We start from the raw sequence: 45257 nt of genomic DNA on the forward strand, positions 1-45257 counted from the left end.
CGCGTGCCCGGCCGCAGGTTACTCGTTCGATGTCGAGGACGGCGACGTATTTCGTGCACAATTCCGTGGTGGGCGAACTCCATACCGTCTCCTGCCCTGACATCCTGCCGACCGGACCGCCCGACCTGAAGGCGGGCAAGGGAATGCCGACCCGGACTCCCCGGTGACGCCGGCATACCCGAGACCGTACTGGTTCACCGGCACGATCCGCGAGGTGACCGTGGACGTCAACGGCGAATCACCCCAGCACCGGAGGTCGAGCTCCGAGCTCATATGGCGCGGCGATAGAACGGCAGCACGCCGGGATCCCTGTTGTGTATTTATGCTTGTATTGATAAGATGATACAAAACTAAGAACACAAAAAGGGGATCTGATGCTCGGTGACGTCTGGTCCAACATGATCTTCCACGTCGCCGTGTCCACGTGGACGGTAGCCGGTCTGCTCGTGGGGTCGTGCGTGCTGCTGTGGGTCTTGACCCATGTTCCCGCCGTGCAGCGTCGGCTCGTCGCCCACGCGTCAACGGTCGCCGGGCTCGGCCTGCCGCACGCCTCGCATCCGATGGTCTTGGCGGCCCAGGTGCGGAGAGTGCGGGGCTTCTCCGGCGGCGGATTCCTCGGCGTGATCATCTCGATTTTCCTCGTGTACTTCATCGGGGCGGACCGCAGTGGTCCGGCCACCGTGTTCCTGCTTGGCGGTTTCGTGATCGTCGGGGTGCTGGGTGGCGCGATCGCAGCCGTGGCCGGCGAGGTGGCGAGGACCGGCGAGGGTGAGCGGGTTGCCCATGGGCGGCGCACCCGCTTGGCCGATTACGTTCCGCGGTGGGAACGCGTCGGCGTTCGTGGCACCGTATTCCTCAATCTGGCGGTCGTCGGTGTGCTGGTACTGCTGCCTGTTTTTTGGAAGCTGCAGCTCTCCGTCTTCCCGCAGTCCTTCAGCGTGGCGGTCGTCGTGGCCGGGCTGGCCGTGGCGGTGCTCGCGGCCTTCGAAATCGGCGGTCGCATCGTCGTCGCGCGTCCCCAGACCATGGCGTCGGAGCAGGAGCTGGCCTGGGACGATGCGATGCGCTCGGCCGCGATCCTGGATCTGGTCGCCGCCGCGTTCCTCCTCGGTGCTTTTGGTGTCTTCTTCGGCCTTCAGGAGATCGCGATGGCGGTGCGACCGGGAATCGGTGGCGGCGTAGCCTCCGTGGAGGCGTTCAACCTGTTCGGGCTGGTCGTGCTGGGCGCGGGTGCCGCCGCATCCGTTCTCTCCTCGTCACGGCGTCACTTTCGGCGAACCCTCCACGCGGATGCCGGTTCGCGCCCGGTCGGCCCGCAGTGATTCTCCGCATCGACCCGCGCTCGGCGACACCGCCGTTCGACCAGCTGCGCGTGCAGGTCATTGCGCACATCCGGAGCGGGGCCATGGTCGCGGGAACACGCCTGCCCACGGTGCGCAGGCTCGCCGCTGACCTGGTGCTCGCGCCGAACACCGTGGCGCGTGCCTACAAGGAACTCGAGGCGGGGGGGTTCATCGAGACCCGCGGCAGGGCCGGTTCCTTCGTCAAGGCCGCACCGGACTCGGTCGAACAGCAGGCGCTCGGCGCGGCAAAGACCTATGTCGAACGGCTGCGGGAGCTGGGGGTCAGCCCGGCCGACACGGTGGCGTACGTCACCACGTTCCTGCAGAACTGAGGCCCGGCCGTTGGTGAGATCGGGTGCCGGTCGCGGCCGGTGGCCATCGGTTGCCCCGGGTCAGAACAGGTGCCGCAGGTAGCGCTCCGGGGCCTCCAGGAAGGAGCGCCAGTCGCGCACCAGGTCAAGGTCTTCCCAGGCGCACGGGCGGTAACCCCAGGGCCCGGCCTCGTAGATGGCGGCGCCCGGGAGCGACGCCAGGATCGGGGAGTGCGTCAAGAGGATGACCTGGGATCCACCCGCGTCCAGGATGTCCTGCTGGTGGCGGATCAGGGCGAGAGAACCGGTGGAGGAGAGGGCCGACTCCGGCTCGTCGAGGATCCACAAGCCCGGGTAGCGGGACCGTGCCGCGACGAGGTGGAGGAAGGATTCGCCGTGCGAGCGCTCGTGGAACACGGGCTCGCTGACAGGCATCCGTCGTCACGTAATCGCGGAGATTTTCGGGAAACGCCGGTTCGGGGGCCATGGGCGGCGTGTCGCGAAAATCTCCGAGGTTGGTGCTGCGGGCGCATCGGATGACCCGCGGCAGCCCATGCCTCCGCACCGCTCCTGCGAGATCCCGTCCGCGCTGCTCACCGAGTGGATCGCCGCCGGGTATCCGTTTGTGGCGGAGCTGGCCCGCCTGCACGACGTCGAGTACGTGGAACTGCCCACCAGGCACTGGCTCCAGTTCACCAGGCCGGCCGAGCTCGGCACCGCGATTCTGGCGGGCGTAGAGCGCACCGCTTGATCGCGCGGAGCGGGCGGCCAAGACGGAAATTCCAGGTCATCGAACCGAAGGTCCATGCATCCGAGAAATCGCGCTCCCGACCGGGCCGGTGCCGTCAGCTGCCAATCATGGCGTCCACGCTGATGTCGAACCCGGCAGCACTGCAGGCCGCGCTGATGTCGAACCCGGCAGCGCTGCAGGCCGCGCTGACACGGGCCAGAGCCTGCCCCCACTCTGTCGACAGCGGATCGATCTGCTCGCTGGCCGACGACGGCAGCAGGCCCTTCAGGGCCTCCACCTGGTCCGCCACCGCAGAGCCGGGCACGGTGTCCACGCGGGCGCTCAGTCGCGCAACGAGCCGTGCGGCTCCCTCGAACTCCTGCTGGGTTGAGGGCTCTACGAGCAGCGAGCCGTACGCATTGTGCATCAGCGTCACAACGTCACTCACTTGGCCGCAGGTGTCCTCCGCGTTCACGGGATCCGCAGAAGGCGATGCGGTGACGAGCGAGGCATTCGTTTGAGTGCCGACGACGAAACCGACACCCAGTGCGACAAGGATGCTGAGAACCAGGAGGGCGTTGCGGTCGCGTCCCCCGGCGGGCAGCGCAGTCTCGTCGAGTACCTCCTCGAAAAACGGTTGAAGCGAACCCTCGGACGTCCCCTCGTGCATCGTCCGGGGACCAGTATTCCTCGGTGCCGTCGACTCACCGGGGGAGCGGGGCGGCTGGGTGTTGACCTCGAATTCGGCCGCACGGATCGCGGCGGCGATCGCGGCACGGTCGGCGGCCACCGTGGCCTGCAGCTCCCGCAGCGCGGCGGTGGCCTTCGGATCGCCGACGAAGTCGCCGTTCGCCGAGAAGACGCGCTTCTGGAGGTCGCGCAGCTGGTTTGCCGGGGACGGTGAGCCATCCGGTGCCGCCTCGGCGGGGTGAGTCGCCCACCACAGGGCGTTGAGCACGTTCTTCTCTCCCGAGTAAGCGACCCGAACCGCTGCGAGGTAGGCCGGATCGCGCTGGGCCAGCGAGTACGCGTCTTCGGAGCCGTGGTCACGCACCACTGAGAGCCCCCGATCGTCGATTCGGACAGCATGGCACAGTGCCCGGTCGTTCCCCGCACTGCTTCCCTTTCCGCGTCGCGTGCCGATTCCCCGTCCGCGTCGCCGCCAATCGGCGTCGCGCCGGAACTGCGCCGCTGCGCCCGTTGCGTGCCACGCGCGCAACGGCGCACGATGCGCGCGAGACGGTTGCCGCGGCACCGGCCCGCACGGACGCCGCAGACTGGAGTAATGGAAGAGTTCGCTTTCGACGGTGACGGCCCGGTGTGTCCGGCGTGCGGGGCCGAAATGACCCCCGACGGTGTAGACACCGCTCAGGGGCTCGAGTCCTGTCACCGATGTCCGCGCTGCAGACTGGTCGTCGTCGTTCCGGGCAACTGGGTGGAGTAGGTGTCAGCCGATGGCCATCCGGCTCGGGGCGTCACCGCATCCGAGTGCCCATGGATGCGCCGCTAGAGCGGGAGAACGCCGCCGCAGACCTACTGGCCGGGAGCCTGATACGCCGGCGTTTTCTTGGCGGCGTCGGACGGCTCCGGAACCTCGATGACCCCCAGAACGTCGGTCTCCCCGAAGGCGTAGTAGAAACTCTCGACCGACCGACCGACCGACCGACCCACCCACCGATTTGAGGGCTGCGACCAGCGCCTCCCGACGGCCGGTTCCACCTTCGCGCATGAAGCCCCTGATGCCCTCGTCCACCTAGTTCGCTCCAAATAAATACTGGCTCATGGTCAGTCCCGTCCTGTGATGTGCAGGACGCGGACATCCGGAGCAATGCCCGAGACCTGTGTGCGGCAACCCGCCGAGGCACGGAAACGACGCTCGGTCCCCGAAGTGGGGCTGCGACACATGGTAGGCCCGGCTGTTCCCGGGGACAACGGGGCGGCCGCCCAGCCTCAGAGGGCTCCCGACCCGGTGGTCGAGCTGGGCGAGACCCGAAGCGATGCCTCCAAGGTCGATGAACAGAACTTCGAATCTCAACCTCCAAAAATCCGCAACGATCTGACGAACACTCGACTATGTGTACGCAATGAGGTATTCTCGTAACATGACCAACCTCGCGGAAGACCTCAGGCAGGCGGCCGATGCCGTGGCCCTGCTGGGCTCGTCATGCGCTGACTTCTCGGCCCTTCCTGATGCCGAGGTGTTGGCCGGTCAGAAGCGAATCGCTTCGATCCGCCGTCTCGTCGATACCTATGCTGCCTGGATGGCGGCGACCATCGCCGAGCGTTCCCGACCGGAGCTCGGGCACTCGGGTTTGGCGGCGCAGCAGGGGTANTGGCCCTGATTCAGAACTCGACCGGCTCGTCGAAGGGCGACGCGTACAAGCTGGTGGCGGTCGGCACGATGATGGCTGATGCCGAGGCGGCCGACAGGCTGGTCGAGGCGGCGCTCTCGACGCCCGACGCGGATGCCGCCGAGGTCGCCGAGTTCGAGGCGAAGGTGCCGTGGCAGGCGCCGATCGCCCGGGCCGTCACCGCCGGCACGCTCTCGGTTGACGCGGCCGAGGCGATCCGCGCGGGGCTCGGCCAGATCGATGCGGCAGTTACCGCGGAGAAGCTCGGGGTGGCCCTGGCGGCGCTGCTCACCGAGGCGTCGTCACTGAATGCCGATCAGGTGTTCAAGCAGGCGAGACGGATTCGCGACCGGCTTGACGAGGCCGGCATCGCCGCCCGCGAGAAGCAGGCCTACGACGACCGCTACCTGCGGGTCTACCGGCTGGGCAACGGCAACGTACGCCTGAACGGGCTGTTCGCGCCCGAAGATGGCGAGTTCGTGCTCTCCACGTTCGACTCGATCACGGGCCCGCGCCGCGGCGGGGTGCGGTTCGTGGATGCAGAGCGGGCAGCCTGGGCAAAGAAGATGCGAGACGACCTCCGCACGACCGAACAGATCGCCGCGGACTCCCTCGTGCAGCTGCTCAAGATCGCCGGCGAGGCCGACCCGGGCCGGGTCTTCGGCGGCCGCCGCCCCTCGGTGCGCGTGATCGTGACCGAGAAGGCGCTGAAAGGTGGCCAGGCCGGTCAGACCGGTGAGACCGGGCAGCCGGGCCAGACCGGGCCGGCGCCGACGACCGTCCAGACTGCAACGGGCGAATCTGGGCCCGTCGAACCCGTCGAACCCGCCGAAGGGGCCGCTCATGGGCAGCTCGAGGGCAACCCGGTCCCGATCTCGCAGGAGACCATCGACCGACTCCTCTGCGACACCGGAACCCGCGGCATCAAATTCGACGACAACGGCCAGATCATCAACGTCGGCCGCGACGATCGACTCTTCACCGAGAAACAGCGCGCCGCAATGGCAGTACGCGACGGCGGATGCCTCTGGATCGACTGTGAGAAACCGCCAGCGTGGGCAGAAGCGCATCACATCAACGAGTGGCTCAAAAACAACGGATGTACGGACCTTGCCGACGGGGCGCTCCTCTGCCATCCCCACCATCTGCTGCTGCACAACCAGCACTGGACGATCAGCCGCACCGGAACGCAGTACTGGCTGAGGCCACCGATCGAGGTAGACCCCAAGCAGACGCTGGTGGCGTTGCCGAGCAAGAGGGCAGCGCTGTAGCGCTTGGTCTCGACGGGCTCGATCCGCGTCGCGGGAACCTCGAGTGGGTTCCTGACCGGGTCTCGACGGGCTCGATCCGCGTCGCGGGAACCTCGAGTGGGTTCCTGACCGGGTCTCGACGGGCTCGACCTGCGTCGCGGGCAGGGGCGGGTCAAGGGGCGGGGCAGTTGCTCCTAAGCCGGCATAGGCGATCGACCGCGACGCGGGATGAGCGTGGGTTCCGCGACTTCTAGGGGAGCGGTCCGTGGTTCCTGAGCGAGCGTTCCGGGACTCCCGTGTCTTCTCGTCACTGGCTGAGCAGCAACTCTCTCCCGAACGAATTCGACGGAGATTCTGCCCGAAACTGCCCCAGGAAGCCCAAAAATGTGGTTTCAGACCAGAATCTCCGTCGAATCGGTCCACCACCGGGCCCGGAGCTTCAGAGGCGGTAGCGGTATTCTCCGCGTTGCACGCGATTCCGGAGGGGCCGGGGCGCAGCAACCTCGCTGCCCCCGGATTCGAACGGGGGGAAGGTCTTGGTGGCAGCCCTTCCCCGGCCATCGTCTGTAAGTACCGCGGTCTCGAGTCGTTGCGTTGGGGCTCCGACGACGTGCTCCCAGACCCGACCGACCGCCGAGGGCTTCATGCCGCACACCTACCGGGTCACGCATCCGGGCGTAGGCGAGCGGCAAGGCATCAGAGTCGGCGGCGAGGAGCTGTGGGCCAGTGGGGGCAAACGGCGTGACAAAACCTTGAGATCGTGTCGCCGATTAGCCCGCGACCCGAGTGTTCGCACGGACTCTGACAGTTGTGCCCCCAGGCAGATTCGAACTGCCGCCCCTGCCTCCGGAGGGCAGTGCTCTATCCCCTGAGCTATGGGGGCCAGGGAAAACACTAGGTTATCAGCATCCGGGCAGGCGATGTTCCGCATCGAGTTCGACGGATGCGGTCGAGCCCGCCCGGCACACCATCCGAACTCGACCGGAAAGGCCGAATTCGGCAGGTTCGGGCAGGTTCAGGTGGGTTCCGCCGCGCGGTCCCCCCGGGCGTGTTACTGCAGGTTTGCGATCGCCGCGGAAACGAGTGACTCGGCGTCGCCCGGCTCGACGAACTCGCTCGAGCCCACCGTGATCCAGTAGGTGGAGGTGAAGACCTGAGCCACACCAATGCCGCCGGCAGCCGAGAAATAGCCCTCGACGGCGGGCGGCGTGCCATACGTGGGAACGATCTGGCTGGAGCTGATGGCATCGTTCTTCAGCTGCGACAGCAGCACGTCGTTGGGCTGGGTCACCGAGACCTCGATCGTTCCGTCGCTGGATTGATTGAGCAGTCCGCAATTCAGCCCCTGGTACTCTGCCGCCGTCTGACCCGCGGCGATGGTCGGCTCGAAACCGGGGGCAGTGCCGTAGCTCGGGTTGAAGGCGTAGACGTCGTCGAGGGTGAGCACCTGGTCGCAGGTAAATGTGACCGGGGTGCCTGCTGCCGTGGGCGTCGGCGTCGCGGTGGGCCCCGGTGTCTGCGTCGCGTCCGACGTCGACCCGGGAGTAGCTGATGGCGACGCTGCCGACGGGCTGCTTTCCGGGGTGGAACCCGAACCGCAGGCAGCCAGCGCCACGACGGCGACCGTGCCGGTGGCAAGGAGAAGGGTGGTGCGCAGGAGCCGTCCGCGCGGGAGTCTGGGCGAGAGGGAGTGAGTCACGCTTGACCTTACCAAGAGGGTTGTCTGTGACCGGGCCGGTAAGCTTGCTAGTCGTGACTCCCGCTGAGCTTTCCCAATCCCTGCTCGACCTCATCCTCCAGTTGAGCGAGCGTCGACGCGAGGCCGGAATCGACGTGACCGACGTCAACCTGACCGGGGCGGATGTCACCCTCGAGCGTCCGAGAAACCGCGACCACGGTGATTGGGCCTCCAGCATCGCGATGAAGATCGCCAAGCCACTCGGCTCCAACCCGCGCGAGGTGGCCGCCGAACTGGCTGCCGGCCTGGAACAGCTTCCCGACGTGGCCTCGGTGGACGTCGCCGGACCCGGCTTCATCAACATCCGTCTCGAGGCCGCCGCCGCCGGCACACTCGCCAAGACCATCGTCGATGCGGGCCCCGCTTACGGCACCGGGCACCTCTACGACGGCCTCAAGATCAACCTCGAATTCGTGTCCGCCAACCCCACCGGCCCCATCCACATGGGCGGCGTGCGCTGGGCGGCCGTGGGTGACAGCCTGGCCCGGGTGCTGCAGGCGGAGGGCGCCGACGTCACCCGCGAGTACTACTTCAACGACCACGGCTCGCAGATCGACCGCTTCGCCCGCAGCGTGCTTGCCGGCTACCTCGGCGAGCCCACCCCCGAAGACGGTTACGGCGGCGCCTACATCGGAGACATCGCCGACCAGGTCGTGGCCAGCCACGAAGGCGACATCGCGGTGCTGGCCCGCGACGAGCAGCAGGAAGTGTTCCGCAGCGTCGGCGTCGATTTGATGTTCACCGAGATCAAGGAGAAGCTGCACGGCTTCGGCGTGGATTTCGACGTGTACTTCCACGAAGATTCCCTGCACGAGTCCGGCGCCGTCAACCGGGCCATCGAACGGCTGCGCGAACAGGGCCACATCTTCGAAGAAGACGGGGCCATCTGGCTGCGCACGACCACGTTCGGCGATGACCGCGACCGCGTCATCATCCGTTCCAACGGCGAACCGGCCTACATCTCCGGTGACCTCGGCTACTACCTCGACAAGCGTGAGCGCGGTTTCGACCAGAACCTGATCATGCTCGGCGCCGACCACCATGGCTATGTCGGCCGCATGATGGCCATGGTCGAGGCGTTCGGCGACGTGCCCGGTGTGAACCTGCAGATTCTGATCGGCCAGATGGTCAACCTGCTGCGCAACGGCGAACCGGTGCGGATGAGCAAGCGCGCCGGAACGATCGTCACCCTCGACGACCTCGTCGACGCCGTCGGCGTGGACGCCGGCCGCTACTCCCTAGTGCGTTCCAGCAGCGACACCCAGCTCGACATCGACCTCGACCTGCTCGGCAAGCGCACCAACGAGAACCCGGTCTTCTACGTGCAGTATGCGCATGCCCGTACCTGCTCGGTCGCCCGCAACGCGGCCACCGCGGGGGTGGAACGCACCGCATTCGCCCCAGAGCTACTCACCCACGACAGCGAATCGGCCCTGCTCGGCGTGTTGCAGGAATACCCGCGCGTCGTCGCGCAGGCCGCCGAACTGCGCGAGCCCCACCGTATCGCCCGCTACATCGAAGAGGTTGCCGGCTACTACCACCGCTGGTACGACAGCTGCCGGGTGATCCCGCTCGGCGACGAACCGAACACCGACCTGCACCGCACCCGGCTCTGGCTCAACGACGCCACGGGCCAGGTCATCCGCAACGGCCTCGGCCTGCTCGGCGTCTCCGCACCGGAACGCATGTAGGCATGGACGCGTCCGCCAGGAAATCCCGTCGTCGCGGGCTCGGGGCGTTCATCGTCGCGGGTCTGGTCGTGGTCGGGCTCGTCGCTGCTTTCTTCTTCGTCGACGGGGGCCTGCGCAGCTACGCCGAGGGCCAGATCGAGCAGGAGATCGCCTCGAACCTGCCCGACACCGTGATCGGGGACGTGGCCGTCTCCATCGGAGGCCTGTCGGTCATCGCGCAGCATTTCGGCGGCAGCTTCGACCGGGTGGCCCTGGAATCAGGCACCCTGACCGTGGACGGCGTGCCGGCATCCGTGCACGTCGTGGCGACGGATGTCCCGCTCGACCAATCCCAGTCCGTCGGCGACGTGCGCGGCATCATCGACCTCGAACCCGATGCCCTCAACACCCTGCTGAGCCAGGCTCTGCCGAGCAATGTCCCCGACGCCGGCGTCGAACTCGGGAAGGACGAGATCAGCTACAGCGGCAGCCTGGAGGTGCTCGGCTTCCCGATCGGCTACCGCGCCTCGGCGACGCCGAGCGTGGACGCCGACGCACTGCTGCTCACGCCGAGCGGTGCCAGCGTCACCTCAGGCGGCGGCAGCATCAACGCCGGCAACCTGCTGTCTCGTGTTCTGGGTGAGGAACCGCTCCGCATCTGCGTGGCCCAGTACCTCCCCGAGGGGGTCACCCTCGCCGGAGTGAACGTGACCGCGGATCGAGCGCGACTCACGCTGCAGTCGAGCTCGTTGACGCTGAGCCGACAGTCGTTGACCACCCTCGGCAGCTGCACCGCCGGTTGACCCCGCACTTCATGCCCTTGCAGCACGCCGACACGCTCGCACATCGTTCGGACCGTGATCAAACCGGGGCCTGACACGACGCCCGCGGGGTCGTACACTCGAGGTATCCGCCGGTCGCGCATTCGCCTTTTCGAGGAGGCACCATGACGTTGTTGCGCATTCAACACCCCGTGCCCGACTATGGCCGCTGGAAACGTGCCTTCGATCTGGACCCGGCCGACCGCCGCGGATCCGGGGTGATCCGCTATACGATTTTCCGCTCGGTGACTGATCCGAACTTCGTCATGGTCGACCTGGAACTGGGCACCATCCGGGAAGCGGAGAAGATGCTTCTCAAGATGCGGCGCATCTGGTGCAGCAGCGGCTCGAGCGTCATGATCGACCCGGAGGCGTGGATCGTCGACGTGGCCGAAACTGCCGCGCTGGTCTGATCGCAGCCCGCCCCGCAGCCCGCCCCGCTGCCCAGCCCGCGCAGCCCGCCACGCAGCGGGACGTAACGCGATTCGGCGCGCACCGGCGCCGTTCGCTACACTCGGACCAGGTCCCCGGTCGCAGCCGACGGCATCCTTTCACTGGCTTCAGGGACCAATCCGGGTTCGCTCGCCACTCAGTGAGACACCCACTCGACATTTCCCGTGAGGTTTTCACCCGTGGCCACCAACCCGCTCGCCCCCGACTGGCTTTGCCTGCCCGACGACGCCAATGCGCTCGCCGATGGCCTCTGGCCGGCCACCATCGACCGCACCCCGCAGGGGCAACTCCTCATCGGCGGCTGCACCGCCCCCGCCCTGGCCGCCGAATTCGGCACTCCTCTTTATCTGGTCGACGAAACGGATGCCCGCGCCCGCGCGGCCTCGCTCCGCGCCGCCTTCGAGGCCGAGTTCGCCCGCATCGGCACGAGCGTGCACATCTACTACGCCGGCAAAGCGTTCCTGTCCACCGAGATCGCCCGTTGGATGCTGGCCGAAGGTCTCAACATCGACGTCTGCAGCGGCGGCGAACTCGCCGTGGCGCTGGCGGCCGGCAGCCCGCCGAACCGGCTCGGCTATCACGGCAACAACAAATCCCTGGCCGAGATCGACGAGGCCTGCCGCGTCGGCGTCGGCACCATCGTGATCGACAGCCTGGTCGAAATCGGGCGCGTCGCCGCGGCCGCCGCCCGGCACGGCATCGTGCAGGCCGTTCGGCTGCGCGTGAACAGCGGTGTGCACGCGCATACCCACGCATTCCTCGCCACGGCGCACGAAGACCAGAAGTTCGGCGTGACGCTCGATGACGCCGCGGCGCTGGTGGGCCTCATCCGGGCCGAGTCGAGCTTGGGCTTCCGCGGCCTGCACTGCCACATCGGCTCGCAGATCTTCGGCGCCGACGGCTTCGCCGAATCCGCGTCGCGCCTCCTCGCCGTGCACGCCGCCCTGCTCGCAGGCGGCCCCGTCCCCGAGCTGAACCTCGGCGGCGGCTTCGGCATCGCCTACACCCTGGCCGACACCCCCACCCCGATCGGCGAGCTCGCGGCCAGCCTGGCCGACATCGTCGCCGCGCAGTGCAGCGCCCTCGGCATCCCGGTGCCCGTGGTCGCCTTCGAGCCGGGACGTTGCATCATCGGCCCGGCCGGAATCACCCTCTACGAGGTCGGAACCACCAAGTCCGTCGACGTGGCCGGCAACCCGCGCCTCTATGTCAGTGTCGACGGAGGCATGAGCGACAACGCCCGCCCCGCCCTCTACGGCGCCGACTACACCGTGCGGCTCGCCGGCCGCGTGTCGGCGGCCGACCCGGTGCTGGTGCGCCTCGCCGGCAAGCACTGCGAGAGCGGCGACATCGTCGTCGACGCTGACTATCTCCCCGGCGACGTGGCCCCGGGCGACCTGGTGGCCGTCGCGGCCACCGGCGCCTACTGCTGGTCGCTGTCGAACAACTACAACTTCCTCGGCCGGCCGGCCGTGGTCGCGGTGGCCGGCGGCATCCCGCGGATGCTGGTGCGCGGCGAGACCATCGCCGACCTGCTCGCCCGCGACACCGGGGTCTCGGCCTCGACCGGCCCGACCACCGGCTCGACCGATCTACCGAAGGAACCCGCCCGATGATCGAATACCGCAATCTGCGCGTCGCACTGCTGGGAGGCGGCTCCGTCGGCGCTCAGGTCGCCCGGCTGCTGCTCGAAAACAGTGAAGAACTCGCCAACCGGGTGGGTGCCAGCCTCGAGCTCGTCGGCATCCTGGTGCGCGACGTCGACGCCGAGCGCACCGTCGACCTGCCCCGCGAGCTGTTCACCACCGACGCCGAGACCCTGATCCTCGGCGCCGACGTCGTCATCGAGTTGATGGGCGGCATCGAGCCCGCACGCTCATACATTCTGATGGCGATCAACTCGGGGGCGGATGTCGTCACCGCCAACAAGGCGTTGCTGGCCACCCACGGGCCCGAACTCTTCGCCGCCGCCGACCAGGTCGGCGCACAGCTCAAGTACGAGGCGGCCGTGGCCGGTGCGATCCCGATCGTTCGGCCGCTCGGCGAGAGTCTCGGCGGCGACCAGGTCAACCGCATCCTCGGCATCGTGAACGGCACCACCAACTTCATCCTCGACCGGATGGACACTGAGGGGGACACCCTCGAGGAGGCTCTCGCCCTGGCCACCGACCTCGGCTACGCCGAGGCCGACCCGACCGCCGACATCGGCGGGTACGACGCGGCGCAGAAGGCGGCCATTCTGGCCAGCCTCGCCTTCCACACGACCGTGCCGCTCGCATCCGTCTACCGCGAGGGCATCACCGCCATCACGCCCGCGCAGATCGACTCAGCCCGCAAGGCCGGCTACGTCGTGAAGCTGCTCGCCATCTGCGAACGCCTCGTCGACGCCGAAAGCGGCCAGCAGGGCGTCTCCGCCCGGGTCTACCCGGCCATGGTTCACCGCAGCCACCCGCTCGCCTCCGTGCACGGCGCCAACAACGCGGTTTTTGTCGAAGCGGAGTCGGCCGGCAGCTTGATGTTCTACGGCGCCGGCGCCGGGGGAGTGGAGACGGCGTCCGCCGTGCTCGGCGACCTGGTGTCACTGGCCCGCCGCCACATCGCCGGTGGTCCCGGCGTTCCCGCGTCCCAGCACGCCGACCTGCCGGTCTTCGACATCGGCCAGATCGTCACGCGCTACGCCGTCACCCTGGAAGTCACCGACGAACCCGGCGTTCTCGCCACGCTCGCCAGCGTGTTCAGCGACCACGGCGTGTCCCTGGCCCTGGTCGAGCAGTCGATGACGCCGGCCCAGCCGGGCACCGCGAGTCGCTCCGCCGTCTCCGCCACGGCTACCCTAGTTATCGGAACGCACGAGGCTACGGAGGCCGCCCTGGCGGCCACCGTGACAGACCTCGCCGCGAACAGATTTGTCACCAATGTCGCATCCGTTTTGAGAGTTGAAGGAGCCTGATGTCCAGCGAACGAGAGACTCTGCCGAAACCAGTCGTGAAGACGGCTTCCCGGCAGTGGCGCGGCGTGCTGCGCGAGTACGCGGACCGCCTCAACATCACGGATGCGACGCCCATTATCACTCTCGGCGAGGGGGGCACCCCGCTGATTCCGGCTCCGGCGCTCTCCGTTCGCACGAGCGCGAAGGTCTGGATCAAGTACGAGGGCATGAACCCGACCGGTTCCTTCAAGGACCGCGGCATGACCATGGCCATCTCCAAGGCCGTCGAAGACGGTGCCAAGGCCGTCATCTGCGCGTCCACCGGCAACACCTCCGCGTCGGCCGCCGCCTACGCGACCCACGCCGGAATCCAGGCCGTCGTGCTGGTGCCCGAGGGCAAGATCGCCATGGGCAAGCTCAGCCAGGCCATCGCACACAACGCGCAGCTGCTGCAGGTGCAGGGCAATTTCGACGACTGCCTCGACATCGCCCGCGACCTCTCCGCGAATTACCCCGTGCACCTGGTCAATTCGGTCAACCCCGACCGGATCGAAGGCCAGAAGACGGCCGCCTTCGAGGTCGTCGAGGTGCTGGAAGACGCGCCGGACATCCACATCGTCCCCGTCGGCAATGCTGGCAACTACACCGCCTACACGCGCGGGTACACCGAAGAGCTCGAGCGCGGCGCCACTACGAAGCTGCCGCGCATGTTCGGGTTCCAGGCTGCTGGCAGCGCCCCGATCGTGCTCGGCCACCGCGTCGACCACCCGGAGACCATCGCCAGCGCCATCCGCATCGGCAACCCGGCATCCTGGGACCTCGCCCTCGCCGCGCGTACCCTGACCGACGGCTACTTCGGCGCGATCAGCGACGAAAAGATCCTCGAGGCCTACCGCATCCTGTCGGCCGAGGTCGGCATCTTCGTCGAGCCGGCCTCCGCGATCAGCGTCGCCGGCCTGCTCGAACGCGCCGAAGCCGGGCTCATCCCGGCCGGCTCCACCGTGGTACTCACGGTCACCGGCCACGGTCTGAAGGACCCGCAGTGGGCGCTCCGCACCGCAGACGGCTCCGACGTCAAGCCGACCATCGTGCCTGTCGACACCGCCGAAATCGCCAGCGTCCTCGGGCTGGTCCAGAAATGACCATCGCCGAGGCCCTCTCCGGCAAGTCGGTGCTCTCGGGCCGTTCCGTCACCGTGCAGGTTCCGGCGACCACGGCCAACCTCGGCCCCGGCTTCGACACCCTGGGTCTGGCCCTGGCACACCACGACCACCTCCAGGTCTCCGTTCGCGATGAGCCGGGCGTCACGGTCGAGGTGCACGGCGTCGGAGAAGGCGTGGTGCCCACCGATGAGACCAACCTCGTCGTGCGCGCCCTCATCCACGCCTTCGCCGCCTACGGCCAGGAACTGCCCGGACTGAACCTCGTTGCCCACAACGAGATCCCGCACGGCCGCGGCATGGGCTCGTCCGGCGCCGCCATCGTCGCCGGGATCATGGCCGCGAAGGGCCTGCTCGAGGGCATCGTCGACATCGACGCGGAGGCGCTCCTGGCCCTCGCGACTGAGATGGAGGGGCACCCCGACAACGTGGCGCCCGCCCTGTTCGGTGGTCTCACGATCGCGTGGATGACACCCGACGGACCGCGCCACAAGAAGCTGATGGTGCACCGCGGCGTCAAGCCGCTCGTGTTCGTTCCGGAGCACGCCATGTCCACGGCGCTCGCCCGCAGCCTGCAGCCCGAGAGCGTGCCGCACGAAGACGCCGTCTTCAACCTGTCGCGCTCGGCCCTGCTGATCGCGGCCCTGATCCAGAGCCCCGAACTGCTCCTCGCGGCCACCGAGGACAAACTGCACCAGAGCTACCGTGCCGCCGCCATGCCGGAGACCAACCGGCTGATCACCCTGCTCCGGGAGCACGGCTTCGCCGCCGTCGTCTCCGGCGCCGGCCCATCGATCCTGGTGCTGGCCAGTGACCCAGGGCAGCGACTCGTCGCGGCCGAGCTCGTCGCCGCCGAGTCCGAAACGCCCTGGCAGGCGCTGATGCTGGCCGTCGACGTGCTGGGTGCAACCGTCACCCGCACCGAGCGTTAGAGAAGCGAGTCCGAATCGATCGGTTGTGTCGCTCCCGGTCGGTCAGTCGACTGCACCGCCCGGGCAGTCTTCCTCGCAGGCGCAGCGCCCGATCCGGTGGTGAACCAATTCGACGGAGATTCTCGTGTGAAACCGCTCTTTCGGGTGATTCAGGTGCCATTTAGGCAAAATCTCCGTCGAAGTCGTTCGGGACGCGGGCCGGAGCGCCGAGCCGGTTGGACCCGGCAGCGGTGACTCATCGCTGACGGCTGTGAGGACTCACTCAGGTCAAGGAGTATCTGAAAGCCAAGGACACGCCGTATCCGGTCGGTCCTCGGCGTTCTTACGTTCTGCTACAGTAAAAGTGCACCCGATGGAACCGCGTAACGCCCGGCTCTCTTCTCCGGTGCATTCCCTGTAACTCACTGCTATCGCATCATCTATGCGTAGCTGTGTGTGTTCACTCCAATCCATATCACTTTGGGATTGGACCACCCGCAGCGCGTGAGACGCCGCAACAGCTTCCCTGGCCAGCTCGCATGACGCCAGGGGAAAGGACAATTTTCGTGACTGACGTCAACCTCCTCACCCCCGGTGCCGATTCCTCGCACCTCACCACCCTTCGCGTCGCCGAGCTTCTGGCTCTGGCGCTCGAGCTGGGTATCCCGGGTGCATCAAAGCTTCGCAAGGGAGAGCTCGTAGGAGCAATCACCGCCGAGCAGGCCAAGAGCGCATCCTCGGGTGTCTCCGCCGAGACCACGGCCGCCGAGGCCACGGCCGCCGAGGCCACGGCCGCCGTTCCCGTCGAAGAGGCGATTCCCGCGGCCGACGCCGCGACCGACGCGGCCTCGACCACCGACGTTGCTGCCAACGTCACCGTTGCCGCGCCGCGCAAGCGCGTGTCCCGCCGCGCCTCCACCGCGACCGCGGCTCCCGCGGTGGCGCACGTCAACGCTGACGGCGACCTGGGCATCGGCATGATCGTTCCGGATGACGCCGCGGCCCTCCGCCCTACCACTGCCCCCACCACCTATGCCGGCGCCTTGCCGGAGTCACCCGTGACCGAGACCGTAGTCCCGGCCACGAAGCCGGCCCGCCAGGCTCGCAAACGTGCCACGTCGGTCACCGTGAAGGCAGCGGCCGAAGCCGCCGCCGCCCCCATCGTGGACACCGAGGCCCCCACCGTTGAGACTGAAACAACCACCGAGGCTGCTGCCCCGGTCGAGGCGGTCGCCGAGACCGCAGTCGTGGCCGAGGAGACCCCCGAGATCACCGAGGCGGCACCCGAGACCACCGGTTCCGGCCGGTCGCGTCGCGGTAGCTCACGCGGTGGCCGCAACGGCGGCGCCCGCAACAGCATCGATGCCCGCAACAGCATCGACGCGCGCAACAACGCCGACGAATTCGCCACGGAGTCCGGAACCCAGTCCGGCACCGATACCGGAACCGAGCAGCACGCCCCGGTCGAGACCGTCGTCACCGATCAGGCCGAATCGACCGAGCGCGGCGACCACGCCGATCAGGGCGAACTGTCCGAGCAGACGGAACAGCCCCGACAGGGCCGCAACCGCAACCGCAGCCGCGGGGGCGACCGCACGCAGGGCGCCGAGCGTAGCGCCGAGCGCGGTGAGGAGACCGCCCGTCAGCAACGCCAGACCGGCAACCGCGGCCAGGGCCAGAGCCAGGACAATCAGAATCAGGACCGCAACCAGGGTCAGGACCGCAACCAGGGTCAGGACCGCAACCAGGGTCAGGACCGCCAGGCCCAGCAGAGCCAGGATCGCGCCCAGGACCGCCAGGACCGCCAGGAGCGTCAGGGTCAGGACCGCCAGGACCGCAACCAGGGCCAAGAGCGTCAGGGTCAAGAGCGCAACGCCGGTCCCGACCGCGCCGGACTCGAAGACGACCTGAACGGCCGTAGCAACCGCAACCGTTTCCGTGACCGCAAGCGTCGCGGCGTCACCACCGGCGACGACTTCGAGCCGGAGCTGAACGACGACGACGTGCTGATCCCCGTCGCCGGCATCCTCGACATCCTCGACAACTACGCGTTCGTGCGCACCTCCGGCTACCTGCCGGGTGCGAGCGACGTCTACGTCTCGCTCGGCCAGGTCAAGAAGTACAACCTGCGCAAGGGCGACGCCGTCGTCGGCTCCATCCGCCAGCCGCACGAAGGCGATCAGAGCGGACGCCAGAAGTACAACGCGATCGTCAAGGTCGACTCCATAAATGGCCTGACCGTCGAAGAGGCCGCGAACCGCGTCGAGTTCCAGAAGCTCACCCCGCTGTACCCGACGGAGCGGCTGCGCCTCGAAACCGAGCCGGGCAAGCTGACGCAGCGGATCATCGACCTGGTCGCCCCGATCGGTAAAGGACAGCGCGGCCTGATTGTCGCACCGCCTAAGGCAGGCAAGACCATCGTCATGCAACAGATCGCAAACGCCATCGCCACGAACAACCCCGAGGTTCACCTCATGGTCGTCCTGGTCGATGAGCGTCCCGAAGAGGTCACCGACATGCAGCGCACGGTGAAGGGTGAGGTCATTGCCTCCACCTTCGACCGTCCCGCCGAAGACCACACCACGGTCGCCGAGCTCGCCATCGAGCGCGCCAAGCGTCTCGTCGAACTGGGCCACGACGTCGTCGTGCTGCTCGACTCGATCACCCGCCTGGGCCGCGCCTACAATCTGACGGCCCCGCCGTCGGGCCGGATCCTCTCCGGCGGCGTCGACGCGTCCGCGCTGTACCCGCCGAAGCGTTTCTTCGGCGCGGCGCGCAACATTGAGAACGGTGGCTCGCTCACCATCCTCGCCTCCGCCCTGGTGGAGACCGGATCCAAGATGGACGAGGTTATCTTCGAGGAGTTCAAGGGCACGGGCAACATGGAGCTCCGCCTGTCGCGCCACCTGGCCGACAAGCGCATCTTCCCCGCGGTGGATGTCAACGCATCCGGCACCCGGCGTGAAGAAATGCTGATGAGCGCGGACGAAGTCAAGATCACTTGGAAACTGCGACGCGCCCTCGCCGGGCTAGAACAGCAGCAGGCACTGGAGGTCATCCTCGGTCGTCTCAAGGAGACTACGTCCAACGTCGAGTTCCTGATGCAGGTTCAGAAGTCGATGCCGACCCTCGGTGGGTCAGACAAGGATCACTGATGTTCGAGTCTGTCCTGACTCTGCTGGCTGAGCACGATGAGCTCCAGTCTCAGCTGGCGGATCCCGAGCTGCACGCGAACCCGGCCCGATCGAAGAAGGTCAACCGTCGCTATGCCGAGCTCAGCCGCATCATCGCGGCCTGGCACGAGTGGAAAGAGATCGGCGAGAACCTCGATGCCGCGCGGGAACTCGCGGACGAGGACGCCGACTTCGCCGCGGAGATCCCCGGTCTGGTGGAGCAGCTGGAAAACGCGGCCGAAAAGCTGCGGCGCCTGCTGATTCCGCGCGACCCGCTCGACGCCCGCGACGTGATCATGGAGATCAAGATGGGGGAGGGCGGTGCGGAATCCGCACTATTCGCCGCCGACCTGCTCCGCATGTACCTGCACTATGCGGAGTCGAAGCGCTGGAAAACCGAGATCATCGAGCAGACCACGAGCGACCTCGGCGGCATCAAAGACATCCAGCTCGCCATCAAGGGCAACGTGAGCGACCCTGCCGAGGGCGTCTGGGCGCACCTCAAGTACGAGGGGGGCGTGCACCGCGTTCAGCGAGTGCCGGCCACCGAGTCGCAGGGACGCATCCACACCTCCGCCGCCGGCGTGCTCGTCTTCCCTGAGGTCGACGAGCCCGAAGAGGTCGAGATCAGTGCGAACGACCTCAAGATCGACGTGTACCGGTCGAGCGGCCCCGGCGGCCAGTCCGTGAACACGACCGACTCCGCCGTGCGCATCACACACCTTCCGACCGGCATCGTCGTGGCCATGCAGAACGAGAAGAGCCAGCTGCAGAACAAGGAAGCCGGCATGCGCGTTCTGCGTGCCCGCGTTCTTGCCCGGCAGCAGGAAGAAATCGACGCCGCCGCCTCCCTCGTGCGCAAGGGCCAGATCCGCACCATGGACCGGTCCGAGCGCATCCGCACGTACAACTTCCCGGAGAACCGGATTGCGGACCACCGCACCGGCTACAAGGCCTACAACCTGGATACGGTCATGAACGGCGCCCTCGACGCCGTGATCGACTCCTGCATCACGGCCGACGAAGCCACCCGGCTGGCCGAGATCGGTGATCACGACTGATCAACCCCGCACACAGCGGTTGCCCAGCCGTCGGTCTCTCGTAGTCTGGAGAGAACGGAGGCTGGGCTTTTCGCATCCACCGTTCGACAACGAGGCGAGGATGCTGATGGAATCCCTGACGAGTCACACCGACTACGGCGATGTGAGCCTGACCGAGGCGCAGGTGAACTCTGACCCGATGCTCGAGTTCGCGACCTGGCTGGCGGCCGCTGAGGGAGCCGGGCTGTATGAGCCGAACGCCATGGTCGTTGGCACCATCGACCCCGACGGGCGGCCGAGCAGCCGCACGGTTCTGCTCAAGGGGCTCGACGGCAGCGGGTTCGAGTTCGTCACCAACTACGACTCGCGCAAGGGGCGCGCGCTCCGGAAAAATTCCGGTGTGACGCTGCTATTCCCCTGGTATCCGATGCAGCGCCAGGTGATCGTCTACGGCACTGCCCACGCCACGGATGCCGCCGTCAGCGACGCCTATTTCGCGCGTCGTCCGCGGCCCGCCCGCATCGCCGCCCTGGCCAGTGAGCAATCGGAACCGATCGTGAGCCGCGAACTGCTCGAAGAGCAGGTGCGCGCGGTCGAGCAGCGTTACCCCGACGACATGGAGATCCCGCGGCCCACCGACTGGGGCGGGTTCCGGGTCATTCCGCACGCGATCGAGTTCTGGCAGGGCCGCACGTCCCGGCTGCACGACCGCCTGCGTTTCACGGCGCTGGAGGGCGGAGGCTGGGCGCTGGAGCGCCTCCAGCCGTAGCGCCCGCCAGGGCAGCGACGATCGCTGCGCCGGCAACGGCGGCTGCGGTGGCTACTCGGCGAGGTCGGAGTAGTGGATGGCCGCCACGTCCGGGTGCGCGCGCAGTCGGCTCTTCAGGGCGTTCTCCCCGTAGGTGGAGAAGATCGGGTTGTTCGGGTCGGCTGTGACCCCGGGCGCCTCGAGGGAGTCCGGCAGGCTGAGCAGCGGGATGGTCGCGTCGAGCGCGGGGCCGAAGAAGAACGGAATCGAGACCCGGTCGTCTCCGATCAGAGGCGAGATCACCCGGTGCACGGTGGCCTTGAGGTAGCCGTTCGTGGCCACCTCCAGCAGCTCGCCGATGTTGACCACGAAGGCGCCGTCGAGCGGGGGAGCGTCGATCCAGTCGCCATCCTTCTCCACCTGCAGGCCACCCTTGCCGGGTTCGACGAACAGGAGGGTCAGCACCCCGGAGTCCTTGTGCGCGCCGACGCCCTGCCGGGGAGTGGGATCGGATTTGCCGGGGTAGCGCACGATCTTGATCAGGGTGAACGGCTTCTCGGCGAAGGCCGCGTCGAACACGTGCTCGTCGGCACCGAGCGACAGCGCCCAGGCCTGCATCAGGCGGAGGGCGACCGCGGTGAGCTCTTCGCGCCAGAGGGTCATCACTTCTCGTAGCGCGGGGAGAGTGGACGGCCACTGGTTCGGTCCCTCGAGACGCCGGAAGGCGGCATCCGTGGGCCGCGGAAGTGCCGGGCGCTCCGGCCCGATGTCAATCTGCTCGCGCCAGTCAACCGTACCCTGGGTGAGCTCGCCGCCCACGCGGGTGTAGCCGCGGAAGTGCGGGCTCCGCAGATTCTCGATCGCCATCTTGTCGGCTTCGGGGAGGGCGAAGAAGGCTCGGGCGGTGCGCATGACCCGATCCGTGAGGTCCGCGGGCACGCCGTGACCGGTCAGGTAGAAGAACCCGAAGGAGTGGGTGGCCTCCCGCAGATCGGCTCGAAAAGCCTCCGCCTCCGCATCGCCCCGGTCAAGCCGCGAGAGGTCGAGTACGGGGAGGGTGAGGGCGGCGGTATCGGTGGTCATTGGTCTCTGTCCCTCAGTCGTCGCCGGGCAGCAGCCCGCGGGCGGATTCGATGGTATCGGTCTTGGCCGGCTGCACGATGGCCGGGATCCCCAGCAGCAGCGACTTGGGTGGGGCATCCCGGGTCACCACCGCGTTGGCGCCGATCGTACTCCAGGCGCCGATGACGATGGGCCCGAGCACCTTGGCGCCGGCGCCGATCGTCACCCCGTCGTGCAGGGTGGGGTGCCGCTTCTCCCCCCGGGCCACCCCGTGCCGGGTCTTCCCGCCGAGGGTGACCCCGTGGTAGAGCATCACGTCATCGCCGATGTCCGAGGTCTCCCCGATCACCACGCCCATGCCGTGGTCGATGAACAGCCTTCGGCCGATGCGGGCGCCGGGGTGGATCTCGATCCCGGTCAGGAACCGGGTGAACTGCGACAGGAGCCGGGCCGGGAGCCGCAATCCGGCCTCCCACAGCCGGTGGGACACTCGATACGACCACACGGCGTGCAGACCGCTGTACGCCAGGAACACCTCGATGTTGCTGCGGGCGGCCGGGTCGTGGGCGCGCGCCATCGCCAGGTCCTCACGGATGCTCGAAAAGACACCCATTCGCTGCGTCGCCGGCCCGGTTTCGCCGACTAGTCCAGCAGGTCCTCGTAGAGCACCGTGGAGAGGTACCGTTCGCCGAAACTCGGCATGATGGCCACGATGGTCTTGCCGGCGTTCTCGGGGCGCTTGGCCTGTTCGATTGCCACCCAGACAGCCGATCCGCCGGAAATGCCGGAGAGGATGCCCTCATCCGTTGCCAGCGCGCGCGCCGTGGACACGGAGTCGGCGAGCGTGACGTCGGTGACCTCGTCGTAGACGTGCGTGTCGAGAACGTTCGGTATGAAGTTGGCGCCGAGACCCTGGATCTTGTGCGGTCCGGGCTTGCCGCCGGTGAGGATGGGTGAGTCGATCGGCTCGACGCCGACGATGCGTACGGATGGCTTGCGTTCCTTGAGCAGCTGGCCGGTGCCCGTGATGGTCCCTCCGGTGCCGATTCCGGCGACGAGGATGTCGACGGCTCCCGCGGTGTCGTCCCAGATCTCGACGCCGGTGGTCGCATAGTGGATGGCCGGGTTGGCCGGGTTGTCGAACTGGCGGGCCAAAATCGCCCCGGGGGTGGCGGCCGCGATTTCCTCGGCCGTCGTGACCGCGCCGCGCATGCCGTCGGAGCCCGGCGTCAGCACGATCCGGGCGCCGTAGGCGCGCAGCAGCTGGCGGCGTTCGCGGCTCATGGTCTCCGGCATCGCCAGGATGACCGTGTATCCGCGGGCGGCGCCCACCATGGCGAGAGCGATCCCGGTGTTGCCGCTGGTACCCTCGACAATGGTTCCACCCGGAGCCAGCTCGCCCGAGGCCTCGGCCGCATCGACGATCGCGATCCCGATCCGGTCCTTCACACTGCCCGAGGGGTTGTAGAACTCCAGTTTCACCAGCACGGTCGCGTCGAGGCCGGCGGTGAGTCGGTTTAGCTTGACCAGAGGGGTCTTGCCGACTGCAGCAGTGATATCGGAGTAAATCTGTGCGGGCATCGGTGGTCGCCTTTCGATCGGGGTCAGGAACCTCGCCCAGCCTACGGCTCCGGCATTGGGCGTGTGCGTGCGTTACATTTCAATACGTGACAACTTCGCACGGCCACCATTCCATTCCCATCAGCTCAATTCCTACCGACATTGTTCCCACCGACATTGCCGAATTGCGCACCCGGGCCATCGACTCCCTTTCCCAGGCGGGGATCAGCGACCCCGACGTCGACGCCGATCTCCTGATCGGTCACGTTCTCGCCCAGAGCCGCGGCCAGGTGCAGGCCGCCGCCATCCTGCGCACCGCCCTGGTCTCCACGGATGCCGCTGCCATCCGTGAACTCGTTCGTCGCCGCTGCCTGCGCGAGCCGCTGCAGCACATCACCGGGCGGGCACCCTTCCGCTCCCTCGACCTGTTCGTCGGACCGGGCGTGTTCGTTCCCCGCCCCGAGACGGAGCAGGTGGCGCAGTTCGCCATCGACGCGCTCCGGGCACTGCCCGACGCGGAGCCGATCGGGGTGGACCTCGGCACCGGTAGCGGCGCGATAGCCCTTTCCCTGGCGGTCGAGGTGCCGAACGCGCGCATCTGGGCGGTCGAGAACTCGCCGGAGGCCTTCCCCTACACCTCCCGCAACTTCGAGCAGGTAGCCGCGCCGAATGCCACGCTGGTGTTCGGCGACCTCACCGAAGAGCTCACCGAACTCGACGGAACCGTGGCCGTGGTCATCTCCAACCCGCCCTACATTCCGACGGATGCGATCCCGCGCGACCCCGAGGTACGCCTCTTCGACCCGGCCCGCGCCCTGTTCGGCGGCCCCGACGGGCTCGACGTGGTGCGGCACGTCTCCCGCACGGCCCTGCGCCTCCTGCGTCCTGGCGGCCAGATCGTGATCGAGCACGGTGAGTTGCAGGGGGCGCAGATCCGTGCCCTCCTGGCCGCCGACGGCTGGCGCGTCCCGGCCACTCACCGCGACTACACCACCCGCGACCGCGCCACCACGGCCCTCGCCCCCGTTCCCGCCGATCGGTGAGGGCGGTTCCCTCTGGGCGGCTGCAGTAGAATCAGGCACAATGACTCGCATCTATGACTGCTCGGTTGACACGGAATACGCGGCCGGCATGAGGCTCGCGCGCTCGGCCATCGGTCGCGGCGCGCTCGTTGTCATCCCCACCGACACGGTCTACGGCGTCGCCGCGGACGCCTTCGACCCGGAGGCGGTGCAGCGCCTTCTCGACGCCAAGGGCCGCGACCGTTCCTCGCCGCCGCCCGTGCTGATCCCCGGAATTCCCACCCTCGACGCCCTGGCCCAGAACATTCCGCAACCGGTGCGCGAGCTCGTCGCCGTGTTCTGGCCCGGTGGTCTGACGGTGGTGCTGAACGCCCAGCCGTCGCTCGCCTGGGACCTCGGTGACACCCGCGGCACGGTGGCCCTTCGGATGCCGAGCAACCCGGTTGCCCTCGACCTCCTCTCCGAGACGGGACCCTTGGCCGTGTCATCCGCCAACACCAGCGGCCGGCCCTCCGCGATCGACGCGGAAGGCGCCGAAGAGATGCTCGGCGGCAGCGTGGCCGTCTACCTCGACGGCGGAACGGCCGGACTCGGCTACGAACCCATCGGCGACCGGCCCGGGGATACCTCGTCGACCATCGTGGATGCCTCCGGCTTCGACTCCAACGGTGGCAAGGTCGTCATCGTGCGGAATGGCGTGATCTCACGGGAGGCCATCGAAGGCGTCATCGGAGAGGCGCTCGCGCCGATCGGGTTCGGCGCGCCTGCGGACAAGCCCGCTGCCGAAACCACCACCGAGTCGGCCACCGAGCCCGTCACCGAAGTGAGGGCCGAACCGGTCGATCCCACGGCAGACGCTCGATAGCCATGACCGTCTTCGTCCTGCTCAGCCTGGTCTCGGCCCTGGTGACCTTCGGGTTCTCAGTTCTTGTACTCAAGCTCAGTCACCGCTACCGCCTCTACCCGAAGATCCGCGAGCGCGATGTGCACACGCGGCCCACGCCCCGCCTCGGCGGAATCGCGATCTTCGTCGGCATCGTCGCCGCCTTCGGTGTGGCCTACCTGGTTGCGGCCCGCTTCGCGCCGCTGCGACTCATCTTCAGTGACCCCCAGCAGATCCTCGCCATCCTGGGTGCAGCCCTGCTGATCGTGCTGCTGGGAGTGGCCGACGATCTCTGGGACCTCGACTGGATGACCAAACTGGCCGGGCAGTTCATCGCTGCCGGCCTCATCGCCTGGCAGGGCGTGCAGGTGTTGTCGCTGCCGATCGGCGGCCTGACCGTCGGGTCGTCCTGGATGTCGATCCTGATCACCGTGATCGTGATCGTGATCGTGATGAACATGATCAACTTCATCGACGGGCTCGACGGACTCGTGGCCGGCGTCGCGCTCATCGCGAACGGAGTGTTCTTCCTCTACAGCTACCTGCTGGCCCGGGACACCTCCCCGAGCAACTACTTCAACCTCGCCTCACTGATCGCTGCCGTCCTGGTGGGTGCCTGCGTCGGCTTCCTGCCGCTCAACTGGCGGCCGGCGAAACTGTTCATGGGTGATGCGGGCGCCCTCCTGGTGGGTCTGCTGATGGCCACGTCCGCGATCGCGATCACGGGCCAGGTCGACCCGACCGCCGTGAACCGGTCGCAGCTCTTCCCGGCGTTCATCCCGATCATCCTGCCCGTCGCCATCCTGATCATTCCGCTTCTCGACTTCGGTCTGGCGGTGTTCCGGCGCGTCCGGGCCGGCAAATCACCCTTCAGCGCCGACCGCAAGCACCTGCACCACCGGCTACTGGACATGGGCCATTCGCACCTGCATGCCGTTTTGATCTTCTACGGCTGGACCGCGGCGGCATCCGTCGGTTGCCTGCTCTACTTTCTGCTCCCGGTGTATTTCGGGCTGCCCACCTGGTATGCCACAATTTTCCTGATCGTCGCGCTGCTGATCTGCACCCTCGTCACGCTGGCTCCGTTGAGTCGGCGCAAGGCCGTCGAGTCCGCCAGCCAACTCGCCCGAACGGCCGAACACAGAGAAGAAATCGCCCGACTCGACCGCCTCGATGAGGCGTCGGCGACGGTGGAGGAAAACGTATGAACGCACCCGATCCCACCAGCTTGCCCACCACGCTCCGAGCGGTGCCATCGAACGCCAGGGGAGTCCTGACCGCAGTCCTTCGATACACAGGCTTCCTCGCGATTGCCATCGCGATCGTCGGCGGCGGACTCGGCTACCTTTTCGCGTCAACCGAAGGCCTCATCAGCGCCTTCATCGGCACCGCGCTTGCCGTGCTGTTCGCTTCGATCACTGCCGTGAGCATCATCGGGGCCATGCGGTTCGACATTGCCGCTTTTTTCGGCATCGTGATGGGGGCATGGCTGCTGAAAATCGTCGTGTTCATCGTGATACTCGCTCTGCTTCGGGATGCTTCCTTCGTGCAGACGACAGTTCTGTTCATCACCGTCATTGCCGGAGCCATCGGCACCATGATCGTCGACGTCCTTGTGGTCTTCCGCTCCCATTTGGGCTACGTGAGTGACGCCGTGCTCCCAAAAAAATCCGACCACCCCAGGTCCTGACCGGAACAGGGGCGGTCGATTAGTCGCCGTGAGCGAAAGTTGATAGAGTCAAAAAACTGTCACCGGCCGCAGTGTGATCCACTGCGCCACAGACCACACTTGACCATTGTCGCCGTTGTGCATCCGCACAGAAACAGGAGATAGCGCTGTTGTATTACGCTGCGAACTTACTGGTTCCCATGGCTACCGGCGATGAGTTTCAGGCTCCGGGCATCAGTGAGTTCCTTGGTCTCCCCGCGTTGTTCTTTGAGGGAACGCCCTTCGAGATCAACCGGATCATCCTGGTCCGCATCCTCGCCGTAGCCGTGATGCTCCTGCTTTTCTGGCTCGCCCTGCGCAAACCATCCCGAGTCCCTGGCCGCGGTCAGAGCATCGCCGAGCTTGCACTGGGTTTTGTCCAGGTGCAGATCGCCGATCAGATCCTCGGCAAGGAGATGGGTCGCCGTTACCTGCCCCTGTTGGCCGGCATGTTCTTCGGCATCCTTGCGATGAACGTCACGGGCGTAATCCCGGCCCTGAACATCTCGGGCACGGCACTCATCGGCATGCCCCTGCTGCTCGGTCTCGTCGCCTACGTCGTGTTCATCTACGCGGGTATCAAGCAGCTCGGCGCCGCCAAGTTCTTCAAGAATTCGCTCTTCCCGGCCGGTGTGCCGTGGCCGATCTACATCTTGCTCGCCCCGATCGAGTTCATCAATATCTTTATCGTGCGGCCGATCTCGCTCGCTTTGCGACTCCTGCTCAACATGATGGTCGGACACCTCCTGCTCGTGCTGTGCTTTGGGGCGACGAGCTTCTTCATCTTCACTGCAGGTGGCTGGTTGGGGCTCTTCGGAATCGGGACGCTGGCGTTCGGGTTCATCTTCACTTTCGTCGAGTTCGCCGTGTTCATCCTCCAGGCGTACATTTTCACCCTCTTGACCGCGGTGTACGTCCAACAGGCCGTGGCTGAAGAGCACTGACACACACAACTGCGTCGACCGACGTCGTTTTCGATTGAAAGGACACACATAGTGGAATCCACCATTCTTGCCGAGATCACCGGCAATATCGCCACCGTAGGCTACGGTCTTGCCGCGATCGGCCCGGGTATCGGCATCGGTATCGTCGCCGGAAAGACCGTTGAAGCCATGGCTCGCCAGCCCGAACTCGCAGGCCGTCTCCAGGTCACCATGTTCCTCGGCATAGCGTTCACGGAGCTCCTTGCATTCATCGGTGTAGCCGTCTTCTTCATCTTCGTCTAGGGATCGCCACCATGCCTGAGCTTGTTCTGGCAGCAGAAGCGGAAACGAATCCGTTCCTTCCTGCCATCTACGACATCACCTGGTCGGCTGTTGTCTTCCTGGTCGTCATGGTCTTCTTCGTGCGCTTCGCGATCCCGCGCTTCCGCCAGATCCTCGACGATCGTGCGGAGGCCATTGAGGGCAACATCGCCAAGGCAGATGATGCGCAGCGCAAGGCCGAATCTGCTCTCGAGCAGTACACGACCCAGCTGGCCGAGGCGAGGGCCGAGGCCGGCAGGATCCGCGACGCCGCCCGCGTCGACGGACAGACGATCGTGAACGAGCTCAAGGAGCAGGCCGTCATCGCCGCCGCTCGGGTAACCGCGACGGCGAAGGCTCAGATCGTGGCCGAACGACAGGCCGCAGTGATCTCCCTGCGCAGCGAAGTCGGCACACTGGCCATCGACCTGGCCTCCGGCGTCATCGGCGAAAGCCTGACCAACGACGAAAAGGCCAGCGGCATCGTCGACCGATTCCTGGCTGACCTCGAGGCCTCGGAGAAAGTGGTCCGGTAATGGGTAGCGCCACCAGGGAAGCCTTAGTCTCAACACGGGCGGTTCTGTCCCGTCCCGGGGGAACGAACGACCTCGCGACCGGCGTCAATTTGTTGAACTCCGGTCGTGTGATTGGCCACACGTCACAGCTCCGGTCGGCTTTGGTCGACCCGTCAGCGGATGCGGCGGCGAAGGCCACCCTCGTGAGCGCAATCTTCTCGGGCGCAATGACGCCGACCGCGCTGGAGCTGCTTCAAGCAGCCTCCGCCGCACGCTGGTCGAACCACACCGATCTTCTGGCCGGCATCGAAGACCTCGGCCTGCGGGTGATTGCGTCTTCGGCCACGGTCCCAGGGCAGGTCGCGGAGGAACTGTTCGCGTTCGGCAAGACCGTGTCGTCCAACGGCGAGCTCGAGCTCGCCCTCGCCTCAAAGCTCGGCACCACAGCGGCCAAGGTGAGTGTTGTTGACGCCCTCCTGGCCGGCAAGGTCTCCGAACAGACGCTCGCGATTGTTCGACACCTGGTGCAGCAGCCCCGCGGCCGCCGCATCGGAGAATTGCTGCGCTACGCCGCATCCATCGTCGCGGACCAGTCGGACAGCTCGATCGCCACGATCACGTCGGCCGCCGCGTTGGCTCCGGAGCAGGTTGATCGCCTTCGAGCCAGCCTCACGGTGCGCTATGGGCGTCGGCTCACGATCAATGAGGTTGTCGACCCCGAAATTGTCGGGGGCGTCCGCGTTCAAATCGGTGACGACGTCATCGATGGCAGCATTGCCACCCGCCTTAAAGATCTGAGAATCCAGCTCGCTGGCTGACCGCTTCAGTCAGTACCACACACCTCGGGACGGCAGCGTCTCGTGCACGACAGAACCTGTACACCCAGTACAGAAAAGGGAAGATGATGGCAGAACTAACGATCAGCCCCGATGAGATCCGTGACGCTCTCCAGGACTTCGTGAAGTCCTACGAGCCGAACAAGACCGCGACGACCGAGGTTGGCTACGTCACCACGGCCGGCGACGGCATCGCGCACGTCGAGGGCCTTCCCAGCGTGATGGCGAACGAGCTCATCACGTTCGCGGACGGCACCCTCGGCCTCGCCCAGAACCTGGACGAAGACGAGATCGGCGTCGTCGTTCTCGGCGAGTTCGCCGGCATCGTCGAGGGCATGGAGGTGCACCGCACTGGTGAGGTCCTCTCCGTACCCGTCGGCGACGGCTACCTCGGCCGCGTCGTCGACCCGCTGGGGGCGCCCATCGACGGGCTCGGCGAGATCAAGAGCGAAGGCCGCCGCGCGCTGGAGCTACAGGCACCCGGCGTGATGGACCGCAAGTCGGTTCACGAGCCCATGCAGACCGGAATCAAGGCCATCGACGCCATGATCCCGATCGGCCGCGGCCAGCGTCAGCTGATCATCGGAGACCGCCAGACCGGCAAAACCGCGATCGCGATTGACACGATCATCAACCAGAAGGCCAACTGGGCGACGGGCGACGTGAACAAGCAGGTTCGTTGCATCTACGTCGCCATCGGTCAGAAGGGTTCCACGATCGCCGCCGTCAAGGGTGCGCTCGAGGATGCCGGAGTCATGGAGTTCACGACCATCGTCGCGTCCCCGGCCTCCGACCCGGCCGGCTTCAAGTACCTCGCCCCGTACACCGGCTCGGCCATCGGTCAGCACTGGATGTACGCCGGCAAGCACGTCCTCGTCATCTTCGACGACCTGTCCAAGCAGGCCGAGGCCTATCGTGCGGTGTCGCTGCTTCTGCGCCGCCCGCCGGGACGTGAGGCGTACCCCGGTGACGTGTTCTACCTGCACTCCCGTCTGCTCGAGCGTTGCGCCAAGCTGTCCGACGCCCTCGGTTCCGGATCGATGACCGGCTTGCCGATCATCGAGACCAAGGCGAACGATGTCTCTGCCTACATCCCGACCAACGTGATCTCGATCACCGACGGCCAGATCTTCCTGCAGTCCGACCTGTTCAACGCCAACCAGCGTCCCGCGGTCGACGTGGGCATCTCGGTCTCCCGAGTCGGCGGTGACGCTCAGGTCAAGTCGATCAAGAAGGTCTCCGGCACTCTGAAGCTCGAGCTGGCGCAATACCGGTCGCTCGAGGCCTTCGCGATGTTCGCCTCCGACCTCGACGCGACGAGCCGTCGCCAGCTCGGTCGTGGCGCACGCCTGACCGAGCTGCTCAAGCAGCCGCAGTACTCGCCGTACCCCGTCGAAGACCAGGTCGTCTCGATCTGGGCCGGCACGAACGGCAAGTTCGACGAGGTGCCCGTGGCCGACGTCCTGCGCTTCGAGCGTGGCCTGCTCGACCACCTGGGCCGCACCACGAGCGTACTCACGACACTGCGCGACACCAACGTTCTCGACGACGCGACCATCGCGACGCTCGAGATCGAGGTCGACAAGTTCAAGCAAGGATTCCAGACGGGCGAGGGCAAGCCGCTCGCCTCGGTGGGCAAGGAAGTCTTCGAGGCGATTCCCGCTGACAAGGTCAACCAGGAAAAGATCGTCAAGCACCGCCGCTAAGTGACATCGGCCGCGCTCCCGACTCGTTCGAGCCGCGGGGCGCGGCCGGCATCACTCGATCGTCCGCACCAATTCAGCACTGACAAGGAAGCACAGGAGACACATGGGAGCGCAACTTCGGGTCTACCGGCAGAAGATCAAGTCTGCCCAGACGACTAAGAAGATCACTCGGGCCATGGAGTTGATCTCTGCCTCGCGCATTCAAAAGGCCAAGGCTCGCGTCGCCGCGTCAACCCCGTTCGCTCGTGCCGTCACGCAGGCGGTGTCCGCGGTAGCGACGTACTCGAATGTCGCCCACGTGCTCACGACCGAACCGGAGAAGATCGAGCGCGCTGCGGTCGTCATCTTCGCCTCCGACCGTGGTCTCGCGGGGGCGTTCAGCTCGCAGGTGCTGCGTGAGGCCGAATCGCTCAGCGAGCTGCTGCGCAGCCAGGGTAAGGACATCGTCTACTTCCTGGTGGGTCGCAAGGCCGCGTCGTACTTCAATTTCCGCCGCCGCGTCTCCGAGCGCATTTGGACCGGTTCCACCGATCAGCCGCAGTACGAGACCGCATGCGATATCAGCGACGCGCTGCTCGAGGCCTTCCTCCGCGAAGCGGACGACGGTGGCGTCGACGAGATTCACGTCGTCTACAACCGGTTCGTCAGCATGGTCACCCAGCTTCCTCAGGTTGTCCGGCTGCTTCCCCTCGAGGTCGTGGAGGGCGGTGAGGAGCCTGGTGATAATCAGGTCCTGCCACTCTATGAGTTCGAACCGGACGTTGAAACGGTGCTGGACTCGCTCCTGCCCGTCTACATCGAGAGCCGTATCTTCAACTCCATGCTGCAGTCCGCCGCAGCCGAGCACGCCGCACGTCAGAAGGCCATGTCATCGGCCTCCGACAACGCGGACAAGCTAATCAAGGACTACACCCGGCTGTCCAACAACGCCCGGCAGACCGAGATCACGTCGCAGATTTCCGAGATCGTGGGTGGAGCCGACGCGCTCTCATCCGCCAAGCACTAAACCAGAGAAGAGAGAGCTATGACTGACACCGCAACCGCGCCAGTCCATGCACCGGTCGAGACCGTGGCCGTGGGCCGGATCGCCCGGGTCACGGGCCCGGTCGTCGACATCGAGTTCCCGCACGACTCGATTCCGGGCATGTACAACGCACTGAAGACCACCATCGTCATCGGTGATGTGTCGACCGTGATCACGCTCGAGGTTGCCCAGCACTTGGGCGACGACCTCATTCGCGCCATCGCGCTGAACCCGACCGACGGTCTGGTTCGTGGCCAGGAGGTCCGGGACACCGGCTCGCCCATCACGGTTCCCGTCGGGGACGTTACCAAGGGGCGCGTGTTCAACGCCATTGGCGAGGTGCTCAATGCGGAGCCCGGCGAGAAGATCGAAATCACTGAGCGCTGGCCCATCCACCGCAAGCCACCGCCCTTCGACCAGCTGGAATCCAAGACGCAGCTGTTCGAGACCGGCATCAAGGTCATTGACCTGCTCACCCCGTACGTCTTGGGTGGAAAGATTGGCCTGTTCGGTGGTGCCGGCGTCGGCAAGACCGTTTTGATCCAGGAAATGATCCAGCGTGTCGCGCAGGACCACGGTGGAGTGTCCGTGTTCGCCGGTGTCGGTGAGCGCACCCGTGAGGGCAACGATCTCATCCACGAGATGGAAGAGGCGGGCGTCTTCGACAAGACCGCCCTCGTGTTCGGCCAGATGGACGAGCCGCCGGGGACGCGTCTGCGCGTCGCCCTCTCCGCGCTCACCATGGCCGAGTACTTCCGCGATGTTGCCAAGCAGGATGTGTTGCTCTTCATCGACAACATCTTCCGGTTCACTCAGGCTGGCTCTGAGGTGTCGACCCTTTTGGGCCGTATGCCCAGCGCTGTGGGCTACCAGCCGACCCTGGCCGACGAGATGGGCATCCTGCAGGAGCGCATCACGTCGACCCGTGGCCACTCGATCACGTCGCTCCAGGCCATCTACGTGCCTGCTGACGACTACACCGACCCGGCCCCGGCGACCACGTTCGCCCACCTCGACGCCACCACCGAGCTGTCGCGTGAGATCGCTTCGAAGGGCCTCTACCCGGCCGTCGACCCGCTCACCTCGAGCAGCCGTATCCTCGACCCCCGCTACCTGGGTGCCGATCACTACAACACGGCCGTTCGCGTCAAGGCGATTCTGCAGAAGAACAAGGAACTGCAGGAGATCATCGCGATCCTCGGTGTCGACGAGCTTTCCGAGGAAGACAAGGTCACCGTCTCCCGCGCACGCCGCATCCAGCAGTTCCTGTCGCAGAACACCTACATGGCCAAAAAGTTCACGGGCGTCGAGGGGTCCACGGTATCGCTTAAGGACACCATCGAATCCTTTACGGCGATTGCCAATGGTGACTTCGACCACGTGGCCGAGCAGGCTTTCTTCAACGTCGGAGGTATCGCCGACGTCGAAGAGAAGTGGGCGAAAATCCAGAAGGAGAACGACTAGTCATGGCCGATTCTTCGCTCAAGGTCAGCGTCGTCGGGGCGGACCACGAGGTGTGGTCCGGCGAGGCGAGCATGGTTGTCGCCCGCACCGTCGAAGGCCAGATCGGAATCCTCCCCGGGCACGAGCCCATGCTGGCCATCCTGGCCAGCGGTGAGGTGCGCGTGACCCTGAGCGGCGGCGAGAAAATCGTCGCCGAGGCGGCGGACGGCTTCCTGTCGGTCGCCAACGATGTGGTCACGATCGTCGCTCGCAAGGCAGAACTCGTTTAGTCAGTGTGCTGATCCTTCTGCCGCCGTCCGAGACGAAACGTCACGGGGGCATCGAATTACCGCTTGACCTGCAGAGCCTCACGTACCCGTCGCTTGGACCCAAGCGGCGGGTACTTGTGCGTGCGCTGCAGTCGCTTGCGAAGCATCCGGATGCGATGATGTCGGCCCTAAGACTGGGTCGCACGCAGTCCGCGGAGGTGGAGCGCAATCGCGTGCTGTCCTCCGCCGCCACAATGCCGGCCATCGACCGGTACACCGGCGTCGTCTATGACGCCCTCGACGCCGCCAGCCTCTCCCCGCTGGAACGCGACTGGGCAGGCCGGAACGTCCTCGTGCATTCCGCCCTGTTCGGGCCGGTCGGCGCTCTCGATCTCCTCCCGGCCTACCGGCTGTCCTGCGATTCCAGGCTGCCGGAGCTGCCTCTGAAGAAGCACTGGGCGGGCGCTGTGGGTTGCGTTCTGGCGGGGTCAGCGGGGCTCCTGCTGGATCTCCGCTCGAACGGGTACGTGGCGCTCGGCCCCGCGCCGGTGCGGCCCGACGCGGTGTTTCTGCGCGTGGTCACGGAGACGGCGGACGGCCAGACGCGAGCCGTGAACCACTTCAACAAGACGGCCAAGGGGAACTTCACCCGGGCTCTGATCCGGCACGGTCGGTCCTTCGACACCGCCGTAGAGCTGCTCGACTGGGCACCGGGGGCAGGCTTCGATTTGCGCCCGGGAGCGGTCCGGGAACTGAATCTGGTCGTCGCCGCCGAGGTTGCCGCAACCCGAGGCTGACGCGGGCACATTCCGGCCCTAGGCTGGCTTTCGTGTCCACACCAATGAATGTCACCGTCACCGGCGCCGGCGGACAGATCGGCTATTCGCTGCTCTTCCGGATCGCGTCCGGAGACCTCCTCGGCCCGACCGTTCCCGTCAACCTGACCCTGATGGAGATCCCCTCGGGGCGCGCAGCAGCCGAGGGCACCGCCCTCGAACTGCAGGACTGCGCGTTCCCTCTCCTACGCTCCGTGACGGTCACCGAAGACCCCGTGCGCGCCTTCGACGGCGTCAACATCGCCCTCCTGGTCGGATCCCGCCCTAGAGCCGTTGGAATGGAGCGCGTCGCGCTGCTCGAAAGCAACGGCCGCATCTTCGGTCCGGTGGGGGCCGCCCTCAACGCGGGCGCGGCATCCGACGTGCGCGTGCTGGTCGTGGGCAACCCCGTCAACACCAACGCCCTGGTGACCAGTGCCTTCGCCCCCGACATCCCCGCCGACCGGTTCACCGCCATGACGCGACTGGACCACAACCGCGGCATCGCTCAGCTAGCAAGCCGGCTGCAGGTGCACGTCGCCGAACTCGACGGTCTCACCATCTGGGGCAACCACTCCGCCAGCCAGTACCCGGATGTCTTCCACGCCACCGCCGGGGGATGTCCGGTCTCCGAGCTGGTGGCGCAGGACTGGCTCGTCGACGACTTCATCCCCCGGGTGGCGAACCGAGGCTACGAAATCATTCAGGCCCGCGGGGCATCGTCCGCGGCCTCCGCGGCCAGCGCAGCCATCGACCACGTTTACGACTGGGTCAACGGGACCGGTGAGCGGTGGACCTCGGCGGGCGTCAGCTCCGACGGCTCCTATGGCGTCCCGGAGGGGCTCGTATGTTCCTTCCCGGTTCGGGCTGTCGACGGCCGCTGGCAGATCGTGCCGGACCTGGCTATCAACGCGTTCTCGCGGGCGAGGATCGACGCGTCCGTCGCGGAGCTGATCGAGGAGCGCGAGGCCGTACGGGCACTCGGCCTGCTGCCGTCCCTCCGATAGACGCGCGAGTCCTGATGGCTGGGGGGGGCGATGAGGATTCGCGGATGGGGGCTTCGAAGCGGTTGTTTTCGATGCACACGTCGGAGAGCCGTGACCGCGAAAGGGAGGGGGATGAACGTGCGCTCCGACCGCCGTATGTTTGATTCCGAGGCCTCGCGGCGACTCCGTCCCGAACGAATTCGACGGAGATTCGGCCTGAATATCCTCTAAATCCCAGAAATATGCTCATTTTCGGCAGAATCTCCGTCGAATTGGTTCGACACCGGACACGGCGTTCCGCCCGTGATGAACGGCGTCCACACGGTGCAGTCAGGGCTGAAGTGCGGGCGCGACAGAACCAATCGTTCAGGACTTACTCGCCTCGAGGAGCACCTCACGCAGAACAGCCCGCGGTCGGGCAGCCCGCGGTCGGGCAGCCCGTGGCCGTCAGGGCGGCGGTTGGCAGCGTGGCGGCTGACAGGGCGGCGATCGGCATAGCGTCAGCCGAAGGCGTTGTGGTGGTCAGGCGTCGTTCGACCGATGGCATCCGCTCAGGTGGTCGTCGACGAGGCCGGCCGACTGCATCAGGGCGTACATGGTGGTGGGGCCGACGAACGTGTAGCCCCGGGTGCGCAACTCCCGGCTCAGTGCCATCGATTGCATTGTGGTCGCCGGGACCTCGCCGCGCTCCCGCAGCCGGGGGCCGCGGGCTTCGGGCGCGAAGCTCCAGATCAGCTCGGTCAGGCTCTCGCCGAGGTCTCGGGTGACCCGGGCGTTCCGGATGGTGGCCTCGATCTTGCCGCGGTGCCGGATGATGCTCGCATCCGCGAGGAGCCGGGCGACGTCGACGTCGTCCATCACGGCCACGCGGTCGACGTCGAAGTCGTAAAAGGCGGCCCGGAAGGCCGGCCGACGTCGCAGGATGGTGATCCAGGACAGGCCGGCCTGGAACCCCTCGAGGCACAGCTTCTCGAACAGCAGCCTCTCGTCCCGGAGCGGACGCCCCCACTCTTCGTCGTGGTAGCGTTGGTATTCGGGGTCGCCGCCGACCCAGCCGCAGCGGGTGAGCCCGTCATCGCCGAGCTTCAGTGAGGCGGATGTCGTGGCCTCGGCTGGCAGCGCGCTGGTCGCCGGGGTGCTCATGAGCGGTGCTCGATGCCCTCGTGGTCGAGGAGCCAGACCTTGGTGGGCACTCCGCTGCCGCCGCTGTAGCCGGTGATGCGACGGTCGGCGGCGAGCACCCGGTGGCAGCCGATCAGGATCGGAACGGGGTTCGCCCCGACGGCGCCGCCCACGGCCCGGCCGGACCCCGGCTTGCCCAGCGATCGTCCCAGCTCGCCGTACGAGGTCGCCTCGCCGAAGCCGAGCTCGGACAGTCGCTGCCAGACGCCCTGCTGGAACGCAGTGCCCCCGCTCGGCGCCACGGGCAGGTCGAAAACCGTGCGGGTGCCGCCGAAGTACTCCGCCAATTGGCGCGCGGCCCGGTCGAGCAGGGGCGACGGGGCTTCCGGGGTCTCGTCGAGGGGCAGCTGTCCGTCGCGTTCGATGGAGAGGGAGAGGATGCGCTCGGCGTCACTCGTGAGTTCCAGCCGCCCAATGGGGCTGGGCAGCCGGATCAGGAAGGTTTCGATGGTCGTCATGCCTCGACTGTAGTCGGCGGCGCCCTGCGCACAGCGCGGGTTTCGGACCTGGCGTGGAAGGAGGGCCGGGCTGGGCTGGGGAGGAGCCGGCCGGCTTCAGGCGAGCCGGGTGTGGGGATACTCGGGGGAGCGGTGCTGGAATGCCAGGATGTCGGGATTCCGGATGATCCCCTCGTGGATCTCGATGGCCCGCCGAAGGGTCTCGTTGGCGGTCCAAGCGGCCTCGCCCGCAAGGACCTCGCGCAGGTACGGCAACAGCGCCTCGCTGATCTCCCAGGTGGCGGAGTTCCAGAGGTACGACGGGCTGTGGTCGACCGCGTAGTAGGTGACGTTGGTGCCGACCCGGAAGGTCGGTTCGTCGAACGTCGTCGATTTCGCCCAACTGAAACCCATGCCGGTGTCGCAGGACACGTCGATGATCAGCGACCCCGGGGCCACCATCGGAAGATCATCGTGGCCCAGGAAGATGAGCGGGGCATTTGGGTCCTGCAGCACGCAGTTCACGATGACGTCGTGGCCGGCGAGAAACTCGGGCAGTGGCACCCGTTCGTTTCCCGGCAGGGCGAAGTTCCCGTTCGTGCCGTCGCCGTGGTCGAGCTGCACGATCTGGGCGGAGTGGATCGGGGAGCTGACCGCGGTCACGTCGCGATTGGTCAGCACCGTGACATCGTAGACACCGAGTGCGTTGAGCGCCGTCACGGCGCCCCGGGCGGTGGCCCCGAAGCCGATCACCGCGGCACGCTGCTTGCGGCCGTAGTCACCCGTCGAACCGATCAGGGACAGGGCGTGCAGCACGGAGCAATACCCGGCGAGCTCGTTGTTCTTGTGCAGCACGTGCAGGTGGAACTCGCCGCCTCCGGTCCAGTGGTTCATCGCCTCGAACGCGATCAGGGTCAGCCGCTTGTCGATGGCAAGCTGGGTGAGTTTCTCATCCTGCACGCAGTGCGGCCAGCCCCAGAGCACCTGTCCGTCGCGCAGTGCCGCGACATCCGCCAGCAGAGGCTTTGCGAGCAGGATGACGTCGCACTCCCGGATGAGGTCCGCGCGCGAGCAAAGCCCTCCCACGAGCGGGGCCAGCTGCTCGTCCGACACGCCGAACTGCTCTCCGTAGCCCCGCTCGAGAAACATTCGCTCCCGGAGGTCCGGATCGATCCGTTCGACATGTGACGGATGAATGGGCAAGCGCCGTTCATTCGGCTTACCGGAACGCGACATGACGCCGAGCGTGAAACGACTCACTGACACCCCTTTGTAGTTGAGTCCTGTTTAGCACAGGCCGGCGAGCCTAATGTGGAGGGATGGAGCAGATGGAGTACCGCAGACTGGGCAATTCGGGGCTCATGGTGTCCACGATCGGGTTGGGCTGCAACAACTTCGGACGCGCCGGAACCGCGACGGAGAGCCAGGCCGGAACCACCGCCGTCGTCAATGCGGCCGTCGACGCCGGGATCACCCTGTTGGACACGGCCGACATCTACGGCGCGGAACGCGGCCTCAGCGAGACCCTGATGGGTTGCGCGCTGCGGGGCAAGCGCGACCAGATCGTGCTCGCCTCGAAGTTCGGCATGGACATGAACGGTCGGAATGGACCCGACTGGGGCGCCCGCGCCTCACGTCGCTACATTCGACTGGCCGTCGAGGCGTCCCTCCGGCGCCTGCAGACCGACTGGATCGACCTCTACCAACTGCACCAGCCTGACCCGAACACCCCGATCGAAGAGACCCTGCAGACCCTCGACGACCTCATCCGCGAGGGAAAGGTGCGCTATATCGGCCACTCCAACCTGGCCGGCTGGCAGATCGCCGAGGCGGAGTTCACCGCCCGGCTGACGGGGCATCCGCGGTTCGTTTCGGCGCAAAACGAGTACAGCCTGCTGGTGCGTGACGCCGAAGACGAGGTGCTGCCGGCCGTCAACGCCTACGGGCTCGGCTTCCTGCCGTTCTTCCCCCTCTACAACGGGCTTTTCACAGGCAAGTTCTCTCGTGCGGGCGGCCCCGCCGACAGCCGCATCATGATGGTCCGGCCGCACCTGGCCCGGAACGCGCCCTGGGACGTCATCGAAAAGTACGAAGCGTTCTGCGACCAGCGCGGCGTGACCATGCTCGCAGCCACCTTCGCCTGGCTGCTGGCCCAGCCGGGGCTCACCAGCATCATCGCCGGAGCAACCCGCCCGGAACAGATCCTGCAGAACGCCACCGAGGGCAGCGCGTGGAGGCCGTCGCCCGAGGACGTGGCCTGGATCTCGGACCTCTTCGCCTGAACCGTCCTCTCTGGAACCCGAACCCCGATTCCACTTTGTGAGTGAGCGCTCACTCATACAAGCTGGGGGGATGTCCGTCAAACCTGCGCGCGCGAAAGCCCTGTCCGTCGAGGACCGGCAGTCGATGATCCTCGACGCGGTCACGCCGCTGCTGATCGAGCACGGCCAGACCGTCACCACTCGACAGATCGCCCAGTGCGCCGGGATCGCCGAGGGCACCATCTTCCGAGCCTTCGACAGCAAGGACAACCTGCTCCGGGCGGCCATGGACCGTCAGCTCGACCCCGAGCCGTTCCGTCTCGAACTTGCCGCGCTCGACCGTGAGCTCCCGCTCGAGGAACGGGTGCGCGCCATGGTCTCCCTGCTGCGCCGCCGCTTCGCGCAGGTCTTCGCGCTGATGACGGCGGTGGGCTCGATGGGCAGACCCCACACCCACGACGTCGCGCACGAGTTCACCGTGCTGCTCGCCGACGTGCTCGCGCCTGACCTCCTGCGCCTCACGGTTGCCCCGGAGCGTTCAGGGCAGGTCATCCGGATGATCGCGCTTGCGGCATCCGTGCCCCACATCACGGCCGGCCCCGACTTCGACGACGATGAGCTCACCGCCCTCATCCTCTACGGCATCATCGGCTTCCCGACGCCGCCGAACGCCCCCTGCTAGGAGATCCGATGCTCTGGAAACTGCTCGTGAAATACCTGCGGCCGTACCGGCGGCTGCTGGCAGCCGTCGTCGTGTTCCAGCTGGCCCAGTCGATCGCCTCGCTCTATCTGCCCACCCTCAACGCCGACATCATCGATGAGGGCATCGCCACGGGAGACACCGTGTACATCCTGCGCATCGGTGGTCTGATGCTGCTGATCACCCTGTTCCAGATCGTGTGCGCGATCGTCGCCGTCTTTTTCGGCGCGAAGGCCGCCATGGGGCTCGGACGCGACCTGCGCGGCGCTGTCTTCACCCGGGTCGGCGAGTTCTCCGAGCAGGAGGTCACCCGGTTCGGCGCCCCGTTGCTGATCACCCGGTCGACCAACGACGTGCAGCAGGTGCAGATGCTCGTGCTGATGACCGCCACCATGATGGTCACCGCACCGATCCTGTCCATCGGCGGCGTGATCATGGCCGTCCGGCAGGACGTGCAGCTATCCTGATTGATCGCCGTGAGCGTGCCCGTGCTGTTGATCGCGGTCGGGCTGATCATCGCGCGGATGGTGCCGCTGTTCCTCCTGATGCAGACCCGCATCGACACGGTGAACCGGGTGCTGCGGGAACAGCTCACGTGCATCCGCGTCATCCGGGCGTTCGTGCGCGAAGACGTCGAGTCCGTGCGGTTCGGCAAGGCGAACGTGGATGTCACCGACACCGCCCTTCAGGCCGGCCGCCTGATGGCCCTGATGTTCCCGGTCGTCATGCTCGTCCTGAACGTCTCCAGCGTGGCCGTGATCTGGTTCGGGGCGTTCCGGATCGAGGACGGGTCCATGCAGGTCGGCACCCTGGTTGCCTTCCTTAGCTACCTGATGCAGATCCTGATGGCCGTGATGATGGCCACGTTCATGGCCGTGATGATCCCGCGGGCGACCGTGTCGGCCGACCGGATCGGCGAAGTGCTCGAGACCGAGTCCAGCGTGCGCCCGCCGCGCCACCCCGTCGTCGACAGTATCGGCCGCGGAGAGGTGGAACTCGTGGACGTGGGCTTCGCCTACCCCGGCGCCGAGCAGCCGGTGCTCTCCGACGTGAGCTTTACCGTGCATCAGGGGCAGACCACCGCGATCATCGGCAGCACCGGATCGGGCAAGACCACCCTGGTCAACCTGCTGCCTCGCCTCTTCGACGCCACCAACGGCAGCGTGCGGGTCGACGGGGTGGACGTGCGCGAGCTCCACCCTGACCTGCTCTGGGGCAGCATCGGGCTGGTGCCGCAGAAGCCGCATCTGTTCTCCGGCACCGTGCGCAGCAACCTGCTCTACGGCAAGCCCGACGCCACTGAGGCGGAACTCTGGGAGGCACTGACCATCGCGCAGGGCGGCATGAATGTGTCCGGCGGGCAGCGGCAGCGCCTGGCCATTGCCCGGGCCCTGGTCAAACGGCCCGAACTCTATATCTTCGACGACTCGTTCTCCTCGCTCGACCTGGCGACGGATGCTCGGCTGCGCGAGGCACTGGCCGTCGGCACGGGTGGCGCCACCATGGTGATCGTCGCCCAACCGCCTCCCGCTGCGCTACTTCGACACGGTGCAGCGAGGCGAGGTGCTCAGCCGGGTCACCAACGACGTGGACAACGTCTCACAGAGCCTGCAGCAGTCGCTGAGCCAGGCCGTCACCTCTCTGCTCACCGTGGTGGGCGTCATCGTGATGATGTTCCAGCTCTCGCCTCTCCTGGCCCTGATCGCCCTGGTCACAGTGCCGCTGACCCTGGTCACGACCGTCCTGATCGCCCAGCGCTCGCAGAAGTTGTTCGTCGCCCAGTGGACCCACACCGGCGAGCTGAACGGCCAGATTGAGGAGACCTTCACCGGCCACGCCCTGGTCAAGGTGTTCGGCCGCCAGAAGGAGGTCGAGCAACGCTTCCGGGCCAAGAACGACGAGCTCTACGAGGCCAGCTTCGGCGCCCAGTTCGTCAGCGGCCTGATCATGCCGGCGATGACATTCATCGGCAACCTCGTCTACGTCGGGATCGCCGTCGTCGGCGGCCTCCAGGTGGCATCCGGGGCCATGCAGCTCGGCGATGTGCAGGCGTTCATCCAGTATTCCCGCCAATTCACCCACCCGCTGGCCCAACTCGGGTCGATGGCGAACCTGTTGCAGTCCGGCGTCGCCTCCGCCGAGCGGGTCTTCACCCTGCTCGACGCCGATGAGCAGAGCCCCGACCCGGAGCGTGCCGAGGCACCCACGACCGCCCACGGCCGGCTGGTCTTCGAGAACGCCTCGTTCCGCTACACGGCGGACAAGTCGCTGATCGACAACCTGAGCCTGGTGGCCGAGCCCGGCCAGACCGTGGCCATCGTGGGCCCCACCGGGGCAGGCAAGACCACCCTGGTGAACCTGATGATGCGCTTCTACGAGCTCGACGCCGGCCGGATCACGCTCGATGGCGTGGACGTGCGCCGAATGACCCGCGACGACCTGCGTGGACGCATGGGCATGGTGCTGCAGGACACCTGGCTGTTTGGCGGCACGATCCGCGACAACATCGCCTACGGGCGTCCGGATGCCACGGAGAAGGAGATCCTGGACGCGGCGCGCGCGACCTACGTGGACCGGTTCGTGCACACGCTGCCCGACGGCTACAACACCGTACTCGACGACGAGGGCAGCAACGTCAGCGCCGGCGAGAAGCAGCTGCTCACCATCGCCCGCGCGTTCCTCGCCAAGCCCAGCGTGCTGATCCTGGACGAGGCGACCAGCTCCGTCGACACGCGCACCGAGGTGCTCGTGCAGAAAGCGATGCGCGCCCTCCGCGCCGTCCGGAACGAATTCGACGGAGATTTTGCCCAAAGCGGCCCCAGAATGACCAAAAACCGCTCTGGAGACCAGAATCTCCGTCGAATTGGTTCGGTCAGGCCCGGCGGTGCGCCTCCAACTCGCGCGCGCAGTCGATGCACAGCTCCGCGGACGGCCGGGCCTCGAGTCGTTCCCGGCCGATCGGTTCGCCCCGGCGGGTGCAGAACCCGTAGCTGCCGTCCGCGATGCGCGCCAAGGCTTGGTCGATCGCCGCAGACTGCGCCGCCAGGTCGCTGTGCACACCCGAGATGCGCGACCACTCCATGGTCAGGGTGGGTCCTTCGGGATCGTGCTCGTCGTCGGCGGTGCCGGCGTTTCTGGCCTCGATCACACCGTCGAGGGTGGTGCCGATCCGGCCGAGCGCGATGTCGAGGTCGCGGCGCTGATGGCGGAGCAGCTTCTCGAAGTGCCGCAGGTCGGCGGGGGTCAGTTTCGTCCGGGTGGGCATAAGCGTCTACTCCGCTGCCGGGGGGCGACGTGAGCCGCCGGCGCGCACTGTCGATCCGTCATTCCGGTGCATGATTTGCGTCCTCTCAAGCTGGGCACGGCAATGCGCCGGCACGCTGCGTGGTTTTCGCTGTTGAAGATACGCCCGCGCCGGCCGGCTGTCGCGGGGCTGCGAGGGGTCGCTTCAGGCGACCGTGACCGGGATATCGTGCAGGCCGGTGGCCCCATCGGGGATCACGTCCCGGCGCACAGAAGTCTGCACCAGGCCCGCGGCATCCGTCGCCCGCACCCGCAGGGTGTGCCGCCCGGCCGATGCCGGCCAGACCCAGCTCCACTGCCGCCAAGTGTCGGCCGAGATCGCGTCGGCCAGGGTCGCGTCGTTCCAGGCTCCGTCGTCAACTTGCACCTGCACGCCGCGGATGCCCACGTACTGCGACCAGGCCACACCCGCCACGATCACCGGTCCGGCCGCGACGTCGGCGTTACGGCTCGGCACATCGATCCGGGAGGAGAGCTTGACCGGTCCTCGGGCGGTCCAGCCGCGCGTCGTCCAATAGGCGGTCTCCCGGTCGAAGCGGGTCACGTTCAACTCGACCACCCATTTCGTGGCCGACACGTAACCGTAGAGCCCGGGCACGACCATGCGCACCGGGTAGCCGTGCTCGAGGGGGAGCGGCTCCCCGTTCATCCCCACTGCGAGGATCGCGTTGCGGTCGTCGGTGAGAACCTCCAGCGGGGTGCCCGCGGTCCAGCCGTCCTCGCTGCGGGAGAGCACCATGTCGGCCCCGGCGAGAGGCCGGGCCCGCGCCAGCAACAGGCGGATCGGGTAGCCCAGCCAGGTCGCGTTGCCGATCAGGTCGCCGCCGACGGCGTTGGAGACGCAGGCGAGAGTGGTCGTGCTCTCCTCGAGGGGCAGGGCGAGGAGCTCGGCGAAGTCGATCTCGATCTCCCTCTCGACCATCCCGGTGACCGTCAGCGTCCAGGTTCCCGGGTCGATCCGGGGCACCTGCAGGGCGGTGTCGATGCGGTAGAAGTCGGCGTTCGGGGTGATCAGCGGAGTGAGGCCGGGGATGTCCAGCGCGGCACCGTCTGGGATCGGGGCACCGGGAACGGCCGCGGCCGGCAGTGTGAAGCGCGCGCGCGCGGCATCCGTCGCCCGGATACCGGCCGAGATCAGCTGCCCGCCGGCCGCGGCGAGCACGCCCAGGCCGGCGCTGGCCCCGGCCCAGACCAGGAACCGACGGCGGTCCGGGGCGGATGCCTCGGCGCCTCCGGGCGTGCGGCGCAGCTGGGCGACCATCACCGTGAGGAGCACGGCCGAAACGACCATCGCCAGCACTGCGGGCATCGCGTCGAAGGCGGCGGTGTTCTCCCGGGACAGCACCGCGAAGACGGCCAGCGCGCCGGCCAGGGCCACGAGGACCCGGCCGATCGGCGGCCACCGGAACTCCAGCACCCCGGCGGCGGCGGCCAGCACCACGGCACCGAGCGCGACGCAGAACACCAGTACGACCTTGTCGGCCGTGCCGAACAGGGCGATGACGAGTTCCTTCAACCAGGCCGGGGCGCGGTCGATGACCAGCGCGCCGACGGCGAAGATCGGGCTGCCCACCGGGGCGAGCAGGGCGGCCGTCAGCTCGGCCGCGCCGAGGCCGGCCAGGGCGGCGGCCACGCCGGCCGTCGCGGGCCGCCCGAGCCGTGCCGGGGCCGAT

42 protein-coding genes, 1 tRNA gene and 2 pseudogenes are annotated in these 45257 nt (G+C 67.0%); 32 read left to right on the forward strand and 13 right to left on the reverse strand.

Translation table 11 applies throughout. The annotated features are described in order from the left end of the window. Positions 1–374 precede the first annotated feature (374 nt). On the forward strand, positions 375–1322 hold the full coding sequence (locus E3N86_RS01035; RefSeq protein ID WP_134511163.1) for a hypothetical protein: 948 nt from the start codon (positions 375–377) through the stop codon (positions 1320–1322). Next, positions 1319–1675: a GntR family transcriptional regulator gene (locus E3N86_RS01040; protein WP_347232367.1), complete on the forward strand. Its 357-nt coding sequence runs from the start codon at positions 1319–1321 to the stop codon at positions 1673–1675. The genes E3N86_RS01035 and E3N86_RS01040 overlap by 4 nt, the downstream gene beginning before the upstream one ends. Positions 1676–1735: 60 nt before the next feature. On the opposite strand, the gene E3N86_RS01045 is transcribed toward E3N86_RS01040, so the two are convergent. Continuing rightward, positions 1736–2089, reverse strand: coding sequence for a hypothetical protein (locus E3N86_RS01045; protein WP_134511164.1), 354 nt, complete (start codon positions 2087–2089; stop codon positions 1736–1738). Positions 2090–2207: 118 nt separating this feature from the next. Between E3N86_RS01045 and E3N86_RS01050 the strand changes: the two genes are divergently transcribed. Next, positions 2208–2405 (forward strand): hypothetical protein, encoded by a 198-nt coding sequence (locus E3N86_RS01050; protein WP_370295259.1) that lies wholly within the window; start codon positions 2208–2210, stop codon positions 2403–2405. A 94-nt stretch (positions 2406–2499) separates the two neighbouring features. Here the strand turns inward: E3N86_RS01050 and E3N86_RS01055 are convergent, their stop codons facing one another. Then, entirely contained in the window at positions 2500–3441 is a 942-nt protein-coding gene (locus E3N86_RS01055) for a hypothetical protein (RefSeq protein WP_134373570.1), read from the reverse strand. 476 nt (positions 3442–3917) lie between these two features. After that, on the reverse strand, positions 3918–4055 hold the full coding sequence (locus E3N86_RS17185; RefSeq protein ID WP_241985900.1) for a GYD domain-containing protein: 138 nt from the start codon (positions 4053–4055) through the stop codon (positions 3918–3920). A gap of 730 nt (positions 4056–4785) precedes the next feature. Here E3N86_RS17185 and E3N86_RS01070 point away from each other — a divergent pair. Beyond that, positions 4786–6006 carry a DUF222 domain-containing protein gene (locus E3N86_RS01070; RefSeq protein ID WP_206751000.1) on the forward strand — a complete coding sequence of 407 codons (1221 nt, stop codon included), beginning with the start codon at positions 4786–4788 and terminating at the stop codon, positions 6004–6006. A gap of 790 nt (positions 6007–6796) precedes the next feature. Here E3N86_RS01070 and E3N86_RS01075 read toward each other — a convergent pair. Together E3N86_RS01075 and E3N86_RS01080 are read right to left on the reverse strand one after the other, a co-directional pair. Next, positions 6797–6868 (reverse strand) — tRNA-Arg (locus tag E3N86_RS01075). Positions 6869–7036: 168 nt separating this feature from the next. After that, the gene (locus tag E3N86_RS01080; protein WP_134415485.1) at positions 7037–7684 is read right to left on the reverse strand and encodes an iron ABC transporter ATP-binding protein; all 648 of its coding nucleotides are present in this window, start codon (positions 7682–7684) and stop codon (positions 7037–7039) included. A gap of 53 nt (positions 7685–7737) precedes the next feature. On the opposite strand from E3N86_RS01080, the gene argS reads away from it, so the two are divergent. From argS to pdxH, 10 genes are all read left to right on the forward strand, one after another. After that, positions 7738–9414, forward strand: coding sequence for an arginine--tRNA ligase (gene argS / locus E3N86_RS01085; RefSeq protein ID WP_134511168.1), 1677 nt, complete (start codon positions 7738–7740; stop codon positions 9412–9414). Between the two features lie 2 nt (positions 9415–9416). Next, positions 9417–10196 (forward strand): DUF2993 domain-containing protein, encoded by a 780-nt coding sequence (locus E3N86_RS01090; protein WP_134511169.1) that lies wholly within the window; start codon positions 9417–9419, stop codon positions 10194–10196. Positions 10197–10339: 143 nt separating this feature from the next. Beyond that, positions 10340–10627 carry a hypothetical protein gene (locus tag E3N86_RS01095; RefSeq protein ID WP_134373562.1) on the forward strand — a complete coding sequence of 96 codons (288 nt, stop codon included), beginning with the start codon at positions 10340–10342 and terminating at the stop codon, positions 10625–10627. Between the two features lie 219 nt (positions 10628–10846). Further along, on the forward strand, positions 10847–12283 hold the full coding sequence (gene lysA, locus E3N86_RS01100) for a diaminopimelate decarboxylase (RefSeq protein ID WP_134511170.1): 1437 nt from the start codon (positions 10847–10849) through the stop codon (positions 12281–12283). Continuing rightward, positions 12280–13617 carry a homoserine dehydrogenase gene (locus E3N86_RS01105; RefSeq protein ID WP_134373558.1) on the forward strand — a complete coding sequence of 446 codons (1338 nt, stop codon included), beginning with the start codon at positions 12280–12282 and terminating at the stop codon, positions 13615–13617. The genes lysA and E3N86_RS01105 overlap by 4 nt, the downstream gene beginning before the upstream one ends. After that, positions 13617–14738: a threonine synthase gene (thrC, locus tag E3N86_RS01110; RefSeq protein ID WP_134511171.1), complete on the forward strand. Its 1122-nt coding sequence runs from the start codon at positions 13617–13619 to the stop codon at positions 14736–14738. The genes E3N86_RS01105 and thrC overlap by 1 nt, the downstream gene beginning before the upstream one ends. Beyond that, positions 14735–15688 (forward strand): homoserine kinase, encoded by a 954-nt coding sequence (gene thrB, locus E3N86_RS01115; protein WP_104194086.1) that lies wholly within the window; start codon positions 14735–14737, stop codon positions 15686–15688. The genes thrC and thrB overlap by 4 nt, the downstream gene beginning before the upstream one ends. 545 nt (positions 15689–16233) lie before the next feature. Beyond that, positions 16234–18822 carry a transcription termination factor Rho gene (rho, locus tag E3N86_RS01120; RefSeq protein ID WP_370295261.1) on the forward strand — a complete coding sequence of 863 codons (2589 nt, stop codon included), beginning with the start codon at positions 16234–16236 and terminating at the stop codon, positions 18820–18822. Further along, positions 18822–19901 carry a peptide chain release factor 1 gene (gene prfA / locus E3N86_RS01125; protein WP_134343233.1) on the forward strand — a complete coding sequence of 360 codons (1080 nt, stop codon included), beginning with the start codon at positions 18822–18824 and terminating at the stop codon, positions 19899–19901. Before rho ends, prfA begins: the two co-directional genes overlap by 1 nt. A gap of 106 nt (positions 19902–20007) precedes the next feature. Next, positions 20008–20649: a pyridoxamine 5'-phosphate oxidase gene (gene pdxH, locus E3N86_RS01130; RefSeq protein WP_174842986.1), complete on the forward strand. Its 642-nt coding sequence runs from the start codon at positions 20008–20010 to the stop codon at positions 20647–20649. Positions 20650–20700: 51 nt separating this feature from the next. On the opposite strand, the gene E3N86_RS01135 is transcribed toward pdxH, so the two are convergent. The 3 genes from E3N86_RS01135 to cysK are packed head-to-tail and all read right to left on the reverse strand — an operon-like array spanning position 20701 to position 23271. Beyond that, on the reverse strand, positions 20701–21711 hold the full coding sequence (locus tag E3N86_RS01135; protein ID WP_134373554.1) for an isopenicillin N synthase family oxygenase: 1011 nt from the start codon (positions 21709–21711) through the stop codon (positions 20701–20703). Positions 21712–21724: 13 nt separating this feature from the next. Beyond that, complete coding sequence (gene epsC / locus E3N86_RS01140) at positions 21725–22303, reverse strand: serine O-acetyltransferase EpsC (protein WP_104194082.1); 579 nt, start codon at positions 22301–22303, stop codon at positions 21725–21727. 29 nt (positions 22304–22332) lie between these two features. Then, positions 22333–23271: a cysteine synthase A gene (gene cysK, locus E3N86_RS01145; protein WP_104099697.1), complete on the reverse strand. Its 939-nt coding sequence runs from the start codon at positions 23269–23271 to the stop codon at positions 22333–22335. 140 nt (positions 23272–23411) lie between these two features. Here cysK and prmC point away from each other — a divergent pair, with 140 nt between their 5' ends. The 14 genes from prmC (at position 23412) to E3N86_RS01215 (ending at position 35722) form a co-directional block, all read left to right on the forward strand. Further along, positions 23412–24293, forward strand: a complete 882-nt coding sequence (gene prmC, locus E3N86_RS01150) for a peptide chain release factor N(5)-glutamine methyltransferase (RefSeq protein WP_241980752.1) — start codon at positions 23412–23414, stop codon at positions 24291–24293. 40 nt (positions 24294–24333) lie between these two features. Then, positions 24334–25137 (forward strand): L-threonylcarbamoyladenylate synthase, encoded by an 804-nt coding sequence (locus tag E3N86_RS01155; protein ID WP_104099698.1) that lies wholly within the window; start codon positions 24334–24336, stop codon positions 25135–25137. Positions 25138–25139: 2 nt separating this feature from the next. Further along, positions 25140–26363 (forward strand): MraY family glycosyltransferase, encoded by a 1224-nt coding sequence (locus tag E3N86_RS01160; protein WP_134343230.1) that lies wholly within the window; start codon positions 25140–25142, stop codon positions 26361–26363. Beyond that, a complete protein-coding gene (locus E3N86_RS01165; protein ID WP_134343229.1) occupies positions 26360–26845 on the forward strand; it encodes a hypothetical protein in 486 nt (161 codons plus the stop codon). The genes E3N86_RS01160 and E3N86_RS01165 overlap by 4 nt, the downstream gene beginning before the upstream one ends. Before the next feature lie 179 nt (positions 26846–27024). Beyond that, positions 27025–27807, forward strand: a complete 783-nt coding sequence (gene atpB, locus E3N86_RS01170) for a F0F1 ATP synthase subunit A (protein ID WP_134373552.1) — start codon at positions 27025–27027, stop codon at positions 27805–27807. A 51-nt stretch (positions 27808–27858) separates the two neighbouring features. Further along, positions 27859–28089 carry an ATP synthase F0 subunit C gene (atpE, locus tag E3N86_RS01175; protein ID WP_174720104.1) on the forward strand — a complete coding sequence of 77 codons (231 nt, stop codon included), beginning with the start codon at positions 27859–27861 and terminating at the stop codon, positions 28087–28089. 11 nt (positions 28090–28100) lie between these two features. Next, positions 28101–28643 carry a F0F1 ATP synthase subunit B gene (locus E3N86_RS01180; protein WP_134511173.1) on the forward strand — a complete coding sequence of 181 codons (543 nt, stop codon included), beginning with the start codon at positions 28101–28103 and terminating at the stop codon, positions 28641–28643. Then, positions 28643–29440, forward strand: a complete 798-nt coding sequence (locus tag E3N86_RS01185) for a F0F1 ATP synthase subunit delta (RefSeq protein ID WP_104099704.1) — start codon at positions 28643–28645, stop codon at positions 29438–29440. The genes E3N86_RS01180 and E3N86_RS01185 overlap by 1 nt, the downstream gene beginning before the upstream one ends. 86 nt (positions 29441–29526) lie before the next feature. Beyond that, complete coding sequence (atpA, locus tag E3N86_RS01190; RefSeq protein ID WP_104099721.1) at positions 29527–31164, forward strand: F0F1 ATP synthase subunit alpha; 1638 nt, start codon at positions 29527–29529, stop codon at positions 31162–31164. Between the two features lie 103 nt (positions 31165–31267). Next, positions 31268–32170, forward strand: coding sequence for a F0F1 ATP synthase subunit gamma (locus E3N86_RS01195; RefSeq protein WP_104099705.1), 903 nt, complete (start codon positions 31268–31270; stop codon positions 32168–32170). 18 nt (positions 32171–32188) lie between these two features. Beyond that, positions 32189–33652 carry a F0F1 ATP synthase subunit beta gene (gene atpD, locus E3N86_RS01200; RefSeq protein WP_104099706.1) on the forward strand — a complete coding sequence of 488 codons (1464 nt, stop codon included), beginning with the start codon at positions 32189–32191 and terminating at the stop codon, positions 33650–33652. Between the two features lie 2 nt (positions 33653–33654). After that, complete coding sequence (locus tag E3N86_RS01205) at positions 33655–33921, forward strand: F0F1 ATP synthase subunit epsilon (RefSeq protein WP_104099707.1); 267 nt, start codon at positions 33655–33657, stop codon at positions 33919–33921. A 5-nt stretch (positions 33922–33926) separates the two neighbouring features. Further along, the gene (locus E3N86_RS01210; protein ID WP_134343227.1) at positions 33927–34697 is read left to right on the forward strand and encodes a YaaA family protein; all 771 of its coding nucleotides are present in this window, start codon (positions 33927–33929) and stop codon (positions 34695–34697) included. A gap of 44 nt (positions 34698–34741) precedes the next feature. Next, positions 34742–35722, forward strand: a complete 981-nt coding sequence (locus E3N86_RS01215; protein ID WP_134343291.1) for a malate dehydrogenase — start codon at positions 34742–34744, stop codon at positions 35720–35722. 501 nt (positions 35723–36223) lie between these two features. Here the strand turns inward: E3N86_RS01215 and E3N86_RS01220 are convergent. The 3 genes from E3N86_RS01220 to E3N86_RS01230 form a co-directional block, all read right to left on the reverse strand. Continuing rightward, positions 36224–36844, reverse strand: a complete 621-nt coding sequence (locus E3N86_RS01220) for a DNA-3-methyladenine glycosylase I (protein ID WP_134400912.1) — start codon at positions 36842–36844, stop codon at positions 36224–36226. Further along, positions 36841–37341, reverse strand: coding sequence for a methylated-DNA--[protein]-cysteine S-methyltransferase (locus E3N86_RS01225; RefSeq protein ID WP_134373546.1), 501 nt, complete (start codon positions 37339–37341; stop codon positions 36841–36843). Before E3N86_RS01225 ends, E3N86_RS01220 begins: the two co-directional genes overlap by 4 nt. Positions 37342–37437: 96 nt before the next feature. Further along, positions 37438–38556, reverse strand: a complete 1119-nt coding sequence (locus tag E3N86_RS01230) for a N(5)-(carboxyethyl)ornithine synthase (protein ID WP_198412857.1) — start codon at positions 38554–38556, stop codon at positions 37438–37440. A gap of 83 nt (positions 38557–38639) precedes the next feature. Between E3N86_RS01230 and E3N86_RS01235 the strand changes: the two genes are divergently transcribed. The 4 genes and pseudogenes from E3N86_RS01235 to E3N86_RS01250 form a co-directional block, all read left to right on the forward strand. Then, positions 38640–39602: an aldo/keto reductase gene (locus tag E3N86_RS01235; RefSeq protein ID WP_104099713.1), complete on the forward strand. Its 963-nt coding sequence runs from the start codon at positions 38640–38642 to the stop codon at positions 39600–39602. Between the two features lie 70 nt (positions 39603–39672). Further along, a complete protein-coding gene (locus E3N86_RS01240) occupies positions 39673–40263 on the forward strand; it encodes a TetR/AcrR family transcriptional regulator (RefSeq protein WP_104099714.1) in 591 nt (196 codons plus the stop codon). Between the two features lie 8 nt (positions 40264–40271). Then, positions 40272–41801 (forward strand): annotated as a pseudogene (locus tag E3N86_RS01245) (ABC transporter ATP-binding protein); the annotation flags it as partial. Continuing rightward, positions 41800–43074, forward strand: a pseudogene (locus E3N86_RS01250) (ABC transporter ATP-binding protein); the annotation flags it as partial. The pseudogenes E3N86_RS01245 and E3N86_RS01250, both read left to right, overlap by 2 nt. Positions 43075–43153: 79 nt before the next feature. On the opposite strand, the gene E3N86_RS17740 reads toward E3N86_RS01250, so the two are convergent. Next, positions 43154–43546 (reverse strand): TraR/DksA C4-type zinc finger protein, encoded by a 393-nt coding sequence (locus E3N86_RS17740; protein WP_104169798.1) that lies wholly within the window; start codon positions 43544–43546, stop codon positions 43154–43156. Between the two features lie 183 nt (positions 43547–43729). Further along, on the reverse strand, positions 43730–45217 hold the full coding sequence (locus E3N86_RS01260) for a molybdopterin-dependent oxidoreductase (protein ID WP_134511175.1): 1488 nt from the start codon (positions 45215–45217) through the stop codon (positions 43730–43732). Positions 45218–45257 lie beyond the last annotated feature (40 nt).

Source organism: Cryobacterium sp. Hz7 (assembly GCF_004402815.1).
Lineage (GTDB): Bacteria > Actinomycetota > Actinomycetes > Actinomycetales > Microbacteriaceae > Cryobacterium > Cryobacterium sandaracinum.

Coding starts and splice junctions, on each gene's coding strand:
- E3N86_RS01035 (WP_134511163.1), top strand. CDS start 375: ATGCTCGGTGACGTCTGGTCCAACATGATCTTCCACGTCGCCGTGTCC.
- E3N86_RS01045 (WP_134511164.1), bottom strand. CDS start 2,089: ATGCCTGTCAGCGAGCCCGTGTTCCACGAGCGCTCGCACGGCGAATCC.
- E3N86_RS01050 (WP_370295259.1), top strand. CDS start 2,208: ATGCCTCCGCACCGCTCCTGCGAGATCCCGTCCGCGCTGCTCACCGAG.
- E3N86_RS01070 (WP_206751000.1), top strand. CDS start 4,786: ATGATGGCTGATGCCGAGGCGGCCGACAGGCTGGTCGAGGCGGCGCTC.
- E3N86_RS01090 (WP_134511169.1), top strand. CDS start 9,417: ATGGACGCGTCCGCCAGGAAATCCCGTCGTCGCGGGCTCGGGGCGTTC.
- E3N86_RS01095 (WP_134373562.1), top strand. CDS start 10,340: ATGACGTTGTTGCGCATTCAACACCCCGTGCCCGACTATGGCCGCTGG.
- E3N86_RS01105 (WP_134373558.1), top strand. CDS start 12,280: ATGATCGAATACCGCAATCTGCGCGTCGCACTGCTGGGAGGCGGCTCC.
- thrC (WP_134511171.1), top strand. CDS start 13,617: ATGTCCAGCGAACGAGAGACTCTGCCGAAACCAGTCGTGAAGACGGCT.
- thrB (WP_104194086.1), top strand. CDS start 14,735: ATGACCATCGCCGAGGCCCTCTCCGGCAAGTCGGTGCTCTCGGGCCGT.
- prfA (WP_134343233.1), top strand. CDS start 18,822: ATGTTCGAGTCTGTCCTGACTCTGCTGGCTGAGCACGATGAGCTCCAG.
- pdxH (WP_174842986.1), top strand. CDS start 20,008: ATGGAATCCCTGACGAGTCACACCGACTACGGCGATGTGAGCCTGACC.
- E3N86_RS01135 (WP_134373554.1), bottom strand. CDS start 21,711: ATGACCACCGATACCGCCGCCCTCACCCTCCCCGTACTCGACCTCTCG.
- epsC (WP_104194082.1), bottom strand. CDS start 22,303: ATGGGTGTCTTTTCGAGCATCCGTGAGGACCTGGCGATGGCGCGCGCC.
- cysK (WP_104099697.1), bottom strand. CDS start 23,271: ATGCCCGCACAGATTTACTCCGATATCACTGCTGCAGTCGGCAAGACC.
- E3N86_RS01155 (WP_104099698.1), top strand. CDS start 24,334: ATGACTCGCATCTATGACTGCTCGGTTGACACGGAATACGCGGCCGGC.
- E3N86_RS01160 (WP_134343230.1), top strand. CDS start 25,140: ATGACCGTCTTCGTCCTGCTCAGCCTGGTCTCGGCCCTGGTGACCTTC.
- E3N86_RS01165 (WP_134343229.1), top strand. CDS start 26,360: ATGAACGCACCCGATCCCACCAGCTTGCCCACCACGCTCCGAGCGGTG.
- atpB (WP_134373552.1), top strand. CDS start 27,025: ATGGCTACCGGCGATGAGTTTCAGGCTCCGGGCATCAGTGAGTTCCTT.
- E3N86_RS01180 (WP_134511173.1), top strand. CDS start 28,101: ATGCCTGAGCTTGTTCTGGCAGCAGAAGCGGAAACGAATCCGTTCCTT.
- E3N86_RS01185 (WP_104099704.1), top strand. CDS start 28,643: ATGGGTAGCGCCACCAGGGAAGCCTTAGTCTCAACACGGGCGGTTCTG.
- atpA (WP_104099721.1), top strand. CDS start 29,527: ATGGCAGAACTAACGATCAGCCCCGATGAGATCCGTGACGCTCTCCAG.
- E3N86_RS01195 (WP_104099705.1), top strand. CDS start 31,268: ATGGGAGCGCAACTTCGGGTCTACCGGCAGAAGATCAAGTCTGCCCAG.
- atpD (WP_104099706.1), top strand. CDS start 32,189: ATGACTGACACCGCAACCGCGCCAGTCCATGCACCGGTCGAGACCGTG.
- E3N86_RS01205 (WP_104099707.1), top strand. CDS start 33,655: ATGGCCGATTCTTCGCTCAAGGTCAGCGTCGTCGGGGCGGACCACGAG.
- E3N86_RS01215 (WP_134343291.1), top strand. CDS start 34,742: ATGAATGTCACCGTCACCGGCGCCGGCGGACAGATCGGCTATTCGCTG.
- E3N86_RS01220 (WP_134400912.1), bottom strand. CDS start 36,844: ATGAGCACCCCGGCGACCAGCGCGCTGCCAGCCGAGGCCACGACATCC.
- E3N86_RS01225 (WP_134373546.1), bottom strand. CDS start 37,341: ATGACGACCATCGAAACCTTCCTGATCCGGCTGCCCAGCCCCATTGGG.
- E3N86_RS01230 (WP_198412857.1), bottom strand. CDS start 38,556: ATGTCGCGTTCCGGTAAGCCGAATGAACGGCGCTTGCCCATTCATCCG.
- E3N86_RS01235 (WP_104099713.1), top strand. CDS start 38,640: ATGGAGCAGATGGAGTACCGCAGACTGGGCAATTCGGGGCTCATGGTG.
- E3N86_RS01240 (WP_104099714.1), top strand. CDS start 39,673: ATGTCCGTCAAACCTGCGCGCGCGAAAGCCCTGTCCGTCGAGGACCGG.
- E3N86_RS17740 (WP_104169798.1), bottom strand. CDS start 43,546: ATGCCCACCCGGACGAAACTGACCCCCGCCGACCTGCGGCACTTCGAG.